Consider the following 56,286-nt stretch of genomic DNA (forward strand, 5'->3'; position numbering starts at 1 on the left):
GGCTCCGCGTTTCGGCGCGGGCCCCGGGAAGCCCCGCGTCCGGCAGTGCATTTGGCCAAGAAACGGCCATGACCCTTGCCACCTGCGCTAATGCCGGGTTTGCCTGGGTGTTCGGGGAGATGGGGAGTGCGCATGCGCGAACGAGTCGCGCTCGTGACCGGGGCGGCCGGCGGGATCGGCGGCGCGATGGTGCGCGAGCTGGCGGGACGCGGCTGGACGACGGCCGCGCTCGACCTGCGCCCGGCCCCGGACGCCGCCTACTCGGTCGGGGTGGACGTCGCCGACCCCGTCCAGGTCACCGCCGTCGTCCGCCGGATCGAGCGGGAGATGGGCCCGATCGAGGCGGCGCTGTGCGCGGCGGGGCACTACGCGCTCGTCCCGGTGTCCGACATCGCCTGGGAGGACTGGATCCGGATGCTGCGGGTGCACCTCGGCGGGCTGGTGAACGTGTGCCGGGCGGTGACGCCGGGCATGGCGGAGCGCGGGCACGGCGCCGTGATCGGCGTCGCGTCCGACCTCGCGCTGGCGGGCGGCGACGCGGAGGCGCACTACGCGGCGGCGAAGGGCGCGGTGATCGGGCTCGTCCGGTCGCTGGCGGCGGAGCTCGCGCCGGCCGGGGTGCGGGTGAACGCGGTCGCCCCGGGGCCGACCGACACGCCGCTGCTGCCGCCCGACTCGCCGTGGCGCCGGCCCGCGTTCGTCCAGGCCCTGCCGACGGGACGGCTCGCGACCGCGGAGGAGATCGCGCTCGCCGCCGCCTACCTGGTGGAGGACGGGACGTTCTGCGCCGGCGAGGTCCTGTCGCCCAACGCCGGGGCGGTGATCTGATGGCGCTCGCGCTGATCACAGGCGCCGGCGGCGGCCTCGGCGCGGCGGTCGCGCGGCGGCTGGCGTCGTGCGGGCACCTCGTCGCGCTCAACGACCGTCCGGACCGGCCCGTCGGCGAGCTCGCCGCGGAGCTGGACGGGATCGCCGCGCCCGCCGACGTGTCCGACCCCGGCGCCGTCCGCGAGATGGTCGAGCACGTCGAACGCCGCACCGGCGACCACATCGGGATCCTCGTCGCGAACGCCGCGTACTCGACACTGTCCCCGTTCGCCGAGCACGACCTCGACGACTGGTGGCGGATCGTCGACGTCAACCTCGGCGGGACGTTCGCGTGCGCGCAGGCCGTCATGCCGGGGATGGTGGAGCGCGGCGGCGGCCGGATGGTCCTGGTGTCCTCCGAATGGGGGGTGACCGGGCGGCCGGACGCGACGGCGCACTCGGCGTCCAAGGCGGGGATCATCGCGCTCGCCAAGTCGCTCGGCCGCGAGCTGGCGCCGCTCGGCATCGCCGTCAACGCGATCGCGCCGAGCCTGATCGACACGCGGCGGCTGGAGGTGGACGCGGCGGCCGCGGGCGTGACCGGCGAGGAGGTCCGCGCCCGCTACGCGGCGCGGGTGCCGCTCGGCCGGATCGCCGTGCCGGAGGAGATCGCGGCGGCCATCGCGTTCCTGGCCGACGACCGGCTGCCCGCCCTCGTCGGCCAGATCCTGCACGTCAACGGCGGGACGACCCGCACCCGCGCCTGATCCGGTCAGTCCGGAAGGGCCTCGACGGACCGCCTGACCTGCTCTTCGAGGACGGCCAGCAGGTGCGCCGGCAGGTCGATCGGCGACCGTTCCAGCAGGCCGGGACGGTCGGCGACCGATGCGATGGCCCCGCGGCTCTCGGCCTTGGTGAGCGTCCGGCCGTCCGACTTCCGCAGCGCGATGAGGCCCTCGCGCCACGCGTTGCCGACCTTGCCGTGTGCGCGCGCGTAGATGTACCCGAGGACGCGCTCGGTTGCGTCCTCAGGCTGTTCGTTCCGTTCCGCCAAGACGAGCGCCATGCCGGACGACGGGGTACTGCGCAGCATCCGCTCGACCCGGTATCCGGGGCCGACGAGCCGGCGGAACTCCCGCTGACCTTCGGCGTCCCGCAGGAATGGCAGGTCGTTGCGGCAGACGAGGCCGACGCGGGGCGCGTTCGCGGCCAGCAGCGCCCGGACGGCCGACGCCCCGAACCCCGGATACAGGTTGACCAGCACCGTGCCGTGGCCCTGGAGGTTGCGCGGGAGCGGGGCCGCGATGAACTCGCGCAGCGGCACGCGGCGGTTCCCGGCCTTCGCGGGCCAGCCGTCCCCGACCAGCAGCGGCTTCTCCGCCCCGGCGAGCTCGATGACGCGCGCGGCCGCCGCCTCGTCCAGGGCGCCGGTGCCCGCCTCCACCGACTGCGCGCCGTGCGTGTACATCGCGGTACGCGGGTCGTCGGCGGCGGCGCGGACGGCCCCCGCGGTCCGCTTCGTCGGACGCAGCACGTACAGCGCGGCCGCGCTCCCGATCGCCTGCGCGCCGACATAACGATTGAAGCCCGGCAGCATCGCCTCATAAGCCAGATGCAGCGGATTCAGCGCCTTCTGGACGGCGAGCCCCAGCGCCGGCTGCTGCTCCCCGTACCCGTACGCGAGCAGCACCCGCCCGTTGCGGTGATCACCGAGCCCCTCCAGCCCCCGCGCGACGAACAGCGCTACGCCGTCCGGCGTGTACGGCGGATCGGTGAACACCACCTGGCACGACTCGCGCAGCGCCGCCGGAAGGCCCAGCCGCAGGTCCGCGGCATGGCAGCGGACGTCCCACCCCCGCCGCGACGCCTCCCCGTCGATGAACTCCAGCAGCCGCTCGTCGATGTCGGCCACGCTCACCCGCAGACCCTCCGCACCACCCGCGACGAACAGGCCGAGCGACGTCAGGTCATGATCACCGACGCACAGCACGTGCGCGCCGCGCAGATCGAACCCGTCCAGCATGAACCGCGCCCGCTTCAGCACCGTCTCCGCCGTCGCGGGCACATGGTCCAGCGCCTGCACGGGCGGTGGCGCCGCACCGACCAGCGCGTCCATCACCTCGATCGACGCGGGATCGCGGCGGACCCGCTCCGCCCACGGATCCGCGATCTCCACCGGCCCACCGAAGTCGTACTCGCCGGCATGCCGCTTCGCGATCCGCCGCCCGTCCCCGTCCGCCTCCAGATGCGGTTCGAGCGCCCGGAACACCGCCTCGACCGTCCGCCGCGACGTACCCGTCCGCGCCACCGCCTCCTCGACCGTGAGGAACCCGCCGCCCGTGAGCAGCCGCCCGATCCGGTCGATGCGCCTGCCGTCGATCCCGAACCCGGCCCGCAGCTCGCGGAACGCGTCCGGCGCCGAACGCGGCGAGTCATCAGTCATATGCTGGCCTGATCCGTTCCGACGGGGACGAGTTACGGACCGATCCTATTCGCGGCGCCGCCCCGGAATATCGCATGCACCCCGCACGACCTGCGTGGCACGATCCCGCCATGCCCCTCGACCAGCACCTGCTCACCGCCTTCCTGCTGACCTCGCTCATCGCGATGATCGTCCCCGGCCCGGACATGCTCTTCGTCCTCGGCTGCGGCATGCGCGGCGGCCCCCGCGCCGGACTCCTCGCCACCGCCGGCGTCGCGACCAGCGAGGCCGTCCACGTCGCCGTCGCCGCCGCGGGCCTCACCGCGCTGTTCGCCGCCGTCCCGATCGCGTTCACGACCGTCCGGCTCATCGGCGCCGCCTACCTCGTGTTCCTGGGCGTCCAGACGATCCGCCACCGCAACGACCCCGACGACGCCCCCACCGCCCCGCCCTCGAACCGCCGCGCCTACTTCAACGGCCTGGCGACCAACCTGCTGAACCCGAAAATGGTCACCTTCACCATCGCGTTCCTCCCCCAGTTCATCGATCCGGAAATGGGCCGTGTCTGGCTCCAGTTCGCCTTCCTCGGCACCATCCTCATCGCCCTCGAATTCCTCGTGGACGGCACCGTCGGCGTCCTCGCCGGCCGGATAGGCGAATGGCTCGGCCGCCGCCGCACCGCCCGCCGCCGCCTCGACGTCGCGACCGGCTCCCTCTTCATCGGCCTCGGCCTGCGCCTCGCCGCCCGGCCCTGACCGCCGCGTCCAAGATCCGGATGCCCGAATAAGATCACGCAGCCCCTCCGAATTTCCCGATCCCTGACACCCGGTCAAGCCATATGCCAGAGTCGTCCCGTGTCCGGGGGGACGGGAGCCGAAGGGGGAAACGAGACATGCCGCCTGTGGATCCGAGGTCGGTCCCGCCCGGGGCCTACGGCAACTGGCCCGGCCTCAACCAGACCGGCGCACTCCGCGTCGACCGCGCCCGCCTCCGAGCCATAGCCAAACGCCTCGAATCCGACCTGGAAGAACTCCTCGACGCCACCAACGACCTCCAGCACGCGGCCGGAACGGACCTCAAGGCTTACGGCACCTGGGACGCCGCGCAGGCGCTCGTTCCCAGCATCACAAGAGGGCGCGCGGTCCTGACCGACCAGCACAGTGCCTTTCTCACCGAGGCGTTGAACACCATCAAGTTGCTCCGCCGCACCGCACAGTCATACGACGACGTCGAAGCCGAACTCGAACGACGCGTCAGGACCATCACAAGGCAACTCGACGCCGCTCCGACCACGCCCTCGACCCCTGCCTCCGGCTCACCGCGTCCCGGCCCCGGGTCGTTGGAATAACGGAGGTCCAGATGACGAACGAGTACACATACCCGATGCGCTACGGCGCTCCGGCCGGGTCGCCGAGCCAATACGACCTGGCGAGCATCGTCCGCTATCTGAAGTCCAGTGACCCCGACGCGGTCACGAGTGCCGGGCAGGCCTACCTCAGGCTCGCCAAAGCCTACGAGCGGATCACCTCGAAGCTCGCTCAAGCCGGCCACGACCTGAACGATGCCTGGACCGGAACGGATGCTTCCGCCGCCCAGGAACAGATGCGGGACCTCTGGGCGTCGAGTCACACGATCAGTGCCGCGGCCCGGGACTTCGGTACAGCCGTGGAGCGCCACGGCTCCGAGTATCTGGCCTGGTACCGGATCAGCATGCCGCAGCCGAAGGACGACGCTGAGGCACGGGCCTGGATGCAGGGCGCGAACGAGCGCATCACCGAGACGTGGAGCGCGATCCCACCGAGCATCTCGACGCCGTTCAAGACGAGCAACATCGAACACGGTGGTCTCATCGGCACAACCCCGCCAGGTGGACCAGGCGGACCGGGTGTCCCAGGCGGCGTTGGGGGGCCAGGTGGATCCGGCGTTCCCGGCGGCCCTGGCCACTCCACCGGCGGATCGGGAGGAAGCGGCTCTCCCGGGTCCCTAGTCCCCGCCCCGAGCGCGGGTGGCCTGGGCCCCGGTGGCCCTGCTGGCCCCCTCGACCCCACGGCGCCGCCAGGGCAACATCATCCCGGTCAGCCGGGCAGCCTCACCCCGATCTCGCCGGACGGCGGTCATCACGCGAATCAGGGCACAGATCTCTCAGGCGTGCCCCCTCGTGGGACGACCGGCCCGGGCAATGGAAGCCCAGCCTTCCCCGTCGCCCCCGACGCGCCGTCCTCCCCTCCAGCCTTGCCGGGTTCCGGGTCCCTACCACCCGGTTCGGGCTTGGCGCCTCCGCTGCCAGGCGGGACGCCTTTCGGTGGCCGCCCTGGGAGCGTCGGCCTTCCCGGCGGTGCCGCTATAGGTTTGCCCAACGGTGGGTTTGGTTCCAAGAACAATGGCTCAGCCGGCATCGGCGGCCTGAACGGAAGCGGCGCGGACGAGGGTGGGCGTATCCGCAACGGTGTGATCGGCCGAGGCCGAATCGGGCCCGCCGGCCCCGGGCAGGCGGGGGCCCTCGAAGAGGCGGCCGCTGCGCGTTCGGGGCCCATGGCGATGGGCCCGATGACCGGCGCCGCCGGTTCCGGGCAGGGGGACCGAGAGCGTCACCGCCAATCCTGGGCGGAGGAGGACCCGGACCTGTGGAACGACGATGTTGAGGTGGCCCCAGGCGTTCTCGGCGCTGCACCCAAGCGGCCGGTCGAAGGCGGGGGCCGGACATCGTGAAGAGCGGACGATTCCGGAGCCACGACAGATTCACATGGGACCGCAGGTGACGGCTTGTTACCGCGCCGTCGCCGCCCTGGCGGCGGCGGCTCTGGTCCTGGTCACCGCGCCGCCCGCCTCCGCGGAACTTCGGCCGCGGAATGATGAGTGGTGGTTCTCCGCCTGGAACGTCCAGAAGGCCGTGTGGCCGCTGTCGAGGGGCGCAGGCACCACCGTCGCACTCTTGGACACCGGAGTGGACGCGCGTATCCCCGAACTGTCCGGTGCCGTTCTCAAGGGGGCGGACACGGCCGGCGGCAAGACCGACGGCCGCAAGGACCTGGACGCCTACGAAGACGGCCACGGCACTTCGATGGCCGTCATGATCGCAGGCCAGGGCGGCGGGAACAGCGGCTACGTCGGGATCGCCCCGGAGGCCAAGATCCTTCCCGTGAACGTGATGACCAAGAACGTCGTGGGGTCCGATATAGACCCCACGGACGCCGTCGCCAACGGGATCCGCTTCGCCGTCGACCGCGGCGCCAAGGTGATCAACCTCTCCTTCGGAGGTGGATCGGCCGAGATTCCGCATCAATGCCCAAAAAAACTGCTCGACACCACGGCATATGCCATCGACCATGACGTCGTCCTCGTTTCCAGCTCTGGAAACGACGGAAAAACCATAAACTCGCCGGAGGCCCCCGGGTCCTGCCCGGGGGTCGTCGCGGTCGGCGGGATCGATTCCAACCTTCGTACCTGGGAACGTACCCAGCGGCAGCCCTACGTCGCCGTCGCGGCCCCCGCAACCGGTTCGGTGGTCGTCGGCCGAGACGACAAGGTCTACGCGGATGCGGAGGGGACCAGCGGGGCGGCGGCGTTGGTTTCTGGGGCGGTGGCGTTAATCCGTGCACATAACCCGAACATGTCCGCGCGGACGGTGGTCCAGCGGCTCCTCGCCACGGCGCTCCCCGTTAACAAGCCCATCCCTGACCAGGCAACTGGATACGGGGCCATCCGCATCGCCCACGCCATGGACACCGCAAAGTACCCCGTCCCAGCCAATGCCCCCAACCCCGTCTACAACAGGTTCGACCAATTGCGGGGGGCGGCTCACAAAGTAAATGCCGCCCCGGCGACTGAAGCCCGCAAGTCGACCAGCGGCCCCTCCCCCGTCATCTACGCCGCCGTCGCAGGGCTGGCTGTGCTCCTAGCCGGCGGTCTCGTCTTCCTTTGGCTCCGGGCCCGCCGTCCACGCCGCCCTTCTCCTCTCTAGGGATCCGGCAAGCAGCCGATGAGCGAGGAGACTGAACACCAGGCAAGGCGATCAGCCCATCACACGAACCGCGTGCGGGCTCTTCACCGTGCAGGCGTCGTGGGAGTGACGGCGATGCTGCTCGTGACCACCGCATCGCCCGCCTTGGCGGGACTCCAGCCGCGTAAGGACGAGTGGTGGTTCTCCGCCTGGGATGTCCAGCACTCGGTCTGGCCGTTGTCGAAGGGGGCGGGCGCCACGGTCGCCCTTCTCGACACGGGCGTCGACGCACGCATCCCGGAACTGTCCGGCAACGTGCTCAAGGGCACCGACACGGCCGGCGCCAACACCGACGGCCGTAAGGACCTGGACACGAAGCTGGACGGCCACGGCACTTCGATGGCAGTCATGATCGCGGGCCGGGGCGGCGGGAACAGCGGCTACGTCGGGATCGCCCCGGAGGCCAAGATCCTTCCGGTGAGCGTGATGGTCGATGACGTGTGGCGATCCGACATGGACGTCACGGACGCCGTCACCAACGGGATCCGTTTCGCCGTCGACAAGGGCGCCAAAGTCGTCAACATGTCGATCGGCGCCGGATCGGTCAGCATTCCCCACCAGTGCCCGAAGAAGCTCCTCGACACCATCGCGTACGCGATCGAGCACGACGTCGTGGTCGTTGCCAGTGCGGGCAACAACGGTTCGACGATCAATTCCCCCGAAGCCCCTGGATCGTGCCCCGGTGTGGTCGCCGTGGGCGGCATCAACTCCGACCTGCGCCCCTGGGAGAAGACTCAGCGCCAGCCCTACGTCGCCGTCGCGGCCCCCGCGTCCGGGTCGGTGTTCGTCGGGAGAAACGACAAGGTCTTCACCGGTGCCGAGGGGACCAGCGCATCGGCGGCGTTGGTTTCGGGGGCGGTGGCGTTGGTCCGGGCGCACAACCCGAGCATGTCCGGGCGGACGGTCGTTCAGCGGCTTCTTGCCACGGCGCTGCCGATCAACAAACCCGTCCCTGACAAGGCCACCGGATACGGGGCCATTCGCATCGCCCGCGCCATGGACCCCGCCAAGTACCCGGTGCCGGCCGACGCCCCCAACCCCGTCTACGACAGGTTCGACCAGTTGCAGGGGGCGGCCCACAAAGTGAATGCCGCCCCGGCGAATGAAGCCCGCAAGTCGGCCAGCGGCCCCTCCCCCGTCATTTACGTCGCCGTCGTGGGACTGGCTGTGGTTCTGCTCGGTGGGCTTGGCTTTCTCTGGCTTCGTGGGCGGCGCCTTCGTCGCCCGTCCACGCTCTAGTCGGCGTTCCCGAGGCCTCAGAGGAGGTTGAGGCGGGTTAGGTAGGTGCGGGTGGAGGTGGGGTCGCCGGTGTGGGCTCGGTAGCCGTCGGGGCGGACGAGGACGAGGGCCGGGGCGGTGATGCCGTAGGCGGCCTCCGCGGCGGGGTTGGCGGTGATCTCGACGGTGCGGACGGTCAGGCCGCAGGTGGGGGCGGGGGTGTTGAAGGCGAGCAGGGTGAAGTGGGGGCCGCGGAAGGCGTCGAAGAGGGTGGTGCCGTCGGCGAGGGGGGCGTCGGGGGCGCGGGTGCCGCCCGAGGGGCCGGACGAGAGCGGGCTGTCGGGGTAGGCGAGGAGGAGCTGCTGGGTCTCCTCGCCGCGCTTGTGGGCGTCGGCCTGGCCTTCGGTGGCCTTCTGGTAGAGGGCGGTGCTGATGCCGAGGACGCCGGCGGCGACGGGGAGGCGTTCCTCCTCGTAGGTGTCGAGGAGTGACGGGGAGCCGGCGGCGAGCTTCCAGCCGAGGTTGTAGGCGTCCTGAACGCCGGTGTTGAGGCCCTGGCCGCCGGCGGGCGAGTGGACGTGGGCGGCGTCGCCGGCGAGGAACACGCGGCCGACCCGGAACCGTTCGGCCATGCGGATGTTGACGCGGTAGACCGACGCCCAGCCGAGGCCGGTGAGGCGGATGTCGTCGCGGCCGGTGCCGGCGGCGAGGTGCTTCCGGTAGGTGGCGAGGGTGAGGTCGGGGTCGTCGCCGGGGGCGAGGGGCGCGGTGAACTGGAAGTCGGACGTGCCGGGCAGCGGGCACAGGCCGACGCCGGGCGTGCGGGTCTGCAGGTCGGCCCACATGTGCCAGTGGTCGCGGTCGAGGTCGGGGGTCTGGACGTCGCCGATGAGCATGCGTTCCTCGTCGCGGGTCTCGCCGAGGAAGGGGACGCCGAGGGTCTTGCGGACGGTGCTGCGGCCGCCGTCGCAGCCGACGAGGTAGTCGGCGCGGACGGTGGTGCCGTCGGTCAGGACGGCGCTGACGCCGTCGTCGGACTGCGTGAAGGAGGCGAGGCCGACGGGGTCGACGCGGCCGCCGAGGGCGGTGAGGCGGTCGCGGAGGATCTGCTCGGTCCGCCATTGCGGCACCATCAGGACGTTCGGGTACGGGACGTCGGGCGTCGGCGGGACGGGTTCGTGCATGCGGCCCTCCCAGACGACGTCGGTGCCGGCGTAGGCGCGCAGCGGCGGGTAGGGGGCGCCGGCGGTAAGGATCGCGTCGATGACGCCGAGGTCGTCGAGGACTTCGAGGGTGCGGGGCTGGAGTCCCTTGCCGCGCGAGCCGGACGGGTGGCCGGGGTCGACGAGGCGGTGCGGGACGCCGCGGCGGGCGAGGTCGATGGCGAGGGTGAGGCCGGCCGGGCCGGCTCCGGCGATGAGGATCATGGGCCCCAGGGTGGGCGGGGGTCCTGGCAGATCGCTGGCAGGGCGCTGGCGGCGGCCGTCAGTCGCGCTCGTAGCGGTAGCCGCGGCCCCGCAGGGTGGTGATGCTGCCGGGGTCGGCGCCCTGCTGGGCGAGCTTGCGGCGCAGCGCGGAGATGTGCACGTCGAGGGTCTTGGTGGGGCCGAACCAGTTGGTGTCCCAGACCTGGTCGATGAGGTCCTCGCGGGTGACGACCTCGCCGGCGCTGGACACCAGGCGGGCGAGCAGGTCGAACTCCTTGGGGCGCAGCGCGATCTCGGTGCCGGCGTAGCTGGCGCGGCGGGCGGCGAGGTCGAGGGTGAGGCGGCCGGCGGTGACGAACCGCTCGTCGGAGCGTCCGGCGCTGCTGCGGCGCAGGTGGGCGCGGAGCCGGGCCATCAGCTCGGTGAGCCGGAACGGCTTGGTGAGGTAGTCGTCGGCGCCGGCGTCGAGCGCGACGACGACCTCGAACTCCTGGGTGCGGGCGGTGAGCACGACGATCACCGCGTCGCGCAGCACGGTGCGCAGCCGCCGGCAGAGGGTGACGCCCTCGATGTCGGGGAGCCCGAGGTCCAGCAGGATGAGGTCGGGGGCGCGGCGGGCGGCGCTGTCGAGGGCTTCGCCGCCGGTGGCGGTCCAGTCGGCCTCGTAGCCGTGCGCGGCGAGGGCCTCGGCGAGCTCGCTGCCGATGGCCTCGTCGTCCTCGACGACGAGCACGTAGGGTCCGGCCATGGTCCCGATGTTACGGACGGGGGCGGTCACGTGCGGGCCGGGATACCGGCCGTCCGGACGCCGGGGCGGCGGGACGGGCAGAACGAGCCGCGGGTGGTGTCGGAGACCGCGTCGGTGACGGCGTCGACGACCTTGCCGAGCCGCGAGCCGGGCTCGCCCGCGCAGTCCCGGTGGACGTGGACCGCGTGGCCGAGCCCGACACCGGCCAGCGCCGTGACGATCAGTACGCCGATGAGCAGCCTGCGCATGATCGTGCCTCCCCCTCTCGACGCCGGCGTCACGACGCAACCTAGCCCCGGGCGCGTCAGCGGCGACTCTGCGGTGGGTTAGGGGGCCGCTTACCTTGGCGCGGCGCGCCCGCGGGGCGGGTCCGGCGGGCCTGCGGGGCGGCTATTCTCCGGGCGGGAGGCGAGTGTGGACGCGGTTCCGAGGACGGCGCCGCTGCGGCGCAGGCTGCTGGTCACCATCGCGGGGATCACCGCGGTGGCGGTGCTGCTGCTGATCGTCCCGCTGGCGGTGGCCGTGCAGCGGCTGTACCGCAGCGAGGCGCAGACGAAGCTGGAGCGGGACGCGACGCGGGTCGCGGCGACGGCGCCGGACGACGAGGCGCGGCATCCGCGTCCGATCAGGCTGCCGGAGGGGCTGAACGAGCGGCTCCGGGTGGGGATCTACGGGATCGCCGGGAACCGGCTGACCGGGGAGGGCCCGCCGTACTCGCGGGCGGCGGCGCAGGCCGCGGACGGCCGGCTGCACCAGCGCGACGAGCACGGCCGGCTGGTGGTGACGGCGCCGATCCCCTCCGACGAGGGGGTGACGTCGGCGGCGCGGGTGAGCATGCCGGAGCGGGTCGTCACGCGGCGGATCGAGCGGGCGTGGTGGGTGATGGCGGCGTTCGCGCTGCTGATCATCGGGCTGGCGGCGTTCGTGGCGCGGTACCAGTCGCGGCGGCTGGCGCGCCCGCTGGAGCGGCTGACGCTGGCGGCGCAGGCGCTCGGGGACGGCGACTTCACCGTCCGGGCGCAGTCGTCGGGGGTGCTGGAGGCGGACGAGGCGGGCCGGGCGCTGGAGGTGACGGCGCGGCGGCTCGGGTCGATGCTGGACCGGGAGCGGGCGTTCAGCGCGGACGTGTCGCACCAGCTGCGGACGCCGCTGACGGGGCTGCTGCTGGGGCTGGAGTCGGCGCTGGAGCGGCCGGGCGCCGACCTCGGGGCGGCGGTGCGGACGGCGGTGCGGCGCGGGGAGCATCTGCGCGACATCATCGACGACCTGCTGAGCCTGGCGCGGGACGCGGGGCCGAACCGGGAGCGGCTGGACGTCCCGGGGATGCTGGAGGAGCTGCGGCGGCGGCCGTCGGCCGGGCGGCCGCTGGAGGTGGCGGCGCGGGGTCCGCTGCCGGAGGTGCACGCGTCGGCGTCGGCGGTGCGGCAGATCCTCGGAGTGCTGCTGGACAACGCGCAGGCGCACGGCGCGGGGCGGGTCACGGTGGAGGCGAGCGACATCGGCGGCGGCCTGGCGATCGACGTGTCGGACGAGGGGCCGGGCGTCACCGAGGCGGAGGACATCTTCGCGCGGCGGCATTCGGGCGGTGAGGGCGAGGGCGGCCGGGACGGCGGGCACGGGATCGGGCTGGCGCTGGCGCGCGCGCTGGCGGAGGCGGAGGGCGGGCGGCTGGTGCTGCGCCGCCCGTCCCCGCCGATCTTCACGCTGCTGCTGCCGGCGTCGGATCCGGCGTCCGACGAGGGCGCCTGACCGGCGCCCCCGTCCGCGCGGGCCCTACTCGGCCTTGAGGCGGACGCCGAACCAGCGGAGCGTGGCCGGGACCATCCGGCGGAACGTGCGGTAGTTGTGCCCGCCGGACGGCAGGAACAGGCTGTCGGCCTTCATCGGCGGACGGATCGCGGCGAGGAACCGCTCGTTCTCGGGGAAGGTCTTCTCGCCGACCCGGCAGGACGCGACGAGCAGCGAGATCGGCGGCGCGGGCAGGTGCTTCTCGCGCCACAGCAGGTTGCTCTCGTTCGCCAGGTTCTTGTTGCCGTCGAACAGCTTGCCGGTGGTGAGGTCCTGGATCGTGGAGAAGTAGCCGGACAGCGACGCGGCCGCGGAGTACCGGTCGGGGTGCTTCATCGCGATCTTGGTGGCGCAGAACCCGCCGGTGGAGTCGCCCATGATGCCCCAGCCGGCGCGGCCGACGGCGACGCGGTAGTGCGCGGCCATCGCGAGCGGGACGTCGGTGGCGAAGAAGCTCTCGACCTGCGGCCCGCCGGGGACGTCGGCGCACTCGGTGTCGCGGGGCGGCGCCTCCGTCGGGCGCATCAGCACGTAGATCGCGGGCGGCACGCCGGCCCGCTCGCCCTGCCGGACGAGCTCGGGGAAGTGCATGGTGTGCAGCAGCGCGGTGGGGTGCCCGGGGTAGCCGGTCAGCACGATGACCACGGGGAACTTCGTCTTGGCGTAGGCGGCCTGGTAGTACTGCGGCGGGAGCAGGACGAACGTCTCGGCGCTCAGGCCCGTCGCCTGGCCCTGGAAGCGGTACTCCTCCGTAGCCCCGGACACGGCCGGGTCGCGCTTGGCGGCGGCGCTGCCGAGCCGCTTGATCGTCGCGGTGTCGATCTGCTTCACCGGCCCGCCGGCCTTGGCCATCACGTGCTTGATCTTGGCGGGTGCGGCGTTGGTGGCGAACAGGTCGTCCCACCCCGAGTAGAACTCGAAGTGCGCGTTGACCGCGACGAGCACGGCGAGCAGCGTGACGGCCTGGGTGCCGACGAGCAGGCCGATCCTGGCGGCGAGGGTGCCCGGTCCCGGGCGCGCCCCGCGCGGCCACCACCACACGGTGAACGCGAACAGGACGACCACCACCAGGAAGAGCAGCGCGATGAATCCGCCTCCGGTGAGTCCCATGCCCTCCCCCTAAGGCAGTCCGTCTTCGTCCGACGCCAAGTTAGCCGCCGCCGCATCAGCCGGATGACAACGCCGGGTTAGCTCCGCGTTAACCCGCCGCGGGGCGCACCGGAAACAATGCGGCCTGATCTTGATGCGGCGTATATGGGGAATTTATTTCGCGCTGCTATGCTGGCGCCATCGCCGAATAGGCTGCCTTTCCTCGGAGTTCCGCGCCCGCGGAGCCGGAAAGGAAGGCAGCCGAATGAACGAAGGACGGCCCAGCCGCACCGCACTGTCGGCGGCGGCGGGGCGGGCCGCGCACCCGCTGGTCGACGCCCGTCCCCTCCTGTTCACCGACCCGCTGGCACTGCGGCTGCTCGGCGGCCTCGCGGACGAGATGATCGGCTATCACCGGAGCAACGGCGGGCACATCATCCTCGCGGGCACCCGCACCATCACCGCCGTCCGGAGCCGGTACGCCGAGGCGCGTGCGGCCGCTTTCGATCAGTACGCGGTCCTCGGCGCGGGCCTTGACACCTATGCGTTCCGCGCACCGGCGGAAAAGCGCGTTTTCGAGGTCGACCATCCGGCGACCCAGGAGTGGAAAAAGGGTCTGCTGGACGCCGCGGGAATTGCCGTGCCCGAGCGGACCGCGCTCGTTCCGGTCGATTTCGAGGAGGGGGATGGGGCGGTCCGGCACCTCGCCGAAGCCGGGTTCGACACCGCGCGCCCGGCGCTGGTGAGCTGGCTCGGCGTCAGCTACTTCCTCACCGGCGACGCCATCGCCGCCACGCTCGCGGAGATCGGCGGCCTCGCGCCGGGCACCGAGCTCGTCATGGACTACGCGCTGCCGCCCGGCCTGCGCGACGCCGAAGGCGACGCCTACGCCGAGATCGCCGCGCAGGTCACCCGGGACGCGGGCGAGCCGTCCCGGTCGCGGTTCGCACCGGACGAGGTGAACGCGCTGCTCAAGGACCACGGCCTGGACGTCGTCGAGAACGTCAGCGTGGAGCGGGCCGTCCCGCCCGAGGCGTGGCGCCGCACCGACGCGCTCCGCCCCTTCGACTACTTCCGGCTGGTCCGCGCCGTCGTCACCCGGTAGCCCCGGCGGCCGGCGGCCGGACGGGGCCGTGCAGGCGGACGGCGCTGAGCGCGAGCGCGACCTCGACCAGGTCGCGGGGGTGCGCGAGGGTCCGGCCGGTGAGCTGCTCGATCTTGCGGAGCCGGTTGAGGACGGTGTTGCGGTGGCAGAACAGCCGGTCGGCGGCGCGGGCGGCGGACCCGTCGCAGTCCAGCCAGGCGGTGAGGGTCGCGAGCAGCACGTCCCGGAACGCGGGGTCGACGCCGGTGAGGCCGCCGAGCGCGACCTCGCCGAGCCGGCCGGCGAGCCGCGGCTGCGACAGCACCAGCGCGTCGGGCAGCCGCCGGTCGAGGCGCGCGATCTGCGCGCCGGGGCCGCGGCAGGTCCGCAGCGCCAGCTCGGCAAGCCACCGCGCGCCGCCCAGCTCGGCGAGGCTCGGCACGACGGGGCTGACGCCCGCGTGGGAGCGGGCGTAGGGGCGGACGGCGTCGACGAGGTCGTCCAGCTCCGCGGTGCCGAGCGCGACCAGCGCGACCTGCGCGTCCGCGCGCAGCCGCCAGATGAACCGCATCCCGCCGATGTCGCCGGGGCGGCGGTCCCGGCCGGCGGCGAACTCGCCGTCGAACCCGTCCGCGAACCCGCGCTCGGCGCCCAGCATCACCACCGCGTAGCGGCCCGCCGCCGGCAGCCCGAGGACGGACGCGGCGGTCGCGAGCAGCCCGCCGTCCGCGCCCTGCCCGTCGAGCAGCGCGTCCACGATCGCCTGGACGCGCTCCTCGCTGCGCCGCGCCAGCGACAGCTCGGTCTGGTGGTAGGCCGCGGCGGCGGCGCCGGACTGCTCGTCGATCGTGTCCCAGGTGCGGGTCGCCTGCCGGACGAGCGCGGGCACGTTGCCGGGGTCGTGCCGCCCGACCACCTCGACGACGGCCTCCCAGAACACCCGTCCGGCGAGCCGGTAGGAGCGCAGCAGCTGGTCGAGGGGCTGGCCCTGCTGGGCGCGGCGCCGGCCGAGCCGGCGCGCCCAGTCCAGGTCGGCGCGGCCGCGGCCGGGGTCGAGGATCGCCTCGAAACCGTGCCCGAGGCCGACCCGGCAGACCTCGCCGAGGTCGCCACGCAGCTGGTCGGAGCGGTCGCCGTCGTCGCCGGACAGGATCTCGGCGGCGAGCCGGTCGGCGAGGTCGGGCAGCCGGTCGGTCAGCCGCAGCACCGCCTTGCGCAGGATCGCCCGGTCGGCCTCCGTCCGGCCCGCGGTTTCCGTACGGCCCGCGGCCTCTGTCCGGCCCGCGGTTTCCGTACGGCCCGCGGCGTCCGCGCGGCTCACCGTCATCGCCCGCCACCTCCGGCACAATGCAGGGGGCCTCATCGTGCCACCGCGCATGCTCCGCGACCACCGGTCGCGGCCCGCACTGTGCCGGTGCACAACGGCGGCCGGGCCGCGTTGCGCGGCCGCCCCGAAACCCGGCGGCGCTCTGGACCGCCCGGCGGGCGCGTGCTCCTCTGCTGACCATGGGTGTGTTGTCTGACCGCGATCGGCCGCCCGACCCGCCGCCCGGGCGGCTGTACGGACGCGAGCGGGAACTGCGGGCCGTCGAAGGGCTCCTCGGCCGGGCGCGCGGCGGGCGGGGCGGCGCGCTGACGGTCGTCGCCGACGCCGGCATGGGCAAGACGGCGCTGCTGGACGCCGCCGAGCGCGGCGCCGCCGGCGGGTTCCGGGTGCTCACGGCGATCGGCGTGCCGGCCGAGGCGGACGTCCCGTACGCGGGGCTGCACCGGCTGCTGCGGCCGCTGTCGGGCCTGGCCGGGGAGCTGCCGCCGGCGTTCCGGACGGCGCTGGCCCCGCTGTCCGGCGGCGACGCGCCGGTCCCGTTCGTCCTGTATTCGGCGGTGTGCGAGCTGCTGAGCCTCGCGGCGCGGTCGGGTCCGGTGCTGTGCCGGGTGGACGACGCGCAGTGGCTGGACCGGGTCACGCTGGAGGCGCTCGCGTTCGCGGCGCGCCGCGTCGGCGACGAGCCGCTCGCGATCGTCTTCGCCGCGCGCGCACAGGCACCGCTGACCGGCATCCCCCACCTGCGGCTGCCGCCGCTGGACGAGGAGGCGAGCCTGCGCATCCTCCAGGACGCGGCCGGCGACGCGCTCGGCACCGAGCTCGCGGAGGAGGTCGTCGACCTGGCGAGCGGGTGCGCGCTCGCCGTCCGGGAGCTGGCCGGCGGGCTGACCGCCGCGCAGCTGTCCGGCGGCGCCGCGCCGCCCCGCGCGCTGCCGCCCGGCAGCGTCCTGCGCACCCTGTTCCGGCACCGCCACCTGCGGCTCCCGCCGGGCGCGCAGCGGCTCGTGCTGATGGTCGCGGCGGACGAGTGGCTCGGGGCGCCGACGGTGGCGCGGGCCGCGCGGACGGCCGGGATCGGCGCCCGGGAGATCGAGGCGGCGCGCGAGTCGGGCCTGCTGCGGCTCGCCGACCACGCCGTCGCGGGCGATGACGCGGTGGTCGTGCGGGACCGGCTCGTCCGGTCGTCGCTGTGGGCGGAGGCGTCGCGGGCCGAGCGGCGCGCCGCGCACGCGCTGCTCGCGCAGCTGCTGGTGCAGGACTGGCAGCGGCCGTCGCTGATCTGGCACCGGGCGGCGCTGTCGGGCGAGGCCGACGACCGGATCGCCGACGAGCTGGCGGAGGCGGCGTCGAACTCGCGGCGCGCGGGCCGGTACGGCGACTCGTGGCAGGCGTGGCAGCGCGCCGCGGCGCTCACGTCCGAACGCGGCGCGCGCGCGGACCGGCTGCTGGCCGCCGCCACCGACGCCTGGGCGGGCGGGCGCGCGCGCCGTGCGCGGGCCGTGCTGCGGCAGGTCCGGCCCCTGGACCAGGACGGCACCCGCGCCGGGCTCGCCGAGCTGCTGCGCGGCGAGATCGAGGCGGGCTCCGGGTCCCCGGCCACCGCGGTGCCGATGCTGCGGGACGCGGCGGAGCGGCTCGCCGGGATCGACGGCGCGCTGGCGCTGTCGGCGCTGATGTGGGCGGCGGAGGCCGCCGACGCCGCCGGCGACCACACCGCCTACCTGGAGATCGCCGAGCGCGCCGCGACCCTGCCCACCGGCCGGACCCCGCCGGACGCGGGCGGCGCCGCGTCGCCCGTCGCGTCGCCCGCTGCGGCGGCGGACGCGCAGCGGGCGCGGGCGGAGCTCATGCGGGCGCACCTCGCCGGGATGGCGGCGACGTTCCGCGGACGGTACGCCGAGGCGGCCCGGCTGCTCGGACGGGCCGTCCGGCTGGGCGAGGCCGTCACCGGCGACGCCGCCGCGCAGGCGTGGGCGGCGCTCGCGGCCCTCGCGCTCGGCGACGGGCGGGCGCGCGCGCTCGCCGCCGGGGCCGTCGCGTCCGCCCGGCTGCGCGGCGACGCGCCCGCCGAGTCGTACGCGCTGGCCGCCGCGGCGCGGTGCGAGACGCTCCTCGGGCACCCGCCGGTGCCGGTCGCCGCCTGCCACGAGGGGCTGCGGCTCGCGCGGGCGACGGGACAGCACGCGCACGCCGCCGAGCACCTCGCCGCGCTCGCGCTCGCCGCCTCGTTCAACGGCGACCGGGACGCGGCGCGCCGGCACCTGGAGGCGCTGTCCGGAGGCGCGGACCGGCGCGGCCTCGGGGGCGCCGACCGGCGCGGGCTCACCCGCGCCGCCGCGTTCGGCGCGTGGGCGCCCGCCTGCCTGGACCTCGCCGCGGACCGTCCCGGCGACGCCGCCGCGCGGCTGCGGCTGCCCGGCGGGGCGGGCCTGGCTCACCCGCTCGCCCGGCTGCTCGCCGCGCCGCACCTGGTCGAGGCGCTCGCGCACACCGGCCACCGGCAGCGCGCCGCCCGCGCCGCCGAGGACTTCACCCGCTGGGCGGACGCGACGCGGACCCCGGGACGGCTCGCGCTGGCCCGCCGCTGCGCCGCGCTGCTCGCCGAGTGCGACGACGAGGCCGCCGCGCACTACACCGAGGCGCTCCGGCTGCACGAGTCGGCGGGCGCGGTGTTCGAGCTGGCCCGCACCGAGCTGCTGTTCGGCGCCCGGCTGCGGCGCGGCCGCCGCCCCCGCGCCGCCCGCGAGCACCTGCGCACGGCGCTGCGGGTCTTCGAGCGGTACGGCGCCGTCCCGTGGACGGGCCAGGCCCGCGCGGAGCTGCGCGCGGCCGGCGACGCGGGACCGGCCCCGAACCCGGAGGCGGCTGCACCGCGCACCGCCTCCGGACCCGGGGAGCCTCCCGCGCTGACCGGGCTGACCGCGCAGCAGGCGCACATCGCCCGGATGGTCGCCGAGGGCGCCACCAACCGGGAGATCGCGGCGCGGCTGCTGCTCAGCCCCCGGACCATCGACCACCACCTCCGCAACGTCTTCACCCGGCTCGGGATCCGCTCGCGCGTCGAGCTGGCCCGGATGATCCGCTGACCGTCCGCGGGCCCGCGGCGGCTACCGGGACGCCTCCTCGTACTCCGTCTCCTTGGCGTCCTTCGCGCCGCCCTTGGCGTTGTCCTTCGAGCCGTTCTTGCGGCCGTTCTTCGCGCCGGAGCCGGAGCCGGACTTGGCCTTCGCGCCGTCGCCCGACTTCTCCTCCTCCTTCAGCGCGTCCTCGTGGGACGTGACGACCTCGCTGTCGCGGATCTCGCCGCGCCAGCCCTCGACCTCGTCGGCGCGGGTCAGCGACTGCGTCATGACGTGCCGGCGGAAGTGCTTGAGCTCCAGCCGGACGCGGCGGCCCTGCGCCCGCCAGATGTTGCCGGTCCGCTCGAACAGGCCCTGCGGGTGGTACTCCAGCACGATCAGGACGCGGGTGAGGTTCGGCGCCAGCTCGTGGAAGCTGACCGTCCCGTCCACGTGGCCCTTCGCGCCCTTCGAGCGCCAGACGACGTGCTCGTCCGGGACCTGCTCGACGATCGTCGCCTCCCAGGTCCGCTTGGACCAGAAGATCCTCGCCTGCCAGTTCAGCTTCTCGTCGTCCGCCTGGTCGACGCTGATGACCTTCTTCATGAAGGACGGGAATTCCTGGAACTGCGTGAACTGGTCGTAGACGAGGCGGCGCGGCGCACCGATGTCGGTGTGCTCGATGATGTTGGTGACCTTCACCTTCTTGCCGCCGCCGCCCTTGCCGCCGCCCTTCTTCAGGGCGCCGCCGACGGTGTCCTTGAGCCGCCCGAACAGGCCCTTGGCCTTCTCGGCGGGCTTTCCGGCGGCCTTCTCCGCGGTGTCCTTCGCGGTGCCCCCGGCGTTCTTGGCGGTGTCCTTGGCGCTCTTCGCCGCGCTCTTGCCGGTGTCCTTGGCGGTCCCGCCGCTCGTGCCGCCGTTGCCCTTGGTCTCGTTCTGCTCGGGCTCGTCGGCCTCACCGTTGCGGCGGCCGAGCGCGCGGCCCGCCGCAACGGCGGCGCCGGCGCCGAGCAGGACGCCGCCGGTCGTGCCGAGCGCCTTGCCGCCGGGGATGCCGCTCGGCAGGTTCCGCGCGATCCGGCCGAGGCCCGACGGGCCCTTCCGGCCGACCGGCAGCCGTTTCGCGATCTGTCCGATGGGCACCGGGCCCACCCTGGTTCCGCGTTTCATGGTGCGTTCCTCCGCACGAATAGGGTTTCGGGGTTCTGTCTCATCGCGGGTCGCTCACGTCGTCCGGACGACCTCGCCGTCATGGATCTCGCCGCGCCAGCCCTCGACCCCGCCGGGGTCGGTCAGCGCGCGGGTCATGACGTGGCGGCGGAAGTGCTTGAGCTCCAGCCGGACGCGGCGGCCCTGCGCGCGCCACAGGTTGCCGGTCCGCTCGAACAGGCCGCCGGGGCGGTACTCCAGGACGAGCAGGACGCGGGTCAGGTCGGGCGTCAGCTCGTGGAAGCTGACCGTCCCGTCCACCCGGCCCTTCGCCGCCGCGGAGCGCCACACGATGTGCCGGTCGGGGACCTGCTCGACGATCGTCGACCGCCAGGTCCGGTTCGACCAGAGGATCCGCGCCTTCCAGTTCAGCTTCTCGTCGGACGCCTGGTCGACGCTCACCACCTTCTTCATGAAGGACGGGAAGTCCTCGAAGCGGGTCCACTGGTCGTAGACCAGCCGGCAGGGCGCGCCGATGTCGGTCTGCTCGACGATGTTCACCGGGCCGCCGCGCCGGCCGCCGCCGAAGATCCGCTTGAGCGTCTCCTTCAGCGCCGTCCAGCCGAAGCTCAGCAGCGCCCGCGCCGGCGACTTGCCGTCGGCGAGCGCCCGCGCTCCGGCGAGCGCGGCCCTGGTGAGCGGCCCGCCCTGCTCGGCCCGCGCCGCCAGCCGCCGGACGGAGCGTTCCAGCCTCGCCTCGTAGCGGGCGGCGAGCCGGCCGGTGAGCCGGCGCCCGGCCCGGCCGGCGGCGGCCGCGGCCAGGACGCCGCCCGCGCCCGCGGCGCCGGCGGCGAGCCCGGTCCGGAAGTTCATGTCCTCGTCACCTCGCCGTCCACTCGGAGTCAGGCGGCGGGCTACCCCCGTAAAGAGGGGCAAAACAGACCGCAGGCCAGCGCATGGCACTCCCCGCACGGCACCACCGGGTCGCCGTCACAGCAGGTCACAGGCTTTCCGCGCAGAGTGAGGGCCGGGCCGCCCGCGCCCGGGCGCCGAAACGACCCGACCAGACCACCCCAGCGTGCACACCGGACCACGGCCGCCTCCGGTAACAGTTAAGCCTCTTGCGTAATGCACCCCTTGAACTGGTACGGACCAGTGTTTATCTTCATGGCCACCACGCGCGTTTGTGCTCAGTGAGCATTCGCACCGCGCACAATTTTTCATGCGCGAAAGGGAGGAGGGCCGGGCGGCCGACGCCGCCCGTGGGAGGAGCACGCCGAAGGGTCATGCGACGGCACGCCGCGTGACCGGTTCCGGTTGGCGTGAACATGCGGGCCGAAAGAAACGCACGGACGCGCGGGAGCGTCCGCAAGTGCGAGCCGACGAAGGCGGGGACAGATGAAACGGCACCTCACCGGCGCCATCGCCGCGGGCCTCACCGTGGCACTCGGCGTCAGCGGATGCGGCAAGGGAAGCTCGTCCGGCGGAGACGATTCCGACGGCAAGACGATCAAATTCGTCGCGGCGATCTACGACGACAACACCAAGCCGTTCTGGGACGCCCTGATCAAGGACTTCGAGGCCAAGAACTCCGGGTACAAGGTGAACCTGGAGATGGTCGACTGGACCCAGATGGACGCCAAGGTGAAGACCTACGTCCAGACCAAGCAGGTCCCCGACATCCTCAACTACAACTCGTTCTCCGACTTCGCCCGCGACGGCCTGCTGTACAAGGCCTCCGAGGTCGTGTCGCCCGGCACGCTCAGCGACTTCACCCCCACGTTCGTGGAGCAGGCCAAGTACAACGGCGAGCAGTACACGCTGCCGTTCATCTCCAGCGCCCGGCTGATGTTCTACAACAAGGACCTGTTCAAGAAGGCCGGGATCGCCGACCCGCCCAAGACCTGGGCCGACATCAAGACCGACGCGCAGAAGGTCAAGAAGGCCGGCGCCATCGGCTACGGCCTCCCGCTCGGTCCCGAGGAGGCGCAGGCGGAGTTCTTCTCCTGGGCCATGAACGACAACGGCGGCTGGGTCGACGCGTCCGGCAAATGGGCGATCAACCAGCCCGCCAACGTCGACACCCTCAACTTCCTCAAGGACCTCAACAAGTCCGGGCTGACCCAGCCGAACCCGGAGAGCACCGACCGCAAGACGGTGTTCAACCAGTTCGCCCAGGGCAAGGTCGGAATGGCGATCGGCGGCCCGTTCACCAAGGCCGGATTCATCACCCCGGCGAACCCGAACCTGAACTTCGGGGTCACCTCGCTGCCGGTGAAGAACGCGAGCTCGCAGCCCAACACGCTCGGCGTCATGGACGTCCTCGACGCGTTCAAGAAGAACGGCGGCAAGAACAAGGAGGCCGTCCGGAAGTTCCTCGACTTCTTCTACCAGAAGGAGAACGTCTCGAGGTTCCTCAGCAAGGAGGGCTTCCTGCCGACGACGAAGTCCGCCGGTGACGCGCTCAGCTCCGACCCGTACATGAAGCAGTTCGTGGACGCGCTGCCGACGAGCAAGTTCGCCCCGACCAGCAACCCCGCGTGGTCGGCCGTCGCCGGCGCCGTCAAGCAGAGCCTCGGCACCTCGGTCGCCGACAAGGACCCGAAGAAGGTGCTCGACGACATCCAGCAGACCGCCCAGAAGGCCGGCTGAGTGCAGCACGTCGCCGTGAAGCGGGGCGCCGGACACCCTCCGGCGCCCCGCCCTTCCCTGCTCGGTCGCATCGGGCGCGCGCTCGTCCCGCTGCTGTGGCTCGGGCCGTCCATCGTGCTCATCGCGGTGGTGGTGCTGTGGCCCGTCATCGAGATGGTCCGCACCTCGCTGCTGAAGTTCACCTCGTCCGGCACGTCGCTGGGCTTCCACGGCACCGGCGACTTCACCGACCTGTTCGCCGAGAGCGACCTCGTCCCGGTGCTGCTGCGCACGCTGGTGTGGGTCGTCGGGATCGTCATCGTGACGATGGTGCTGTCGCTCGCGCTCGGCCAGCTGCTGAACGCCCGCTTCCCCGGCCGCCGCGCCGTCCGCTGGGCGATCATCGTCCCGTGGGCTGCGTCGGTGCTGATGACCGCGCTGATCTGGCGGTGGATGCTCGACAACTACTCCGGCCTGATCAACCGCGTGCTGCTCGACCTGCACGTCATCGACAAGCCGGTGAACTGGCTCGCCCACCCGCACCAGGCGATGGTGTGGATGATGGCCGTCGCGGTGTTCGTCTCGCTGCCGTTCACCTCGTTCGTCATCCTCGCCGGGCTGCAGACCATCCCCGCCGACGTCTACGAGGCGGCGCGGGTGGACGGCGCCGGCCCGCTGCGCACCTACTTCGGGATCACGCTGCCGCTGCTGCGGCCGGCCGTGCTGATCGCCTCCATCATCAACGTGATCAACGTCTTCAACAGCTTCCCCATCATCTGGGCGATGACCGGGGGCGGCCCCGCGCACGCCACCGACACCACCACCACCTACATGTACAAGCTCGCCTTCAACGACCAGCACATCGGCGAGTCCGGCGCGATGGCCGTCGTCAACTTCCTGCTGGTCCTGGTGATGGTGCTCGTCTACCTGCGCGCAGCGCGCTGGAGGGAGGAGGTCCGATGAAACGCCGTCCCCTCCGCGTCGTCCTGCTCACGGCCGTCGGCTGGCTCGTCGCGCTCGTGTTCCTGGCCCCGTACCTGCAGATGTTCCTCACCTCGCTCAAACCCGAGCGGGAACTGAACAAGTCGCCCGGCGCCTACCTGCCCGACCACTGGCAGTGGAACAACTACGTGGACGTCTGGAAGCACGCGCCGATCTGGACGAACATGCGGGTGTCGCTCGTCGTCGCCGGCGTCGCGACCGTGGTGACGCTGGTCTGCGCGATGCCCGCCGCGTACTACAGCGCGCGCAACCGGTTCCGCGGCCGCGGCGCGTTCCTGCTGCTGATCCTCGTCACCCAGATGTTCGCGCCCACCTCGCTGGTCGTCGGCATCTTCCGGGAGATGGTCGCGCTCAACCTGACCGACACCCTGCTGGCGCTGATCCTGGTCAACGCCGCGTTCAACCTGCCGTTCTGCGTGTGGATCCTGCACGGCTACTTCTCCAGCATCCCCAAGGAACTGGAGGAGGCCGCGTTCCTGGACGGTGCCGGACGCGTCGGCGCGCTGTTCCGGGTGACGCTGCCGATCTCCGTCCCGGGGGTCGTCACTGCCGTCGTCTACACGTTCATATCCGCCTGGAACGAGTTCATCGTCGCGCTGACCGTCACGTCGTCGCCGAACCGGCAGCCGCTGACCGTCGCGATCCCCTCGTTCATCACCCAGTACCAGGAGCACTGGCAGTACCTGTTCGCCACGTCGCTGATCGCTATCGTGCCCGTCGTGATCCTCTTCGTCTTCATCGAGCGGTACCTGATCGGCGGACTCACCGCGGGCTCGGTCAAGTGACCGTCATCGCCCTGGACGTCGGCGGCACGTCCATGAAGGCCGCCCTCGTCCCCGCCCCGGCCGAGCCCGGGGCGGGCGGCGAGGACGTGCTCGCCTCCGAGTCGTGGCCCACCGACCGCACCGACCCGGTCGGCGGCATCCTCGACTTCGCCGCCCACATGGCCGCCCGCGCCAAAGCCCTCGGACGCCCCGCCCGCGCCGCCGGGATCGCCATCCCCGGCATCGTGGACGAGGCGTCCGGCACCGCCGTGCACGCCGCCAACCTCAACTGGCGGGACGTGCCGATGCTGCACCTCGCCGAGGAGCGCCTCGGCATCCCCGTCGCGGTCGGCCACGACGTCCGCACCGGCGGCCTCGCCGAAGCCGTCCTCGGCGCCGGACGCGACGCGGGCGACTTCGTCTTCGTGGCCATCGGCACCGGCATCGCCGCCGCGCTCGTCCTCGGCGGCGGCACGTACCCGGGGGTCTCCGGGTGGAGCGGCGAGGTAGGGCACATCGTCGTCCGGCCCGGCGGCGAGGACTGCGCCTGCGGCAACCAGGGCTGCCTGGAGACCTACGCCTCCGCGGCGTCCATCGCCCGCCGCTACACCGCCCTCGCCGCCGTTCCCGCCGGTCACAGCACCCCGAACGGGACGGTGACCGTCCGCGCGGAGGACGTGATCGCCCGGGCCGGCACCGACGAGACCGCGGCGAGGGTGTGGTCGGAGGCACTGGACTGCCTGGCCGACAGCCTCGCCGCCACCACGCTGCTCCTCGACCCGGGGCTGTTCGTCCTCGGCGGCGGGCTCGCGCAGGCCGGGCCGCTGCTGCTCGAACCGCTGGAGGCGCGGCTCGCCGAGCGGCTGCTGTTCCGTCCCGCTCCCCCGCTGGCCGTGACGCGCCTCGGCGACCGCGCCGCCGTCCACGGCGCCGCCCTCCTCGCCTCCCGGCTCCTCTAGGAACCGCTAGGAATCAGACCCCCGGCGCGGGCGGATCGAACATCCGCCGGGTCCTTTCGCCCGCGTCGGGCTCCCATCTCGCCAGCGCATCGAGCAGGGCATCGGCCGACGACGCCGAAATGAGCACGCGCCCCTCCGCGCGCCACACCCCGTGCACGTCCCGCGCGAACCGCCATTCCGGGAAAAGGCGCCCGAGGAACAGCAGGAGAACGCCGTCCCTCACAGGGAAACGGGTTCGATCGCCGCCCAAACGACCTTGCCTCCCTCGCTCAGATGCCGGACGCCCCAGGCCCGCACGAGCGCCTCCATCAACCTCAGGCCGCGTCCTCCCTCGGCGCGCAGATCGACCGGCCCGACGACCGGAAGCGTGTCCGACCGATCCCACACCTCGACCACCGGGCTCCCGTCCTCCCGCTGGTAGGCCCGCACGACCACCGGGTCCCCCCGCGACGACCCGTGCTCGATCGCGTTCGCCGCCAGCTCGCTGACCACCGTGCGCGCGACATGGTCCTCCAGGCCCCACGCCCCGAACGCGAGCGCGACGAAATCACGCGCCCGCTTGACCTCCTGGAGCTCCGCTTCGATCACCAATGTGGACGCCTCCGCCACGCCCGATCACCTCCGTCGAATCTCGTGACCTTGCGCACACGATCGACCACATGAAGTAATCTCGGGAGCGAAGCACGGCAACGCACCGTCATCGGTTGCATTCGCTTTCATCGACTTGCAGCCGGTTCCCCCGAAAGGCGGTCCCCATGGCGTCGCGCAAACCGACCCCGCAGACCATCGCATTCGGTATCGAACTGACCGGCCGCCGCGAGGACGCGGGACTCTCCCGGCTGGACCTCGCGAACCGGATACCCGTCACCCGCAGCTACATCGGCCAGATCGAGACCGGCACCACCCGCTGCCGGCGGGAGTTCGCGGCGGAGCTCGACACCGCCCTCGACAGCGGAACCGCCATGGTGGACGCCTGGGACGACCTGCTCAAGACCAGCCGGTACCCGACCTGGTTCGCCGACTACCCGCTCGCCGAAGGGACCGCGTCGCTGCTGCGGGCCTACGAGACGATGTTCGTCTACGGGCTCTTCCAGACCGAGGCGTACATCCGCGCGCTCCTGCTGGAGGACGCCGCCATCGAGGGCAGGCTCCGGCGCCAGTCCGTCCTACAGCGCGAGAACCCGCCGATGCTCTGCATCGTCCTCGCCGAGAACGTCCTCTGGACACCGGTCGGCGGCCCGGAGACCATGCGAGAACAGTGCGAGCACCTCCTCACCGTCTCGACCTGCCCCAACGTGACCCTCCAGATCGCCCCCTTCGGCTTCTACCGGGGAATGAACGGCCCATTCAATCTGGCGACGCAACCGGACGGCGGCGAACTACTCCACATGACGACCACAAGGGCAGGTGTCACATCGACTGACCGTGAGGATATCTTGCACGTTGTCAGCGCGTTCTCGGCGTTGCAGGCCAACGCCCTGAGCGCCGCCGACTCCCGCGAGTTCCTACGGAAGGCGGTCATCAAGTGGACGTGATTGCTTGGCGGAAGGCCCGGCGAAGCGACGACCAGGGTGGTGCGTGCGTGGAGGTGGCCCGCTTTCCCGAGGCCGTCGGCGTCCGGGACTCCAAGAACCCTGACGGCCCCAAACTCCTCCTCACCCGCGACGCCTTCCGCACAATCCTCGACGAACTCAAGCACTAGCCACGTCGCCCGGGGGCCCATGCCATCGCGTTAACGGCGAGATGGTGTTCGGGTGGTGGGGTGGCGCTGGCGTACGGGGCCGCCCCTCCAAAGTCAAGGGCGCCTTCGGCGTCGCTGCGCGATGGACTTCGTCCACCCTTGACTTTGGAGCCTCTGCGGCCCCTGAGGCAGCGTTAGGGGCAGGCTCCGCCTGCCCCGCCCCGGGTCGCGCCACCCCACCACCCCCTTCCGTAAGGAATGACCGGGGGCTCTACATCATCGACCGGCGTAAAGCTCATCGAGCGCGGCGCGGACATCGTCTCCGGGTCGTTCGACCGCACACCGTCCACCCAGTTCCACGTGGACATCGTCCACGGGCCGCGTGCGGATGACAGCGCGGTGGCGTCCGTGCAGAACCTCAAGAGCGCGTTCGAGTTTCAGGGTCAGCAGCATCGAGGCGCTGCCGCACGCCTCGTCCTCGCCTTTGCCGATACGAGGCGCCCACAACCGCGCCCGCACGCGTCCGGCCCGCTGGTCCTCCCAGGCCCACACCTGCGTGAAGTCCTCGCCTTCGGGGAGACCGGTCAGCGCGTCGATCTCGGCAGCGCTGCCCATCTGGAAATGCCGCCATGGCTTCGACCACCGCGCCGGCGCCGTGAGCCACACGGTGCCATCGGCGTCCCGGCGGCACGGCACCGGCCCGGCCTCCGGAACCAGCTCCTTCGGCGCGATCCCCATTCCGTGCAATGCCTCCACGGTGGCCAGCAGGGGATGACCGCCGAAGCGGATCGACTGCCCGTAGTTGCTGTGAATGCTGATCCGCCCCGCTGCGGCATCCTGGACGAACACGGTGGCGGGGACGCCCAGCCGCGTCGCCAGCTCCTGCCGCTGCGCGGCGGTCACCGAACTCCCCTCCGGCTCCACCACCACCAGCGCCGGATTGCCATGCTCCCCATCGGCATTCACAAAAGCCCGCACCAACCAAGAGTTGATCATGCCGACGACGCTACCCGCCCCCAGCACCGCCACCGGCCCGCAAACTGCCGGGCCGGTGGCGTAGTACGGACTCCTCGGCGGGGGCCGGTGACCTGGGTGGCCTGACTGACAGCCATCCCACCACCAGTCGGCGGTCTCCCCAGATGCCCCGGCACTGCCTCGAAATCGGCGCAGTGCCTATGAGACCGATCAATACCGGGGGCGACCCCTCTCAGCCGCCCAACGAACCGCCCCGCCTGGGGTTGGTGCCGCCGCGCGGGTGGCGCAGGTCTGATGTTCCGGAGCGAGATGGCGAATACGAAACCGACTGCGCCGAGTAAGCGGAGCCACGCAGGTCACCGCACCAGTGCCGGATGCGGGGGTGAAGGCGCACCACCGGGCCTGGCGGTGTGCGGGCATGCTGGCCGCCCGGCGGTGTTGCTGCCGGGCGGCGGTGCGAAGGGTGTGGCTAGCTCTATGCGGCCCAGTTGAAGGTGGTGTCGGGTGGGTCGCTGTCTCCGGGTGGCCCGTGGCCGCTTCGTTGGCGGGCGTCGGGTGGCGGTAGCAATCGGTAGACGTATCGCCCGTCTGGGTCTTTGGTGATGTGGATCTGGTCGGGGCTGGTGTGTTTGAACCGGTTGTGCCATCCGCAGGTGAGGGCGAGTTGGTCGATGTCGGTGGGCGACTTGCCGAGTGCCCATCCGCCGACGTGGTCCACTTCGCACAGCGTCCCGGGGGTTTCGCATTCCCGCACGGCGCAGGTGGGGTACAGCGTCTCCAGGACTTGGCGTTGGGCGGCGGAGGCGAACCGTTCCCGGTAGCCCAGGTAGAGCGGGGTGTTGCCTCGTCCCAGCAGGAGGGGTGACACTCCGGCGGCCAGCGCGATCCGGCGGGCTTGGCCGGCGGGGATCGGGGTGCCGTCGGTGAGGCGGGCCGGGGCGTTCCCGCCGGTGAGGGTCTCCAGGTCGCAGATGACGGTGACCTTGGTGGCCTTGTGTCCGCCGGACAGGACGCTGGACATTGCGGCGGCGGTGCGTTCGCTCACGTCCCGGCGGTCGTCGGGCCCGGCCGGCTTGGCCAGGGGCGCGAGGGTGCCGTCCCAGATCGCGGCGTCCTCGGGGTTCAGCCACCCCTTGATGTAGCGGCCGCCGTCCAGCGAGCGGGTGGTGGTGATCCACGACTTGTCGTAGCCGTGCTTGGTGTCTGCGTCGGGGGCGTCCTCGGTGCCGTCGCGTTCGGCGATGACGTCGCGGATCCGCTGCCCGAACGTGGCGACCTTCCCGGCCGAGAAGCCCTGATCGGCCATGTCCAGCAGTGTGGCCTCGGCCTGCGCGCAGTCGGTGTCATCCAGGCGTGCGACCGACTCGGCGACGGTGGTGGCGTACCCATAAGAGAGTTCTCCGGCCGCGAGGCGCTTGGTCACCTGCGGGATCCGGTGCCGTTGGCGCGCGAGGGTCAGGCGCTCTTTGGCGCGGCTTTCTCGCATGCCGAGCTTGGAGCGGAGCCATGCGCGGGTGGAGGGGTATCCCCACCGCTGCTGTTCTCCGGCGGCGTCCACCCGGCCTATGAGAGTCGCGAGGGCGCTTTCCTGCAGATCGGTGGCGGCTGCGAGTGTCTCGGCCAATTCCAGGGACGCGGCGGCTGATTCGGGGGCTTGTCGGGTGGCGAGTTCAGTGGCGATGGTTGAGAGCGCGTTCACCAGTTCCATGGTGGACGCGGCCTCCAATTCGACCGTCACTGATTGCATACGTAAAGAATACCATGCGTGACCGGCAATTGAACCGGTGAGCCGCCATTTCGTGGGTTGGATTTTCGGACTGACTCGACTGAGGGATTTGCCGCATTCGTCCCTTGGTTGGCGGCTCCCTTTGTTCCTTACGGAGGGGGGTGGTGGGGTGGCGCGACCTGGGGCGGGGCAGGCGGAGCCTGCCCCTAACGCTGCCTCAGGGGCCGCAGAGGCTCCAAAGTCAAGGGTGGACGAAGTCCATCGCGCAGCGACGCCGAAGGCGCCCTTGACTTTGGAGGGGCGGCCCCGTACGCCAGCGCCACCCCACCACCCGAACACCATCTCGCCGTCAACGCCATCGCACGAACACCCTCTCGCCCCAAGACCCGAACACCCTCTCGCCCTATTACCTGAACCCCCTCTTGCTCTATGAGACGAACACCTCTTGGAGTCTTGAAGAACAGTCCCCTACCTCGCTTCCGCACATGACGCGCGCGCACTTTTCCTAAACTCCACCCTCGTCGGAGTCCGCGCCTTCAATCCCTTAACCCGCCCAAAGAACGCACGTGGCCGCCGCCACCACCGCCACCACCGCCTGGCCCCAACCAGGCGCGCTTGGACAGGATCGGTGGGCGCGTTAGCGTTCGGCGGGTGGATCTCTTTGAACGGTCGTGGACAGAGCTACTCGCAGCAGTCGCCGAACTTCCGGACGACGACTTCGAGCGGCCGTCGGGCTGCGCCGGATGGCTCGTCCGGGACCTCGCGTGCCATCTGGTCATCGACGCGCAGGACGTTCTGATCACCCTGGTCACGCCCGCTGACACGGAGCCGACCGCGGACGCGGTGACCTACTGGAACGTCGCGGACGAGCCGCCGACCGGCGATGATCCGCTGGACGCGCTGATCCCGCGGCTCGCCGCCGCGTACGGGGAGCCGCGGTGGCTCAAGTTCCATCTTGACGACGTCGGGTCCGCGGCGTGCCGGGCGGCGGCGCTCGCCGACCGGGGCGCGCGGGTGAGCACGCAGGACAAGGTGCTGACGGTCGCGGATTTCCTTTCGGCGTACGTCCTCGAATGGACGCTGCACCACCTCGACCTCGTCGCGCATCTGCCGACGGTCGGCGACCCGCCCCCGGAGGCGCTCGCGGCGGCGCGGGCGTTGCTGGAGGGCATCGCCGGAGCGCCGTTCCCCGCTTCGTTCTCCGACGCGGACGCGCTGCTGGTCGGCACGGGACGCCGCGCGGCGTCCGGTGCGGAGAAGGACGCGCTGGGCGATCTGGCCGCGAAGGTCCCGCTCATCCTCGGCTGAGCGGGACCGCGGCTCAGCGCGAGGTGAAGGCTTCGGTGGTGCGGCCGGGGCTGGTGAAGGCGAAGACGGAGTGCGGGTCGTAGCCGGAGAACAGCAGCCGGATGACGACGATCGCCATCGCCTCCAGGTTGCGGGCCTGGCGGAGGTCGCCGGCGTCGAGAGGTTCGGCGCCGAGGTCGGCGATGAGGGTGCGGGCGGCGGGCTTGGCCTCCTCGTCGCCGGCGAACGGGACGGCGAGGGGCCGGCCGTCGAAGGCGGGCGGGGTCATCGCCCAGACGGACGCGTGGGCCTGGTTGAACGCCTTGACGACGTGGGCACCGGGGGCGAGGCGGGCGATCTCTTCGGCCATGGACGTGCCGTCCTGGTAGGTGACCTGGGAGAAGTCGGTGACGTCGACGGCGTTGCCGCAGTCGATCACGGGCTTGCCGGCGAGGGCTCCGCCGGCGGCCGCGAGGGTCTCCTCGAGGCCCTCGCGGCGGACGGCGACGAGGACGGCGTCGCCGAACTCGGCGGCCTCGCGGAGGGTTCCGGAGCGGGCGCCGATGCGCTTGGCGAGCGCCTCGGCCTTCTCGGGGGTGCGGGCGCCGATCAGCACGTCGTGTCCGGCGCGGATCCAGCCGGCGGCGAGGGACTCGGTCATCATGCCCGCTCCGAGCACACCGATCTTCATGAGGGCCTCCATGGTCCTGTCGGGTTCTGCGAAGGAAATGTAGGAGTCCGTGGGGAACCGGCCGGTTCCTAGGCGGGGCGGGCGGCGAGGAGCTCGTCGGTGTTCTCCTCCGCCCAGCGGGCCAGTGCGCAGACGGGGACGAGGAGGCTGCGTCCGAGCTCGGTGAGGCGGTACTCGGTGCCCGGCGGGGCGGTGCGCAGTTCGCGGCGCTCGACGAGGCCGTTGCCGGCGAGGCGGCGGAGCGTCTGGGTGAGCATCTTGTTGCTGATCCCGCCGATCTTCGCGCGGAGCTCGCCGTACCGGGCGGGGCCGCGGCCGAGGGCGGTGATCACGACGACGGACCAGGTGTCGGAGATCAGCGCGAGGGTGGTGCGGGCGGGACAGTCGGCGAGGAACACGTCGTAGTCGACCACGTCCGGCAGGCTACGCCTTTCCGGTGGGGCGGCGGGCCTGGGCGAGGAGGGCGGCGGCGGGGCCGGTGGGGTCGCTGCCGGTGCGCCAGACGGCGCGCAGGGACCGTTCCACCGTCATCCCGGCGATCTCGATCTCGGCGAGCGTGCCGGCGGCGAGGTCGGCGGTCACCACCAGCTCGCTGATCAGGGCGGGCCCGGCGCCGGCGACGACGGCGTTGCGCACGGCGGTGCTCGACCCGAGCTCCAGCAGCGGCGGGACGGGCTCCAGGCCGTGCGCGGCGAGTGCCTGCGCGGCGGCCTGCCGCGTCCCGGACCCGGCCTCCCGGCTGATCAGCGGGGTATCGGCGACCTCGGACGGTTCGACGGGCCGGCGGCGCCGCGTCCAGCGGTGCCCGGGCGGCGCGACGAGGACGAGCCGGTCCCCCGCGACGGCCCGGGAGCGCAGCCCGGACGGGCGGCCGGGCGACTCGATGAACCCGAGGTCGACCTCGCCGTGCCGGGCCAGCTCGCAGACCCGCGCGGAGTTGGTGACCTGGAGGCCGATGTGCAGGTCGGGGTCGGCGCGGCGGAGCTCGCCGATCCAGGCGGGCAGCAGGTACTCGGCGACGGTGAGGCTGGCGGCGACGGACAGCTGCGCGGTGCGGGCCCGGTGCAGCGCGGCGGCGCCGTCGCTGAGCGCGGTGAGGTCGTCCAGGACGCGGCGGGCCCAGCCGGTGACGAGGACCCCGTCGGCGGTGAGGGCGGAGCCGCGGCGGGTGCGGTCGAGCAGGCGCAGCCCGAGCCGGCGCTCCAGCCGGGACAGCCGCTTGCTCGCCGACGGCTGGCTGATGCCGAGCTCCGCGGCGGCGGCGGTGAGGCTGCCCTGGTCGGCGACGTGGACGAGCAGCTGAAGCGATTCCAGGTCCGGGGGTTGTGCCATGCCCTCAGGTTATGACGTGAGGCGGAATCGGCGGCTTCCGGCGCGTCCTCGGGTGCCGGAGGGTCGAGGTCATGAGCACTTTGGAGGCGGTCCGCCCGGAGGCGGTGCGGTCGTGGCTGGGACGGACGGCGCCGGGGGTCGCGGTGGCGGCGGCCGGCGCGGCGGCGGCGATGGTGATCAACGGGTGGGTGCCGGCGCTGAGCGCGCTGACGGTGGCGGTGCTGCTGGGCGTGCTGGTGGGCGGGGCGCTGCCGGACGCGGCGGCGTACGGGCTGCAGTGGGCGACCCGCAAGTTCCTGCGGGTGGGCGTGGTGCTGCTGGGCCTGCAGCTCAGCGTGGGCGAGGTGCTGCGGCTCGGGCCGGGCATGCTGGCGGTGGTGCTGGTCACGGTGCTGTCGGGGTTCGCGGGGACGCTGGCGCTCGGCCGGCTGGTCGGGGTGTCGAAGGGGCTGGCGCTGATGGTGGCGACCGGGTTCTCGATCTGCGGCGCGTCGGCGATCGTGGCGATGGACAGCGTGGCGCGCAGCAGGAAGGAGGACGTCGCGACCGGCGTCACGCTCGTGACGATCTACGGCAGCGCGGCGATCGCGGTGGTCCCGTTCCTCGGCGCGCACGTGTTCGGCCTGGACCACGAGACCCTCGGCATGTGGGCGGGGCTGAGCGTGCACGAGGTGGCGCAGGTCGTCGCGGCCGCGTCCCCGGCGGGCGCCGCGGCGGTCGGCACGGCGGTGATCGTGAAGCTGACGCGGGTGGTGCTGCTCGCGCCGATGGTCGCGGGCATGGGCGTGGTGGAGCGGCGCGGCGGCGTCCACGCGGAGGGGAAGCGGCCGCCGATCGTGCCGCTGTTCGTCGTCGGGTTCCTGGTGATGCTGGCGCTGCGCAGCGCCGGCGTGGTCCCGGGCCCGGTGCTGACGGGCGCCAAGGACGTCTCGACGGTGCTGCTCGCCGCGGCGATGTTCGGGCTGGGGTCGGCGGTGCGCGTCAAGGAGCTGGTGAGGACGGGACGGCGCGGGCTCGTCCTCGGCGCCCTGTCGACGCTGCTGGTCGGGACGGTCGCGCTGACCGCGCTGACCGTCATCCCGCGCTGACCGTCATCCCGCGCTGACCCGGGACCGGGACGTCAGCGCATGACGGTGGTGAGCACGTCGGAGCCGAGCGACAGCAGCAGCGGCGCGTGCAGCCGGTGGTAGATCATCCGGCCCTCGCGGCGGGACGTGATCAGCCCGACCTCGCGCAGCCGCCGCAGGTGCCGGGACACCTGCGGCTCGGAGATGCCCGTCCGCTGCGCCAGCTCGGAGGTGGTGATCGGCTCGCCGAGCAGGTGCCGGCACATCTCGAACCGGCCCGGCTCGGAGATCGCCGCGAGCCGGTCGCGGATCAGCGACTGGCGGGCGGACGGGCGCTGCTCCCAGTCCCCGGCGATGAAGTGCACGACGAGCGGCAGCCCGTCGTCCCCGGTCTTGAGGATGAGGTGCGGCCAGCCGTGCAGGGTCGGGACGAGGAAGCAGCCGCGCTCGGCGACCTTCCCCGTGGCCGACTGGAGCTTGTCGTAGTGCACCCGCGCGGGCTGCTCGGTGCCGGTGGCGGTCGGGCTGACCGAGGTCAGCACGGTCAGCGCGGACTCCTTGCGGAGCTGCTCGCGGACGGGCGCGGCGGTGTCCTTCAGCCGCGGGCCGATGCGGCGCCATTCGGCGTCGAAGAACGCGGCGGCGCACCGTTCGAGGGTGTCGATGAGCCGGGCCCGGAACCCGTCCGGGTCCTCGACCAGGGCGCGGGCCAGCTCGCCGCGGGTGAACGAGCGGCGCTCGCTGGCCTTGACGAACGCCTGCCGCGCCGCCGCGTCCCGCAGCCCGTCCGCGCCCGCGAAGGTGAGCCCCCGGATCGCGAACGCCGCGAGCCGGGTGAACTCGTCCGCGTCGAGGCGGGCGAGGCCGTCCAGCTCGGCGGACAGCTCGCGGTCGAGGGGCTTGCGCATCGGCAGGAACAGCCGGCAGCGGTAGCGGGCCCACAGCGGCGCGAACCGGTTCAGCTCCTGGACGAGGGACTCCGGCAGCGCCTCCCGGGTGCGGGCGAGCCACGCCCGCGACTCGGGATGGTGCTCGGGTTCGGCGAGGGTGTGCAGGCAGGCCATCAGCTCCGCCAACGGGGACGTCCCCACCGCGAAGTGCGACGCCTGCGCCCCGTCCACGTCGAGCGTGACGACCATGGCCGAATCCTAACCGCGGCCCGGGCCGCGCCCGGACCCGTCGCCCGCCCCGCCGCCCACGCCGTCACCGGACCCGTCGCCGGACCCGTCGCCGGACGCGGCGTCCAGCACGTGCACCGACAGCCACGACGGGTGCTCCGGTGACAGGTGCACCTCGTTGACGGCCACCACGCGTCGCCGCGCCGCCGCCTCCGAACCGCCGGTGTTCGGGTTGACGTCGAAGCGCGGGAAGTTGCTCGACGACACGTCCAGCCGGATGCGGTGCCCCTCGGCGAACCGGTTCGCGGTGTCGGGCGCCGTCACGGTGATCTCGTAGACGGTGCCGGGCCGCATCGGCTCGGGGCTGGCGAACGAGTTCCGGTACCGGCAGCGCAGGATCCCGTCGGTGAGGTTCATCGCGTAGCCGTTCGGATAGTCCTCGTTCGGCGGGTGCACGTCGATGAGCCGGACGGTGAAGTCGGTGTCCGGCGCGCTCGACGCCACCGACAGCCGCACGGTGACCGGGCCGGCGATCGCGACGTCCCGCTCCAGCGGCTCGGTCTGGAAGACCAGCACGTCCGGCCGGGCCGCGATCGGCAGGTACGGCGGTTCGGTGCCGAAGGTGTCGTCGGTCGGGCACTGGTCGAACGCGCCGCCGTGCATGACGGGCTCGCCCGAGGTGATCTGCCCGCCGATGGTCGGCACCGGGTTCGCCGGGTCGAAGTCGTATTCGAGCCGGTCGTCGGCGCCGTCCCGCGGGACGTCCTCGCTGAGGGAGCCGTCCTGCCGCAGGTACAGCCGGACGGCGGTCGCCTCCTGCGGCGGCCAGGTCGCGGCGGTGCGCCACTCGCCGCCGTGGTCCAGCCGCCCCTCCGCGGTGCGCCGGCCGGTGCCGCCGCCCATGAGGAAGTACTGGACGCGCGGGAAGTCCTCCGCCGCCTCCGCCTCCGCCGCGCCATCACCGGACGGAGCGTCGCCGCCGAGGTGGCGGGCGAACCAGCGGGCCCGGAACTCCCAGTAGTCGGGCGCGAGGTTGCCGTCCAGGACGGCGCGCGGACCGAAGTCCACGTCACCGGAGTATCGGACGCTGCGCGCCCCGTGCGTCCACGGCCCGACGACCAGGTACGCCGGGCTGGACTTGGTCTCGGTGAGCGCGCGGAAGTTCTCCACCGCGGTCAGGACGTACGGGTCGTACCAGCTGACCATGTGCAGGCTCGGCACGTCCGGGAACCGGTCGTAGGAGCCGCGCCCGAACAGCCCGAGCCGCTGCCAGAACTCGCCGAACGCGCCGTGCTCCCACTGCTCGAGCAGGTACGCCTCGTACTCGGGGACGGCGCGCAGCGGGGACGCGCCGCGCCGCCACGGCATCGCGCGGAACCAGGCGGGCAGGTCCTGCGACTGCAGCGACGCCCGGACGACGGGGTCGCGGTGCGCGGCGGGGCTGTTCAGCGCGTGCCGGTACGCCCACGTCGCCTGCTTCAGCTCGAACGCGCCGCCCATCCGGATGCCCGCCTCGTACGCGCTGGCGAACCCGCCGGAGTCGACGAACATCGCGGCGAGGCGGCTCGGCGACAGCGCGGCGAGCGCCGTCTGCACGTGCGCCGAGTACGAGACCCCGGTGGTGGCGACGCGGCCGTCGCACCAGGGCTGCGCGCCGATCCACTCGACGGTGTCGTAGCCGTCCTCGGCCTCGCCGAGGTACTTCACGAACCGGCCGTCGGAGTCGCCCCTCCCCCGGCAGTCCTGCCGGACGACGTTGTACCCGCGCCCGACGAAGATCGCCGCGGACCGGTCCGGGAACACCGGCTCGCCGTGCCGGTCCAGGCCGTCGGACTCGCGCCGGGCCCGCCGCCCGTACGGGGTGCGCTCCAGCAGCACGGGGCGCGGCTCCAGCTCGCGGCCGGGGCTGTACAGGTCCGCCACCAGGACGGCGCCGTCGCGCATGACGGTGCGCACCACGCGCCGCCACACCGACGCGCCGTCCGGCAGCGTTATCTCCTCCGCCTCCTCGGCGACGGCCCCCGATTCCATCACCGTCATGAAGAGGAACCGCCCTGGGTGCCCTCGCCGCCCTGGCCGACTTGCGCGCCGAGCGCGGGCCAGATCTTCACCAGCTCCGGACGCGGCGCCTCGACGAACCACTTCTTGTAGATCTTCAGGAAGGTGCCGTCCTGCACCATCGCGCCGAGCCGGCCGTCGACGGCCTGCTGGAACTTGGTGTTCTTCTTCTGCACGGCCATCGCGGTCGCGTGGTCGACGGGCGCCGACACCGCGGGCTTGAGGTTGCCGTACTTCTTCAGGTACGCGTCGGCGTCCGGGCCGCCGACGACGAACGCGTCCAGGTTGCCCGACAGCAGCTGCGTGACCGCGGTGTTCTGGTTCTGGAACTGGACCTGCTTGGCGCCAGGCATCTTCGACTTGACGAACTCCTGCTGGACGGCGCCGGTGATGTCGCCGACCCGCTTGCCGGAGAAGTCCGCCAGCTTGGTCGCGGTGGAGTTCTTGCGGGTCAGGACGGTCGTGGTGCTCCAGTACACGCCCTTGGTGAACGACACCTGCTTCTGCCGCTCCGCGGTGACGCCGAGCCCGCTCGCAGCCAGGTCGTACTGGCCGGACGACAGGCCCTGCAGCGCCGCAGGGACCGCGCTGGCCTTGTACTCCACCTTCAGCTTCAGCCGCTTGGCGACCTCGTCGGTGAGGTCGACGATGAAGCCCTGCGGCTTGCCGCCCTTGTCGGCGGTCGCGAACGGGGGCTGGTCGGTGGAGACGGCCGCGAGGACGGTACCCGCCTCCTCCAGCCCGTACGGGTTGTCCTTGCCGGAGTCGCCGCCGCCGCAGCCGGCGAGGGTCAGTGCCAGCGCGGCGACCGCGCCGCCCGCCGCGAAGCGGACGCTGAGGGCCTTGTTCATCTGCTGTCCTGCCTTTCACTGCCGCCGGAATCCGGTGGGGCCGGCCCGGGCGGGGGTTCTTGGGGCGCGCGACGGCGGCACGGTGGCCGGGGCCGGAGCGCGCGAGCCGGCGCCCCGGCGGGCGCCGGAAGGGGTCAGAGCACCTTGGACAGGAACTCGCGGAAGCGCGGGCTGGACGGGGCGTCGAGCACGGAGCGGGCCTCGCCCTCCTCCGCGATCACGCCGTCGTCCATGAACATCACGCGGTCGGCGGCCTCGCGGGCGAACCCGATCTCGTGGGTGACGACGACCATGGTCATCCCGGTCCCGGCCAGCTCCCGCATCACCGCGAGGACGTCGCCGACCAGCTCCGGATCCAGCGCCGAGGTGGCCTCGTCGAACAGCATCACCTCGGGGCTCATCGCGAGGCTCCGGGCGATCGCGACGCGCTGCTGCTGCCCGCCGGACAGGTTCCCCGGCCGCTGCCGCGCCAGGTGCCCGAGGCCGAGCCGCGCGAGCTGCGCGTTCCCGATCTCCGCCGCCTCCGCCTTGCCCATCCCGCGGACGTGCCGCAGCGCGAGCGTGACGTTGTCCAGCACGTTCAGGTGCCCGAACAGGTTGAAGTGCTGGAACACCATGCCGATCTTCGCGCGGGCGGCGTCCACGTCCACCTTGGCGTCGGTGAGCGTCGTCCCGGACACCACCACGCTGCCGGAGGTCGGCGCCTCCAGGAGGTTCAGGCACTTCAGCATCGTCGACTTGCCCGACCCGGACCGGCCGAGCACGCACAGCACCTCGCTCTGCGCGACGTCGAAGCTCACCCCGCGCAGGATCTCGGTGTCGCCGTAGGACTTGCGCAGGTCCCGGACGCTGATCGCCGTCCGCGGCGCCGCGCCGCCGGTCCGCTCGCCGCCCGTCTTGCCGGTCGCCGTCGTCATGCCCGCTCCTTCAGTGCGCCGCCGGTCGTCGGGTCCGCGGCCGGGACCGCGGCGCCGGTCGCGTCCTCCTGGCCCGTGGCGGCCGGCGCCCGCCGCGCGCCGCGCCCGCCGCCCTCGCGCATCCGCCGGTCCAGCCAGTTGACGAGGTAGGTCAGCGGGATCGTGATCACCAGGTAGCAGAGGCCCGCCGCGACCAGCGCCGAGGCGTTGTAGCTGGCGGCCTGCCGCTCCTGCGCGATGAAGTACAGCTCGCGCTGCCCGACGCCGAGGCCGAGCAGGTAGACCAGTGAACTCTCCTTGATGTCCACGATGAACTGCCCGGCGAGGGCGGGCAGCACGTTGCGGATCCCCTGCGGGACCACGACCAGCCGCATCGTCTTCAGGTACGACATGCCGAGGCTGCGCCCGGCCTGCAGCTGCCCGGGCGGCACCGCCTGGATGCCGGACCGGAAGATCTCCGCGCAGTACGCCGCGGAGATCAGCCCGACCGCGATCACCGCGTAGCCGAGCGGGTTGCGGCCGAACGGCCGGACCCCCGCCGCGGGCAGCCCGAGCCCGATCAGGCTGACCGTCACGATCGCGGGCAGCCCTCGGAAGACGTCCACGTAGAGCCGGGCGGGCAGCCGCACCAGCCGCCGCCGCGACAGCAGCAGCACCGCCAGCAGCACGCCGACGACCAGGCCGAACAGGATGGCCAGCACCGCGATCAGCAGCGTGTTGCGCAGCCCCTCCGTCAGCAGCGTCGGGAGTGCGCCACGGATCTCCGACCAGTCGAAGAACGTATGCAGGAAGTCGCTCACACTCGCTCCGATCTCCACGGCGTCCACCGGCGGCCCCGGCGCACCGGCCGGCCGTTCCGCGGCCCTCGGCCGACCCCGCCTCCACTGCGGACGGGCGTCGCCGGTGCGCTCACACTAGGCGCAGGGTAGGCGACTGAACAGGATCGTTGCGCCAACCTGTTAATCATTGGCCGCGCCCTCACATCACCGTCCGGCGGGTGGACGGCGAAGGGACCGGCCGCTGCGCGCCCGTGTCCGGGCGGTGAACGGCCGGTCCCCTGAGGAGTCCGGTGCTGGTGGAGGCGGGTGTGGCGGGTGCGGGCGTCAGTCGTCGATGGCGGCGTAGGCGGTGGTCCAGAAGTCCTCGAAGTGGTGCGGCGGCTCCGGGGACGTCATGGCGCGCTGGGCGAAGAGGATGCCGATCATGTCCTCGCCGGGGTCGGCGTAGGCGGACGTGCCGAGGCCGCCCGTCCAGCCGAACCGGCCGGGGCGGACGAACAGGTCGTCGCGGCGGCCGTCGACGGCCAGCCCGAAGCCCCAGCCGCCCGAGCCGAGGAACATCTCGCTGCCCGCCTTCTGCTGCGGCGTCAGCCGATCCGTGGTCATCAGCTCGACGGACGGCCGGGACAGCAGCCGCCCGCCCGGATACCGGCCGCCGTCCAGCAGCATCCGCAGGAACGCGCGGTAGTCGTCGACGGTGGAGAGCAGGCCGGGGCCGCCGCTGCCGGCGGGGAAGACCGGCGGGCGGTCGTAGGCACCGTCGCGCGGGTCGGGGCGGCGGACGAGCGCGCCGGTCTCCGGGTCGGTGGTGTAGGGCACGGCGAGCCGCCCGGTGGCGGCGGAGGGCACGGTGAAGCCGGTGTCGCGCATCCCGAGCGGCTCGAAGATCCGCTCGCGGAGGAACTCCTCGAACGGGCGCCCGGCGGCACGGGCGATCAGCACGCCGGCCACGTCGGCGCCGGTGTTGTACAGCCATCCGGCGCCCGGCTGGTGCGCCAGCGGCAGCGCGCCGAGCCGCTTGAGCCATTCGTCGGGGCCGCAGGACGGGCCGTCCGGGCCGTTGTCGACGCCGGTGTCGAGCATCGCCCGCGTGATCGGCGGCATGCCGTCCGGGACGAACGACACGCCGTAGCCGAGCGTGAACGTCAGCGCGTCGCGCAGCGTGATCGGGCGCTCGGCGGGGACGGTGTCGTCGAGCGGGCCGCCGGGGCTGCGCAGGACGCGGCGGTCGGCGAGCTCGGGCAGCAGGCCGTGCAGCGGGTCGTCCAGGCGGAGCCGGCACTCCTCGACGAGGATCATCGCCGCGGCGGCGGTGACTGCCTTGGTCAGCGACGCGATCCGGAAGATCGTGTCGCGGCGCACGGGCACGTCGCCGCCGAGCTCGATGGCGCCGGCCTCGACCACGTGCGTGTGCCCGCGCCGGTGGACGAGCGCGACCAGCCCGGGCAGCTCGCCGCGGTCGACGAACCCGGTCATCACGCGGCGCATCCGGTCCAGTCCCGCCGGGGACAGCCCGCCGTTGTCACTCATCCTCGCTCCTCCTCGCCGGCTCTCACACGTACCGACCGCCGAGCGCCCCGAAACTCATCGGCGCCGGTCGGCATCCCTGTGGGGGGACGCCCCCCACACCCCCGGTCAGCATCCCTGTGGGGGGACGACCCCCCTCACCCCCGGCAAAAGCAGGCCTGACCGACGCGTTCCACTTCGCTGGCGCGCCGTTCCAGGCGCCGGTCAGGCAACCGGTTCGAGGGGCGGGCGGGTGTCGAACTGGGTCTCGTACAGGTCGGCGTAGCGGCCGCCCGCGGCGAGGAGCTCCTCGTGGGTGCCGCGCTCGATGATCCGGCCCGCCTCGACGACGAGGATCAGGTCGGCGGCGCGCACCGTGGACAGCCGGTGCGCGATCACCACGGCGGTGCGGCCTTCGAGCGCCTCGGCCAGGGCCTCCTGGACGGCGGCCTCGGACGTGGAGTCCAGGTGCGCGGTCGCCTCGTCGAGGATGACGACGCGCTGGCGGGCCAGCAGCAGGCGGGCGATGGTGAGCCGCTGCCGCTCGCCGCCCGACAGCCGGTAGCCGCGCTCGCCGACGATCGTGTCGAGCCCGTCCGGCAGGCCCTCGATCAGCGCGTCGAGGCGGGACCGGCGCAGCACGTCCCACAGCTCGTCCTCGGCGGCCTCGGGGCGGGCGAGCAGCAGGTTGTCGCGGATCGACTCGTGGAACAGGTGCCCGTCCTGGGTGACCATGCCGAGCGTCGCGCGGATCGAGGCGGACGACAGGTCGCGGACGTCCACGCCGCCGAGCCGGACGGCGCCGGAGTCGGCGTCGTACAGCCGCGGCAGCAGCTGCGCGATGGTCGACTTCCCGGCGCCGGACGAGCCGACGAGCGCGACCATCTGCCCGGGCTCGGCGCGGAACGACACCTCGTGCAGGACGTCGGTGCCGCCGCGGGTGTCGAGCGTCGCGACCTCCTCCAGCGAGGCCAGCGAGACCTTGTCGGCGGACGGGTAGGCGAAGGTGACGTTCTCGAACTCGACCGCGACGGGGCCGTCGGGGACGGTGCGCGGGTCGGGCTTCTCGGCGACGAGCGGCTTGAGGTCGAGCACCTCGAAGACGCGCTCGAAGCTGACCAGCGCGCTCATCACCTCGACGCGGGCGCTGGCGAGCGCGGTCAGCGGCGCGTACAGCCGGGTGAGCAGCAGCGCGAGGGAGACGACGGCGCCGGCGTCGAGGTGGCCGCGCAGCGACAGCCAGCCGCCGAGCCCGTAGACGAGGGCGAGGGCCAGGGCGGACACCATGGTCAGGGCGGTGATGAACACGTGCTGCACCATCGCGGTGCGGACGCCGATGTCGCGGACGCGGCGGGCCCGCGCGGCGAACTCGGCGGACTCGCGGTCGGGCCGGCCGAACAGCTTGACCAGCGTCGCGCCGGGCGCGGAGAAACGCTCGGTCATCTGGGTGCTCATCGCGGCGTCGTGCCGGGCGGCCTCGCGCTCCAGCCCGGCGAGGCGGGTGCCCATCCGGCGGGCCGGCAGCACGAAGACCGGCAGGAGCACCAGCGCGAGCAGCGTGACCTGCCAGGAGATGCCGACCATGACGGCGAACGTCAGCAGCAGCGTGACCAGGTTGCTGACGACGCCGGACAGCGTGTCGCTGAACGCGCGCTGCGCGCCGATCACGTCGTTGTTGAGCCGGCTGACCAGCGCGCCGGTGCGGGTCCGGGTGAAGAACGCGACCGGCATCCGCTGGACGTGGTCGAACACGGCGGTGCGCAGGTCGAGGATGAGGCCCTCGCCGATGCGGGCGGACAGCCACCGGTTGGCGAGGCCGAGCCCGCCCTCGGCGACCGCCAGCACGGCGATCAGCACCGCGATGCCGACCACGGTGGACGTCGCGGACCGGTCGACGATCGCGTTCACGACCCGTCCGGCCAGCACGGGGGTCGCGACGGCGAGCACCGCCATCACCACGCTGAACAGCAGGAACGCGTACAGGCGCCGGCGGTGGGGGCGGGCGAAGGCGGCGATCCGGCGCAGCGTCGCCTTGGAGAACGGCCGGCGGTCGTCCTGCGCGTTCATGGCGTGGTGCAGCGACATCCACGCGGTGACTTCCATGTCCATCGGGTGATCCTCGGTCGTCGTCGGCTGGGGAGACCCATCCTGAAACCTCAACATTCATTGAGGTCAAGCCGTCATGGGGCCATCCTCGCGCGGGGGTACGACAATCCGGCGGCGTCGCCGATAATGCGGATGATCAACGACGGAGGGGGCGGGACGTGGGGACCGACAGCGGCATCGACGTGGGCAGGGCGCGGGCGGACACGCCGGGCTGCGCCCGGGTCGCGCACCTCAACAACGCGGGCGCGGCGCTGCCGCCCGCGCCCGTGATCGACGCGGTCGCAAAGCACTTCGCACTGGAGGCGGCGATCGGCGGCTACGAGGCGGCCGAGCAGCGGAAGGACGCCGTCGAGCACTTCTACGGCGCCGTCGCAGGGCTGATCGGCGCGCGCGCGGACGAGATCGCCTACGTGGAGAACGCGACGCGCGCCTGGGACATGGCCTTCTACGCGATCCCGTTCGCCGAGGGCGACCGGATCCTCACCACCACCAGCGAGTACTCCAGCAACGCGATCGCCTACCAGCAGGTCGCCGCCGCCAAGGGCGCCCGGGTCGAGGTCGTCCCGGACGACGCGAACGGCACGATCGCCCTGGACGCGCTAGAGGCGGAGCTGGCCAGGGGCGACGTCCGGCTGGTGTCGCTCAACCACATCCCCACCTACAACGGCCTCGTGAACCCGGTCGCGGAGGTCGGGCGGCTGTGCCGCGAGCACGGCGTCCTGTTCCTGCTGGACGCGTGCCAGTCCGTCGGGCACCTCGCCGTGGACGTCGCCGAGATCGGCTGCGACATGCTGTCCGCGACGGGCCGCAAGTACCTGCGGGGGCCGCGCGGCACGGGCTTCCTGTACGTGCGGCGGGAGATCGTCCAGGCGCTGGAGCCGCCGTTCCTCGACCTGACCGCCGCCGAGTGGAAGGCGCCGGACGGGTACGAGATCCGCGGCGACGCCCGCCGCTTCGAGACGTGGGAGCGGTACGTCGCCGGGCAGATCGGGCTCGGCGCCGCCGCCGACTACGCGTCCGCGCTCGGCATGGCCGCCATCGAGGAGCGCGTCACCGGCCTCGCGGCGGCGCTGCGGCGGATGCTGGCCGACCGGCCCGGCGTCACCGTCCTGGACCGCGGCGAACGGCCGTCCGGCATCGTCACCTTCACCGTGGACGGCCACGACGCCGCCGCGGTCAAGGCGGCGGCGCGGGAGCGGGACGTCAACGTCAGCATCGCGCAGCCGAGGACGCACGGGTACGACCCGCACGGCCTCGACTCGGCGGTACGGGCCTCCGTGCACTACTACAACAGCGACGACGACCTGGACCGGCTGCTCGCGGCCCTCCCCTAGCCGCGCGGGCGCCGGTCAGAAGGTGGTGCGGGCGGCGCTGAGCTCGGCGAGCCCGGCGACGGCGTCCCGCTCGCCCGCCAGGTCGCCGATGGAGACGATGCCGATGGGCCGCCCGTCCTCCAGGACGGGCAGCCGCCGCACCGACCGCTCCCGCATGATCTGCGCGGCCTTGTCGAGCGAGTCGTCCGGCCCGATCGTCGCGGTCACGCTGCTGGCGAGGGCGCCGATCCGCGCGCGCGCCGGGTCGCCGCCGGCGGCGAGCCCGCGGATCACCAGATCGCGATCGGTGACCAGGCCCAGCAGGTCGTCGCCCTCCGCGACGAGCACCGCGCCGATGTCCTCGTCGCGCATCGCCCGCGCCACCGTGACGATGTCGAGCTCCGGGGACACCGACGTCGGCGAACCGGTCATGATGTCGCGGACCTTCGTGGCCATTGCACACTCCTCGAGCGTCGTGGACGTGCCGCCGGGGCACCGGGACGCTCCCGCCCTACCCGGCAACACGGCGGCCACTCATCGGCCCCCGGGCCCCGGCAGGGCGGCCCGTCAGCCCCGCCGCGACAGGACGGCCACGGTGGCGATGTAGGCGCCGCCGCCGACCGCGGCGATCACCGCCCACGGCATCCCGTCGCCGCCGCGCGCGAGGTCGACGACGAACCCGCCGACGACGAACACCGCGAGGAGGTTGAAGGAGATGTGCGAGGCGCGGGCCTGGATGGCGCGCTGCCGCTCGTCGCCGTCCTCGCGGGCCAGCATCGCGACCGGCTCCCGGCCGCCGAACAGCAGCAGCAGCGCCCCGTACGCGACCATGATCCCGAGCATCGCCAGGCCGAGCCCCCAGCGGCCGTTCAGCCCGGACGCGACGCACATCGCCGCACCCAGCACGACCCCCGTGAGCGGGACGCCCCAGCGGCCCCTGGCCCCGTCAGTCGCAGTCGACATGGAAGACCTCCTCCACCGTCCGCTCGAAGTACCGCGCCAGCCGGACGGCCAGCGTCAGGGACGGGCTGTAGCGGCCGGTCTCGATCGCGTTGACCGTCTGCCGCGACACGCCCATCGCCCCCGCCAGCTCCGCCTGCGAGAGGCCCCCGGAGAGCCTCAGCGCGCGGACATCGTTCCGCATGTGTCAAGCATGCTTTACATTTCGCGGCGATGTCAAGCGCGCTTTACATCCTCTACCTCCTGAACGGCGTGAAGACCCGATCCGCTCGGGCCCTGTCGATGACGACCCGGTTCGGGTCCTCCGGCGCCGGGCGCACCGGCACCGTCGCGAACCGGACGGCGCCCGGGCCCGTCTTCCGCAGGCTCCAGGCGAGCGCCTCCAGTTCCTTCACCCCCATCCGCGGATACGTCCGCACCGAGCGGGCCACCGCCGCCGTGAACCGCGCCAGCCGCACCGGATCGGCCAGCACACCGCTCTTCGCCCTGCCGACCACCGCCGCCATGAACTGCTGCTGCCGCTTGATCCGGTCCAGGTCCGACCCGTCACCGAGGCCGTGCCGGGCCCGGACGTACACCAGCGCCCCCTCCCCGTCCACGACCTGCCGCCCCGGCGGCAGCAGCCGCCGCCCCCGCGGATCGACGATCGCCTTCGGGAGGGTGACCTGCACGCCGCCGAGCGCGTCCACGATCGCCTTGAAGCCGCCGAAGTCCATCTCCACCGCCGCGTCGACCGGCACCAGCGTCGCCTTCTCCACGGCCTTGAGCAGGCACGGCACACCGCCGACGGTGTACGCCGTGTTGACCGTCCCCCGGTACGCCCGCGTCGCCGCGCCCTTCGCCGACCTGCACGCCGGGACGTCCACCAGCGAATCGCGCGGGATGCTCACCGCCTCCGCGCTCGCACGGTCGGCCGGCAGGTGCACCAGCACGATCGTGTCCGACCGCGCCGGCCCGCCGGACCGCGCGTCCGAGCCCACCACCAGGACGTTCACCGCCTTCGCCGCGGCGCCCGGTGTCCCGGCCGCCGGTGGCCGCGCGCCCCGCCCGTGCAGCATCGACGCCGGGACGAGCACCGCCGCCGCCGTCACCGCCGCGACGACGCCGAGCAGCGTCCAGCGCCCCCCGGGCAGCCGGGACCGGCGGCGGCCCCGCGCCGCGTCCAGCAGCCGCGTCCGCTGCCGCGCCAGCTCCGGCGGCGGCTCCTCCCCCAGCTCGCGGCCGAGGTCGCGGAGCAGTTCCAGGTCGTCCACGGTCACTCCTCCTCGTCCATCGGGTTGGTGTCGCCGAGCGCCGCGCGGACCTTGCGCCGCGCCCGGTTCAGGCGGGACCGGACCGTGCCGACCGGTATCCCGAGGGCCCGCGCCACCTCCTCGTACGCGAGGTCGCCCCAGGCGACGAGCAGCAGGACGTCCAGGTCCCGGCGCGGCAGCCCGGCCAGCGCCGCGGCGAGCGCCGGACGCGACGCCCAGGCCGTCACCCCCGCCGCGACCCGCTCCGCCGGGCCCTCCACCGGCCCGTCCACCGGGCTGCGGCGCAGCGCCCGGTACCGCGCCGCCTCCGACCGGTGGTGCCGGGCGACGAGCCTGGTCGCGATCCCGAACAGCCACGGCCGCGCGTCGGTGTACGCCGCGTCGTAGCGGTGCCGCTTGCTGAAGGCGACGAGGAACGTCTCACCGACGACGTCTTCGGCCGCCTCCGGGCCCAGCCGGCGCGACACGTACCGGTAGAGCATCGCGGAGTAGCGGTCGAACAGCGCCGCGAACGCCTCCGGATCGGCGTGCGACCGCTCGATCAGATCGGCGTCGCAGTCCGGAACCGTGGGGGGTGCGGTCATCGCGGAAACCATGGCATGCGGACCGGCCTTCTCATGAGGGGGGAGGGTGTCAGCGTGTATCTCCGCAACCCCGCCCGCGGGTTCACGCCCGCACGGCACCATGGACCGGCGGCGCGCGCGCCGTGCCGCGCAGATCACTGATGCATAACAAAGCGAACCTCGTCGCTAAAGTGGACATCTTTCTATCTGCACGGGGGATCCACGTCTGAGGACCGCCCCCGTCCGCATGCGCGATCATCGAGCCCAAGAGGGGGACCGGCCCGTGAACGACGTCCCGCAGGAACCGGAGCCGGACGACCGCCCGGAGGACGCCGAACGCGAATCGGGCCGGACGGCGACGGCGGAATTCCGCATCCCGGCGCCCGCTCCGGCGAAGAACGCCTCCCTGACCAGGCCCGACATCCGGCGCCCGGCCAAGCCCGCCGAGGACCCCGCCGACGACGAGAGCGCCCCCGAGGAGGACCCGCCCGCCGAGGCGGAATCCGAGGACGCCGGCGCGGACGCCGAAACGGCGGCGGACGAATCCACCGAGGCGCCGGAAGAAGAACCGAAAACGGACGTCGCGGAAGAAATCGCCGAAACCGATGAGGACGCGCCCGCCGACGACGAGGAATCCGAGGCCGACGACCCGAGCCCGGCTCCCGCGCCCCCAGAGGACGCCGAGGACGCCGAGGACGAGCCGGACACCGAACCCGACGACCTCGAACCTGCCGACCTCGAACACGACGAGCCCGAACACGAGGAGCCCGAACACGACGAGCCCGAACCCGAGCCGGACCACGAACACCCGGCAGCGGCCGAGGAGGACGAGGAGCCCGAGGCGGAGCCGCTCCCGGAGCCCCGCCCGGAGGTGCGGCCCGAGCCGCCCGCCGGCGACTCGCCGGCCGAGGTGACGCGGATCGAGCGCCTCCCGTCCACATGGCAGACGCCTGAACCGCCCGCGGCACAGCGCGCGCCCGAACCGCCCGCTGCGCCGCCCGCGCCGGAACGCACCGTGGCGGAGCCGCCTGCGGCCAGGCACGGGTCCGGACCGGCCGCGGTCCAGCACCCGCCCGCACCGCCGACGGCGCCTCAGGAGGCGGTGGGCGAGGAGGTGTGGTGGAACTCGCCGCGGCAGAGTTCGCCGCCGACCGGCTGGGAGACGCCGCGGCAGCCGCCCGTGGGCGAGTTCCGGCCCGAGTCCGTCCGGTGGGACGCGGGGCAGGGCGCGGCGCCGCCCGCCGCCCCCAGGCAGAGCGGGCCGTGGGAGGTGGCCGCACCGCAGCCGCCCGCCGCCCCGAGGCAGAGCGGCCCCTGGGAGGTCGCGACACCGCACCAGCAGGCCCAGGCGCCGTACGCGCACGCGCCGCAGCCGCCCGGGCCGGTCGAGCCCGCGGGCGAGGAGGTCCGGCGTCCGAAGCGGCGGCGCCTGGTCATCGTGCTGGTCGCGGCGCTCGTGCTGGTCGTGGGCGTGGTGGCCGGGCAGCTGATCCGGCCCGTCCCGGACCCGACGGTGAAGCTGACGCTGGCGTCCAGCCACGTGTTCCAGGGCGCGGCGCCCGCACTGCCGTGGCCGGCGGCCGGGCAGTCCGCGGTGTACGTGGACGGCCTCGGGACGATGGGGGCGTCGGGCGGGTCCGCGCCGACGCCGACGGCGAGCGTCGCGAAGGTGATGACGGCGTTCGTGTACCTGCGCGACCACCCGCTGAAGACGGGCCAGCCGGGCCCGGTCCTGGCGGTGTCGCCGCAGGGCGTCGCGGAGATCCCGGCCCGCAAGAAGCGCGGGGAGTCGCTGCTCGGCATCACGGCGGGCCAGCGGCTGACCGAGCGCAAGGCGCTCGAGGCGCTGCTGATCATCTCGGCGAACGACCTGGCGCACGAGCTGGCGCGCTGGGACTCGGGCGGCGACCAGCCGTTCGTCGCGAAGATGAACGCGACGGCGCGCGAGCTCGGCATGACCAGCACCCACTACACCGACCCGAGCGGGTACGACAAGGGGACGGTCAGCACCGCCGCGGACCAGGTGAAGCTGCTGCGGGCGGCGATGAAGGTGCAGGCGTTCACCGAGATCGTGAACCGCCGCGCGTACGTGCCCGACGACGGGAGCCCGGCGCGGCCGGGCGGGAATGTGCTGGTCGGGCAGTACGGGGTGGTCGGCGGGAAGACCGGCTACACCGACGCGGCCGGCGGGAACTTCGTGTTCGCCGCGCGCAAGCGGGTCGGCGGCGTGCCGACGCTGATCCTCGGCGCGGTGATGGGCCAGAAGTCGCCGAGCGCGCAGGGCGCCGTGCAGGCCGCGGCGCAGCTCATCCAGGCGGCGGAGAACGCGATGACGGCCGCGACGCTCGCGCCGAAGGGCGGCGGCGTCGGGCGGGTCGACGACGGGCTCGGCGGGACGACACCGCTGCGGGCCGGGGCACCGGTCACGGTGGTCGGGTGGCCAGGGCTGCGGGTGCAGGTCGGCGTGCGGGCCGACCCGCCGCACCAGGGCGACGCCGGGCAGCAGGTCGGCCAGGTGACGGCGGGCGCGGCGAAGGTGCCGCTGGTGCTGGGGTCGGCGCTGGACGAGCCGTCCTACCTCAAGCGGCTGATCAGGCTGAACTAGCCGGCGTAGAGGGCGGACAGGAACCGGACGAGCAGGGCCTCGCGGGTGGCGGGCGGAAGGCCGTTCAGAACGGTGTTGACGACCGCCATCTCGGGGCCGCCGCCGTCGAGCTCGACGCCGACGGCGGCGAGCAGGCCGGTGAACCCGGCGTCGTCGAGGGAGTCGAGGTCGAGCTCGGCGAGGGCGGCGAGCAGGTCCGCCGGCACGTCGGGCGGGCCGGCGGCGCGGGCGGCCTTGGCGGCGTCGGCGAGCGCGGACAGCAGCGCGCCGACGTCGCTGACGCCGGTGAGGGTGAAGTGCAGGTTCGGCGGGATGCCCTGGTAGGCGAGCTGCGGCTGGAAGAACCAGCCGCGGGCGCGGGCCTCGTCGGCGAGGACGAACACGTCGAGGCCGGGGTCGTCGGACGCGACGGCGACGAGCGGCACGGCGGGGTCGCCGAGGACGTGCAGGCCCGGGATGCCGGCGACGCCCGCGATGAACCGTTCGGCGGTGTCCATGGCGGTCGCGGCGAGGTCGCGGTAGCCCTGCGCGCCGACGGCGCTGAGGGTGGCCCAGGCGGCGCCGAGCGGGCCGGCGCTCTTGCTGCTCTGGACGCCGGCGTTGATGACGGTGTAGCCGGGCCATTCGGCGGACGCGAAGTAGGCGGCGCGGCGGACCGCCTCGTCGGCGAACAGCACGACCGACGCGCCCTTCGGCGCGTACCCGTACTTGTGCAGGTCGCAGGAGATGGACGTGACGCCGGGGACGGACAGGTCGAACGGCGGGACGGGACGTCCGAGGTCGCGGAGCCAGGGCAGCACCCAGCCGCCGACGCACGCGTCGACGTGGCAGAGCACCCCGGCGGACGCGGCGATGGCGGCGATCTCCTCGACGGGGTCCATGACGCCCTGCGGGTAGGACGGCGCGGACGCGACGGCGAGGACGGTGTCGGGGGTGATCGCGGCGGCGACGGCCGCGGGCTCGGCGCGGAAGTCGCCGTCCACCGGGATGTGGTCGACGTCGAGGCCGAGGTAGTGCGCGGCCTTGTGGAAGGCGGGGTGCGCGGTGGCCGGCAGGACGATCCGGGGCCGTCCGGCGACCGGCCGGGCGTCCCGCGCGCCCTTCACCGCGAGCATGATCGATTCGGTTCCGCCGCTGGTGAAGATGCCGGTGCCGCCGCCGAGCCTGTCCGCGACGGCGGAGACGATGCGGCGCTCCAGCGCGACGATGCTGGGGAACGCGGTCGGGTCGAGGCAGTTGACCTCGAGCATCTCCTGGAAGGCGGTGGCGGCGAGGTCGTGCACGGCCTCGCGTCCGGTGTCGTAGACGTAGGCGGTGACGTGGCCGCCGCGCACGGGCAGGTCGGCCTCGCGGAGCCGGGACAGCTCGGCGAGCAGGTCGGAGGCCGGGCGGCCGTGCTCCGGAAGGGCGGTGCGGTCAGACGGCATGGGGCTGGGCTTCCTCGGTGGGTCGGTGGGCGGCGGCGAGCCGGCGGTAGGCCAGCAGGAGCGGGACGGCCAGCAGGAACAGCAGGGCCGGGACGATCGTGAACCCGACGGTGAGGCCGGTGAGGGCGGAGCCGGTCTGGTGGACGGGCTCGTCGAGGTCGGACGACCGGAACGACGACACCGCCAGGACCAGCGCGAACACGCCCGGGCCGAGGGCGAGCGCGCCGGTCTCGGCGGCCGTCCACAGGCCGGTGAAGGCGCCCGGCTGCGCCTGCCCGGTGCGTCCCTTGTCGGCGTGGACGGTCTCGGGCAGCAGCGACAGCGGGAACAGCTGCACGGCGGCGTAGCAGACGCCGGTCAGCGCGGCGAGGGCGAGCACGCCGGGCCGGGACTCGGCGGAGATCGCCGGGTAGGAGGCGAAGCCGGTGACGGCGAACATCGCGAGCGCGGTGACGTAGCAGGGGACGACCCCGTACCGGACGGACATCTTCCGCCACAGCGGGACGGCGACGGCGCTCGGCCCGACCATGCACACGAACATCGCCGAGGTCAGCCCGTAGTCGTCCAGCCGGTAGGTGGCGATGTACGGGGCGCCCGCCAGCATGATGGCGACGGCGAGGGTGTGCGAGACGTAGCCGCCGAGCAGCGCGAAGAACGGGCGGTTGCCGCGGGCGGCGCGCAGCGCGGCGGCGAGGCCGAGCGGGCGCGGGCCCGGGGTGGACGGGATCCACCGGTTGGCCAGCGCGCTGGTGATCATCGCGGCGCCCATGGCGATCCCGATCACGGCGCCCATCAGCGCGTATCCGCCGCGTCCGCCGCCGGCGGAGTCCGACAGGGCGGGCGCGAGGCCGCCGGCGACGAGGATGCCGACGGTGAGGCACACGACGCGCCACGCCATCGCCCGCCCGCGCTCGGACGGCAGGTCGGAGATCTCGGCGGGCAGCGCGACGTAGGGCACCTGGAAGCACGCGAACGCGCTCGCGGCCAGCAGGAACGTGACCGCGGCCCAGCCGGCGCCGAAGCCGGGCGAGTCGACGGGGACGGCGAACATGGCGGCGAACAGGAACGGCAGCGTGACGCCGCCGACGAGCAGCAGCCGGGTGCGGCGGCCGGTCCGGACGGCCTCCCGGTCGCTGGCGGCGCCGACGATCGGGTTCAGCACCACGTCCCATGCCTTCGGGACGACCAGTACGGCGCCCGCGATCGCGGCGGACACGCCGAGGACGTCGGTCAGGTAGTACAGGAGCAGCAGGCCGGGAACGGCCGAGAACACGCCGGTGCCGACGGACCCGACGCCGTAGCCGAGGAGCCGCCGCCGGGGCAGCGCCGCCGTCGCGGCGGGGGCCGTCACAGCGCGGCCCGGGCGTCGAGGCCGAGTCCCGCGAGGACGAGGCGGTGCAGGTTGGCGCGGAAGCGGGCGAGCGCGGCGGGGTCGTCCATGCGGTGCCGCAGGCCGTCGCCGCGCAGCACGCCGCCGCGGGCGAACCCGTGGGTGCACCAGATGACGGTCCAGGTGACGTACTCGACGTCGGCGTCGTCGCCGACGGCCGCGCCGACCTCGCGGACGACCGCCTCCATCAGCGGTTCGACGTACCGGGCTTCGAGGTCGGCGATGTCGGAGGCGTCCGACTGCCAGCGGTGCATCCACAGGGCGGGGATCTCGGGGTGGGCGGCGCAGAAGTCGACGTAGCGGTCGACGAGCGCGAGGATCCCGGCCGCGTCGGGGGTGAGGTCGGCGAGGGCCGTTTCGAGCGCGGCGCGTTCGGCCCGGTGGGCGCGTTCCATCACGGCGAGGTAGAGGTCGCGCTTGCCGCCGGTGTGGTAGGCGACGGTGGCGATGTTGAGGCCGGCCGCCTCGGCGATCTGGCGGGTGGACGTGCCGTCGTAGCCGAGTTCGGCGAACAGCCGGGTCGCGGCATCGAGGATGCGTTCCCGGCCGGAGTCGCTGGTCATGCGCAGCACGGTAGGGTCCGGCCGCGTACTTGGTCAATCGTTTGATGGAAAATCCGGCGGGCCGGTGAGCCAGACGGTCAGCACCATCTCCATCTCCAGCCGCGTCTCCGGGTCGTACAGCCGCTCGCCGAACAGCTCCTCCAGCTGGTGCAGCCGGTACCGGACGGTCTGCGGGTGGACGTGCAGCCGGTTCGCGACCTCGGTGGCGTTGAACCCGTTCTGCAGGCACGACAGCAGCGTGCGCATGAGCCGCTCGCGGTGCCGCGGCCGGACGGTCTTCAGCGGCGCGAGCCGCAGGTCCGCGACGGCCCGCACCAGCTCCTCGTCCTTGAACACCACCAGCGCCGGCATGTGGTCGGCGCAGCGGATCAGCCGGTCGGACGCCAGGATGCCGCGGCGCGCGAGCGGCAGCGCCTCGCGCGCCCAGCGCAGCGACTTCGCCGCGTCCTCGGTGCGGACGGTCGGGCCGAGCGCGGCCACCCAGTTGCGCAGCGCCGACTCCAGCATCCGGCCGCGCCCCGGGCCCTCCGGGTCCGGGACGAGCAGGCACGGCTCGCGCCGGTTCACGTCGGCGAGCACGTCCGGCGGCAGCGACGGGTGCGAGAACGGCTGCTGCCCCCGCTCGTACAGCACGACCGCGGCGACCGTCCGGGGGACGCGCCACTGCGCGAGCCGGGCGAGGTCGGCGACGGCCTGCTGCGCGGCGGGCGGCTCGGCGAGCAGCATGTCCAGCAGCCGGCGGCGGCGGTGCTCCAGCTCGCCGGCCTCCTGCTCGCGCGCCTTGGTGTACCCCTCGGTCGCGGCGCGGGCGATCTCGTCGAGGAACGCGAAGATCGCCTCGGCGATGCTGGCGAGGGTGCGGCGGGAGATGTTGTACCGCTCGGACTCCGACGCGAGCCGCCGCCACGCGACGCGGGCGCCGAGCCGCAGCGAGGTCTGCAGGATGTCGAGGTTGCGGCCCTCGCGGGCCTCCGCCCAGCCGATCTCCCGGTAGACGGCGGCGACCGCCTCCCAGGAGCTCTCCGGGTCCATGATCAGGTCGACGAACTGGCGCAGCGCGCCCTCGACCGCGAGCCGGACGAGCCGCGCGTACTCCTCGTCCTGCGGCCGCGAGTACTCCGGGATCCCGGCGAGGATCTCCTCGATCATCTCCTCGGCGAGGGCCTCCAGGTGCGGCCGGAACATCTCCGACAGCTCGCTCGGCACCCCGGCCCACGGCTTCAGCGGCGAGCGCCCCTCCCCGGCCGTCCCCCCGGTCGCCTCGGCGAACGCTTTCAGGCCCGTCGTCACCTTCGCACCTCCCGCCCCCGATGGGTCCTTCCGGAAGGTACCGAGGCGGCCGGGCGGCGGGCTGCACGATCGAGAACGCATTGCGCCCGGCCGGTTATAAGGCGACTGACAAACCGTTCATCGGAAACCTATGCCCGCCGGGCGCCGGGCCGGTCAGGCCGTCGTCGCGCCCGCGAGCGCCCCGGCCAGCACCAGCCGCCCGGACGTGCGGACCATGTCCGCGATCTCCTCGGTGGGCCGGCGCAGCGACGCCAGGCTGACCAGCGCGGCGAGCAGGACGTGCCCGAGCACGACCTCCACGTCCTCGCGCGCGGGCACCGGCTCGCCGATCGCCGCCGACAGCCGGTCGCGGACGAACAGGAACAGCACCGTGCGGGCGTCGTCCACGCTGGAGTCGTCCGAGGTCACCGCCTGGATGATGGCCGAGGTCAGGGTCCGCTCCTGCGCCGCCACCTCGACGATCCGCACCAGCAGCGCGGTGAGCCGCTCGACCGGCGTCTCGCCGACCGCGAGCGCGTCGATGTCGCCGGTGATGCGGTGCGCCCAGGTCGCGGCGACCTCGGTGAGCAGGTGGTCCTTGGTGGCGAAGTAGCGGTACACGGTCGCGCGGGCCACCCCGGCGCGGTCCGCCACGTCGTGCATGGTGACGGCCGGGTAGCCGCCCTCGCGCGCCAGGTCGCGCGCGGCGTCGATCAGCCGCTCGCGCCGGGCCTGCTGATCCTTGGTCAGCGTCCGCGTGACGGTGAACCGCACATCGCCGCTCAAAACGCCTCCTCGCTGTGACCGTCCCCCATTCTCCCGCACCCACCGGCCGTTTCGCGCCGCCGGAGCGGCGCGGAATGCCCCGCGGGGCGGCCGGGTGCGGCCGGTCCTTCCCGTCCGTAACCCATCGCTTGCTTGGTGGAACGTTAGTTCAGACGCCCGTCTCACGCCAGGCCCCGGCACGCCCCCGCGGGCCGCACCCGGTCAGGCCGGCCGGTCCGGGGCGGCCCAGCCGGACTCCAGGCGGTCGAAGATCTCGCGGAGCGCGGCGCGGGGGTCCGGCGCCCCGGCGGCCAGCTCGGGCGTTTCCAGGACGTAGCGGGCCAGCGCCCGGTCGGCGGGGGCGGGCTCGGCGCGGCCGGCGTCGGCGGCGAGCGCCTCGGCCAGCGGGGCCTCGGCGCGCAGCCACAGCCGGCGCTGGTAGCCGGCCAGTTCCGGCGTGCTCATGATCAGGTCCCGGCGGCGGCGCAGGTCGGGCGGGAGTTCGCGGGCGAACGGGCCGCGCCCGACGAGGCGGTCGTGCAGGGCGTCCAGCGCCGACCGCCCGGGGGGCCGGTCGCGGACGGCGGCGAGGACCGCCTCCCGCCGCTCG

52 protein-coding genes (1 of these 52 cut by a window edge) are annotated in these 56,286 nt (G+C 73.3%); 19 read left to right on the forward strand and 33 right to left on the reverse strand.

Annotation, left to right across the window (positions count from 1 at the left end):
- Positions 1 to 132: 132 nt before the first annotated feature.
- Positions 133 to 828, forward strand: a complete 696-nt coding sequence (locus J4709_RS03180) for an SDR family NAD(P)-dependent oxidoreductase (RefSeq protein WP_208236658.1) — start codon at positions 133 to 135, stop codon at positions 826 to 828.
- A complete protein-coding gene (locus J4709_RS03185; RefSeq protein ID WP_208236660.1) occupies positions 828 to 1,574 on the forward strand; it encodes an SDR family NAD(P)-dependent oxidoreductase in 747 nt (248 codons plus the stop codon). The genes J4709_RS03180 and J4709_RS03185 overlap by 1 nt, the downstream gene beginning before the upstream one ends.
- Positions 1,575 to 1,579: 5 nt before the next feature.
- Here the strand turns inward: J4709_RS03185 and J4709_RS03190 are convergent, their stop codons facing one another.
- A complete protein-coding gene (locus J4709_RS03190) occupies positions 1,580 to 3,250 on the reverse strand; it encodes a bis-aminopropyl spermidine synthase family protein (protein ID WP_208236662.1) in 1,671 nt (556 codons plus the stop codon).
- 110 nt (positions 3,251 to 3,360) lie between these two features.
- On the opposite strand from J4709_RS03190, the gene J4709_RS03195 reads away from it, so the two are divergent.
- Positions 3,361 to 3,984 (forward strand): LysE family translocator, encoded by a 624-nt coding sequence (locus J4709_RS03195; RefSeq protein WP_208236664.1) that lies wholly within the window; start codon positions 3,361 to 3,363, stop codon positions 3,982 to 3,984.
- Between the two features lie 137 nt (positions 3,985 to 4,121).
- Positions 4,122 to 4,577 (forward strand): hypothetical protein, encoded by a 456-nt coding sequence (locus tag J4709_RS03200; RefSeq protein WP_208236666.1) that lies wholly within the window; start codon positions 4,122 to 4,124, stop codon positions 4,575 to 4,577.
- Positions 4,578 to 4,854: 277 nt separating this feature from the next.
- Here the strand turns inward: J4709_RS03200 and J4709_RS03205 are convergent, their stop codons facing one another.
- Positions 4,855 to 5,049 carry a hypothetical protein gene (locus J4709_RS03205; RefSeq protein WP_208236668.1) on the reverse strand — a complete coding sequence of 65 codons (195 nt, stop codon included), beginning with the start codon at positions 5,047 to 5,049 and terminating at the stop codon, positions 4,855 to 4,857.
- A gap of 923 nt (positions 5,050 to 5,972) precedes the next feature.
- On the opposite strand from J4709_RS03205, the gene J4709_RS03210 reads away from it, so the two are divergent.
- The gene (locus tag J4709_RS03210; RefSeq protein ID WP_208236670.1) at positions 5,973 to 7,190 is read left to right on the forward strand and encodes a S8 family serine peptidase; all 1,218 of its coding nucleotides are present in this window, start codon (positions 5,973 to 5,975) and stop codon (positions 7,188 to 7,190) included.
- Between the two features lie 114 nt (positions 7,191 to 7,304).
- Positions 7,305 to 8,468 carry a S8 family serine peptidase gene (locus J4709_RS03215; RefSeq protein WP_208236672.1) on the forward strand — a complete coding sequence of 388 codons (1,164 nt, stop codon included), beginning with the start codon at positions 7,305 to 7,307 and terminating at the stop codon, positions 8,466 to 8,468.
- 17 nt (positions 8,469 to 8,485) lie between these two features.
- Here the strand turns inward: J4709_RS03215 and J4709_RS03220 are convergent, their stop codons facing one another.
- Genes J4709_RS03220 through J4709_RS03230 form a run of 3 tightly spaced genes read right to left on the reverse strand, consistent with a single transcriptional unit; the run spans position 8,486 to position 10,870 of the window.
- Positions 8,486 to 9,874, reverse strand: coding sequence for an FAD-dependent monooxygenase (locus tag J4709_RS03220; protein WP_208236674.1), 1,389 nt, complete (start codon positions 9,872 to 9,874; stop codon positions 8,486 to 8,488).
- Positions 9,875 to 9,932: 58 nt separating this feature from the next.
- Positions 9,933 to 10,622, reverse strand: coding sequence for a response regulator transcription factor (locus J4709_RS03225; protein ID WP_173098975.1), 690 nt, complete (start codon positions 10,620 to 10,622; stop codon positions 9,933 to 9,935).
- Between the two features lie 26 nt (positions 10,623 to 10,648).
- On the reverse strand, positions 10,649 to 10,870 hold the full coding sequence (locus tag J4709_RS03230) for a hypothetical protein (RefSeq protein WP_208236676.1): 222 nt from the start codon (positions 10,868 to 10,870) through the stop codon (positions 10,649 to 10,651).
- A 166-nt stretch (positions 10,871 to 11,036) separates the two neighbouring features.
- Here J4709_RS03230 and J4709_RS03235 point away from each other — a divergent pair, with 166 nt between their 5' ends.
- Complete coding sequence (locus J4709_RS03235; RefSeq protein ID WP_208236677.1) at positions 11,037 to 12,371, forward strand: sensor histidine kinase; 1,335 nt, start codon at positions 11,037 to 11,039, stop codon at positions 12,369 to 12,371.
- A 24-nt stretch (positions 12,372 to 12,395) separates the two neighbouring features.
- On the opposite strand, the gene J4709_RS03240 is transcribed toward J4709_RS03235, so the two are convergent.
- The gene (locus J4709_RS03240) at positions 12,396 to 13,520 is read right to left on the reverse strand and encodes an alpha/beta hydrolase (RefSeq protein WP_208236679.1); all 1,125 of its coding nucleotides are present in this window, start codon (positions 13,518 to 13,520) and stop codon (positions 12,396 to 12,398) included.
- Positions 13,521 to 13,764: 244 nt separating this feature from the next.
- Here J4709_RS03240 and J4709_RS03245 point away from each other — a divergent pair, with 244 nt between their 5' ends.
- Entirely contained in the window at positions 13,765 to 14,604 is an 840-nt protein-coding gene (locus tag J4709_RS03245; RefSeq protein WP_208236681.1) for a class I SAM-dependent methyltransferase, read from the forward strand.
- Here J4709_RS03245 and J4709_RS03250 read toward each other — a convergent pair.
- Positions 14,594 to 15,910, reverse strand: coding sequence for a PucR family transcriptional regulator (locus J4709_RS03250; RefSeq protein WP_208236682.1), 1,317 nt, complete (start codon positions 15,908 to 15,910; stop codon positions 14,594 to 14,596). The two genes, J4709_RS03245 and J4709_RS03250, sit on opposite strands and share 11 nt — an antisense overlap.
- Positions 15,911 to 16,098: 188 nt before the next feature.
- On the opposite strand from J4709_RS03250, the gene J4709_RS03255 reads away from it, so the two are divergent.
- Positions 16,099 to 18,996: a helix-turn-helix transcriptional regulator gene (locus J4709_RS03255; RefSeq protein ID WP_208236684.1), complete on the forward strand. Its 2,898-nt coding sequence runs from the start codon at positions 16,099 to 16,101 to the stop codon at positions 18,994 to 18,996.
- A gap of 21 nt (positions 18,997 to 19,017) precedes the next feature.
- Here J4709_RS03255 and J4709_RS03260 read toward each other — a convergent pair whose 3' ends face one another.
- Both J4709_RS03260 and J4709_RS03265 read right to left on the reverse strand, forming a co-directional pair.
- Positions 19,018 to 20,112, reverse strand: a complete 1,095-nt coding sequence (locus J4709_RS03260; protein WP_307800901.1) for an SRPBCC family protein — start codon at positions 20,110 to 20,112, stop codon at positions 19,018 to 19,020.
- A gap of 81 nt (positions 20,113 to 20,193) precedes the next feature.
- Positions 20,194 to 20,991, reverse strand: coding sequence for an SRPBCC family protein (locus J4709_RS03265; protein WP_208236688.1), 798 nt, complete (start codon positions 20,989 to 20,991; stop codon positions 20,194 to 20,196).
- 525 nt (positions 20,992 to 21,516) lie between these two features.
- Here J4709_RS03265 and J4709_RS03270 point away from each other — a divergent pair.
- Genes J4709_RS03270 through J4709_RS03285 form a run of 4 tightly spaced genes read left to right on the forward strand, consistent with a single transcriptional unit; the run spans position 21,517 to position 25,474 of the window.
- A complete protein-coding gene (locus J4709_RS03270; RefSeq protein WP_208236691.1) occupies positions 21,517 to 22,770 on the forward strand; it encodes an extracellular solute-binding protein in 1,254 nt (417 codons plus the stop codon).
- A complete protein-coding gene (locus J4709_RS03275; RefSeq protein ID WP_208236694.1) occupies positions 22,771 to 23,712 on the forward strand; it encodes a carbohydrate ABC transporter permease in 942 nt (313 codons plus the stop codon).
- Positions 23,709 to 24,536, forward strand: coding sequence for a carbohydrate ABC transporter permease (locus J4709_RS03280; RefSeq protein ID WP_208236696.1), 828 nt, complete (start codon positions 23,709 to 23,711; stop codon positions 24,534 to 24,536). Before J4709_RS03275 ends, J4709_RS03280 begins: the two co-directional genes overlap by 4 nt.
- Positions 24,533 to 25,474: an ROK family protein gene (locus tag J4709_RS03285; protein WP_208236698.1), complete on the forward strand. Its 942-nt coding sequence runs from the start codon at positions 24,533 to 24,535 to the stop codon at positions 25,472 to 25,474. The genes J4709_RS03280 and J4709_RS03285 overlap by 4 nt, the downstream gene beginning before the upstream one ends.
- Before the next feature lie 219 nt (positions 25,475 to 25,693).
- Here the strand turns inward: J4709_RS03285 and J4709_RS03290 are convergent, their stop codons facing one another.
- Positions 25,694 to 26,083, reverse strand: coding sequence for an ATP-binding protein (locus J4709_RS03290; protein WP_208236700.1), 390 nt, complete (start codon positions 26,081 to 26,083; stop codon positions 25,694 to 25,696).
- 146 nt (positions 26,084 to 26,229) lie between these two features.
- Here J4709_RS03290 and J4709_RS03295 point away from each other — a divergent pair, with 146 nt between their 5' ends.
- Positions 26,230 to 27,009 carry a helix-turn-helix domain-containing protein gene (locus tag J4709_RS03295; protein WP_208236702.1) on the forward strand — a complete coding sequence of 260 codons (780 nt, stop codon included), beginning with the start codon at positions 26,230 to 26,232 and terminating at the stop codon, positions 27,007 to 27,009.
- Positions 27,000 to 27,176, forward strand: a complete 177-nt coding sequence (locus J4709_RS03300) for a DUF397 domain-containing protein (protein WP_208236704.1) — start codon at positions 27,000 to 27,002, stop codon at positions 27,174 to 27,176. The genes J4709_RS03295 and J4709_RS03300 overlap by 10 nt, the downstream gene beginning before the upstream one ends.
- Before the next feature lie 255 nt (positions 27,177 to 27,431).
- On the opposite strand, the gene J4709_RS03305 is transcribed toward J4709_RS03300, so the two are convergent.
- Positions 27,432 to 28,184, reverse strand: a complete 753-nt coding sequence (locus tag J4709_RS03305) for a PhzF family phenazine biosynthesis protein (protein WP_208236706.1) — start codon at positions 28,182 to 28,184, stop codon at positions 27,432 to 27,434.
- A gap of 421 nt (positions 28,185 to 28,605) precedes the next feature.
- Positions 28,606 to 29,877, reverse strand: coding sequence for an HNH endonuclease signature motif containing protein (locus J4709_RS03310; protein WP_208236708.1), 1,272 nt, complete (start codon positions 29,875 to 29,877; stop codon positions 28,606 to 28,608).
- Between the two features lie 630 nt (positions 29,878 to 30,507).
- Here J4709_RS03310 and J4709_RS03315 point away from each other — a divergent pair.
- Positions 30,508 to 31,164 (forward strand): maleylpyruvate isomerase N-terminal domain-containing protein, encoded by a 657-nt coding sequence (locus tag J4709_RS03315; protein WP_208236710.1) that lies wholly within the window; start codon positions 30,508 to 30,510, stop codon positions 31,162 to 31,164.
- Between the two features lie 13 nt (positions 31,165 to 31,177).
- Here the strand turns inward: J4709_RS03315 and J4709_RS03320 are convergent, their stop codons facing one another.
- The 3 genes from J4709_RS03320 to J4709_RS03330 all read right to left on the reverse strand — a co-directional run bounded on the left by J4709_RS03320 (position 31,178) and on the right by J4709_RS03330 (position 33,166).
- Positions 31,178 to 31,834: an NADPH-dependent F420 reductase gene (locus J4709_RS03320; protein ID WP_208236712.1), complete on the reverse strand. Its 657-nt coding sequence runs from the start codon at positions 31,832 to 31,834 to the stop codon at positions 31,178 to 31,180.
- Between the two features lie 68 nt (positions 31,835 to 31,902).
- Positions 31,903 to 32,247, reverse strand: a complete 345-nt coding sequence (locus J4709_RS03325; protein ID WP_307800902.1) for a winged helix-turn-helix transcriptional regulator — start codon at positions 32,245 to 32,247, stop codon at positions 31,903 to 31,905.
- A 10-nt stretch (positions 32,248 to 32,257) separates the two neighbouring features.
- On the reverse strand, positions 32,258 to 33,166 hold the full coding sequence (locus tag J4709_RS03330; protein ID WP_208236714.1) for a LysR family transcriptional regulator: 909 nt from the start codon (positions 33,164 to 33,166) through the stop codon (positions 32,258 to 32,260).
- A gap of 71 nt (positions 33,167 to 33,237) precedes the next feature.
- On the opposite strand from J4709_RS03330, the gene J4709_RS03335 reads away from it, so the two are divergent.
- Positions 33,238 to 34,254, forward strand: a complete 1,017-nt coding sequence (locus J4709_RS03335; protein ID WP_208236716.1) for a YeiH family protein — start codon at positions 33,238 to 33,240, stop codon at positions 34,252 to 34,254.
- A gap of 32 nt (positions 34,255 to 34,286) precedes the next feature.
- On the opposite strand, the gene J4709_RS03340 is transcribed toward J4709_RS03335, so the two are convergent.
- The 7 genes from J4709_RS03340 to J4709_RS03370 form a co-directional block, all read right to left on the reverse strand.
- Positions 34,287 to 35,372, reverse strand: coding sequence for a DUF5937 family protein (locus tag J4709_RS03340; RefSeq protein WP_208236718.1), 1,086 nt, complete (start codon positions 35,370 to 35,372; stop codon positions 34,287 to 34,289).
- A 9-nt stretch (positions 35,373 to 35,381) separates the two neighbouring features.
- Positions 35,382 to 37,391: a CocE/NonD family hydrolase gene (locus J4709_RS03345; RefSeq protein ID WP_208236720.1), complete on the reverse strand. Its 2,010-nt coding sequence runs from the start codon at positions 37,389 to 37,391 to the stop codon at positions 35,382 to 35,384.
- A complete protein-coding gene (locus J4709_RS03350) occupies positions 37,388 to 38,260 on the reverse strand; it encodes a substrate-binding periplasmic protein (RefSeq protein ID WP_208236722.1) in 873 nt (290 codons plus the stop codon). Before J4709_RS03350 ends, J4709_RS03345 begins: the two co-directional genes overlap by 4 nt.
- 134 nt (positions 38,261 to 38,394) lie before the next feature.
- Positions 38,395 to 39,177, reverse strand: a complete 783-nt coding sequence (locus J4709_RS03355) for an amino acid ABC transporter ATP-binding protein (RefSeq protein WP_208236724.1) — start codon at positions 39,175 to 39,177, stop codon at positions 38,395 to 38,397.
- The gene (locus tag J4709_RS03360) at positions 39,174 to 39,977 is read right to left on the reverse strand and encodes an amino acid ABC transporter permease (protein WP_208236726.1); all 804 of its coding nucleotides are present in this window, start codon (positions 39,975 to 39,977) and stop codon (positions 39,174 to 39,176) included. Before J4709_RS03360 ends, J4709_RS03355 begins: the two co-directional genes overlap by 4 nt.
- Positions 39,978 to 40,280: 303 nt before the next feature.
- A complete protein-coding gene (locus J4709_RS03365) occupies positions 40,281 to 41,486 on the reverse strand; it encodes a serine hydrolase domain-containing protein (protein ID WP_208236728.1) in 1,206 nt (401 codons plus the stop codon).
- Positions 41,487 to 41,687: 201 nt separating this feature from the next.
- Positions 41,688 to 43,571 carry an ABC transporter ATP-binding protein gene (locus J4709_RS03370; protein ID WP_208236730.1) on the reverse strand — a complete coding sequence of 628 codons (1,884 nt, stop codon included), beginning with the start codon at positions 43,569 to 43,571 and terminating at the stop codon, positions 41,688 to 41,690.
- A 155-nt stretch (positions 43,572 to 43,726) separates the two neighbouring features.
- Here J4709_RS03370 and J4709_RS03375 point away from each other — a divergent pair, with 155 nt between their 5' ends.
- Positions 43,727 to 44,902: an aminotransferase class V-fold PLP-dependent enzyme gene (locus J4709_RS03375; protein ID WP_307800903.1), complete on the forward strand. Its 1,176-nt coding sequence runs from the start codon at positions 43,727 to 43,729 to the stop codon at positions 44,900 to 44,902.
- Positions 44,903 to 44,917: 15 nt separating this feature from the next.
- Here J4709_RS03375 and J4709_RS03380 read toward each other — a convergent pair whose 3' ends face one another.
- The 5 genes from J4709_RS03380 to J4709_RS03400 all read right to left on the reverse strand — a co-directional run bounded on the left by J4709_RS03380 (position 44,918) and on the right by J4709_RS03400 (position 47,678).
- Positions 44,918 to 45,337 (reverse strand): CBS domain-containing protein, encoded by a 420-nt coding sequence (locus tag J4709_RS03380; protein ID WP_208236737.1) that lies wholly within the window; start codon positions 45,335 to 45,337, stop codon positions 44,918 to 44,920.
- Between the two features lie 111 nt (positions 45,338 to 45,448).
- The gene (locus J4709_RS03385; protein WP_208236738.1) at positions 45,449 to 45,844 is read right to left on the reverse strand and encodes a hypothetical protein; all 396 of its coding nucleotides are present in this window, start codon (positions 45,842 to 45,844) and stop codon (positions 45,449 to 45,451) included.
- Entirely contained in the window at positions 45,828 to 46,025 is a 198-nt protein-coding gene (locus J4709_RS03390; RefSeq protein WP_173098945.1) for a helix-turn-helix transcriptional regulator, read from the reverse strand. The genes J4709_RS03385 and J4709_RS03390 overlap by 17 nt, the downstream gene beginning before the upstream one ends.
- A gap of 52 nt (positions 46,026 to 46,077) precedes the next feature.
- A complete protein-coding gene (locus J4709_RS03395; protein WP_208236740.1) occupies positions 46,078 to 47,094 on the reverse strand; it encodes an LCP family protein in 1,017 nt (338 codons plus the stop codon).
- A 2-nt stretch (positions 47,095 to 47,096) separates the two neighbouring features.
- Positions 47,097 to 47,678, reverse strand: a complete 582-nt coding sequence (locus J4709_RS03400; protein WP_208236742.1) for an RNA polymerase sigma factor — start codon at positions 47,676 to 47,678, stop codon at positions 47,097 to 47,099.
- A gap of 262 nt (positions 47,679 to 47,940) precedes the next feature.
- Here J4709_RS03400 and J4709_RS55390 point away from each other — a divergent pair, with 262 nt between their 5' ends.
- Complete coding sequence (locus J4709_RS55390; protein WP_307800906.1) at positions 47,941 to 50,262, forward strand: hypothetical protein; 2,322 nt, start codon at positions 47,941 to 47,943, stop codon at positions 50,260 to 50,262.
- Here J4709_RS55390 and J4709_RS03410 read toward each other — a convergent pair.
- The 6 genes from J4709_RS03410 to J4709_RS03435 all read right to left on the reverse strand — a co-directional run.
- A complete protein-coding gene (locus J4709_RS03410) occupies positions 50,259 to 51,689 on the reverse strand; it encodes a pyridoxal phosphate-dependent decarboxylase family protein (protein ID WP_208236746.1) in 1,431 nt (476 codons plus the stop codon). The genes J4709_RS55390 and J4709_RS03410 overlap by 4 nt on opposite strands.
- Positions 51,679 to 53,040, reverse strand: a complete 1,362-nt coding sequence (locus tag J4709_RS03415; RefSeq protein ID WP_208236748.1) for an MFS transporter — start codon at positions 53,038 to 53,040, stop codon at positions 51,679 to 51,681. The genes J4709_RS03410 and J4709_RS03415 overlap by 11 nt, the downstream gene beginning before the upstream one ends.
- A complete protein-coding gene (locus J4709_RS03420) occupies positions 53,037 to 53,642 on the reverse strand; it encodes a TetR/AcrR family transcriptional regulator (protein WP_208236750.1) in 606 nt (201 codons plus the stop codon). Before J4709_RS03420 ends, J4709_RS03415 begins: the two co-directional genes overlap by 4 nt.
- A 33-nt stretch (positions 53,643 to 53,675) precedes the next feature.
- Positions 53,676 to 54,932, reverse strand: a complete 1,257-nt coding sequence (locus tag J4709_RS03425) for a PucR family transcriptional regulator (protein ID WP_307800909.1) — start codon at positions 54,930 to 54,932, stop codon at positions 53,676 to 53,678.
- A gap of 153 nt (positions 54,933 to 55,085) precedes the next feature.
- Entirely contained in the window at positions 55,086 to 55,697 is a 612-nt protein-coding gene (locus J4709_RS03430) for a TetR/AcrR family transcriptional regulator (RefSeq protein WP_173098938.1), read from the reverse strand.
- A 201-nt stretch (positions 55,698 to 55,898) separates the two neighbouring features.
- Positions 55,899 to 56,286, reverse strand: the 3' portion of a protein-coding gene (locus tag J4709_RS03435) for a TetR/AcrR family transcriptional regulator (protein ID WP_208236752.1). 212 nt of this gene lie beyond the right edge of the window; 388 of the gene's 600 nt are visible here — the last part of the coding sequence; its start codon lies off the right edge, out of view — the gene reads right to left on this strand; the stop codon is at positions 55,899 to 55,901.

Origin of the sequence: Actinomadura violacea (assembly GCF_017573465.1) — a bacterium.
Lineage (GTDB): Bacteria > Actinomycetota > Actinomycetes > Streptosporangiales > Streptosporangiaceae > Spirillospora > Spirillospora violacea.

Bases quoted from the DNA above. Each gene is read 5' to 3' on its own strand.
- J4709_RS03230 (WP_208236676.1), bottom strand. From the start codon at position 10,870: ATGCGCAGGCTGCTCATCGGCGTACTGATCGTCACGGCGCTGGCCGGT.
- J4709_RS03215 (WP_208236672.1), top strand. From the start codon at position 7,305: ATGCTGCTCGTGACCACCGCATCGCCCGCCTTGGCGGGACTCCAGCCG.
- J4709_RS03185 (WP_208236660.1), top strand. From the start codon at position 828: ATGGCGCTCGCGCTGATCACAGGCGCCGGCGGCGGCCTCGGCGCGGCG.
- J4709_RS03380 (WP_208236737.1), bottom strand. From the start codon at position 45,337: ATGGCCACGAAGGTCCGCGACATCATGACCGGTTCGCCGACGTCGGTG.
- J4709_RS03365 (WP_208236728.1), bottom strand. From the start codon at position 41,486: ATGAGTGACAACGGCGGGCTGTCCCCGGCGGGACTGGACCGGATGCGC.
- J4709_RS03280 (WP_208236696.1), top strand. From the start codon at position 23,709: ATGAAACGCCGTCCCCTCCGCGTCGTCCTGCTCACGGCCGTCGGCTGG.
- J4709_RS03250 (WP_208236682.1), bottom strand. From the start codon at position 15,910: ATGACGGTGAGCCGCGCGGACGCCGCGGGCCGTACGGAAACCGCGGGC.
- J4709_RS03410 (WP_208236746.1), bottom strand. From the start codon at position 51,689: ATGCCGTCTGACCGCACCGCCCTTCCGGAGCACGGCCGCCCGGCCTCC.
- J4709_RS03390 (WP_173098945.1), bottom strand. From the start codon at position 46,025: ATGCGGAACGATGTCCGCGCGCTGAGGCTCTCCGGGGGCCTCTCGCAG.
- J4709_RS03340 (WP_208236718.1), bottom strand. From the start codon at position 35,372: ATGGTCGTCACGCTCGACGTGGACGGGGCGCAGGCGTCGCACTTCGCG.
- J4709_RS03370 (WP_208236730.1), bottom strand. From the start codon at position 43,571: ATGGACATGGAAGTCACCGCGTGGATGTCGCTGCACCACGCCATGAAC.
- J4709_RS03420 (WP_208236750.1), bottom strand. From the start codon at position 53,642: ATGACCAGCGACTCCGGCCGGGAACGCATCCTCGATGCCGCGACCCGG.
- J4709_RS03335 (WP_208236716.1), top strand. From the start codon at position 33,238: ATGAGCACTTTGGAGGCGGTCCGCCCGGAGGCGGTGCGGTCGTGGCTG.
- J4709_RS03295 (WP_208236702.1), top strand. From the start codon at position 26,230: ATGGCGTCGCGCAAACCGACCCCGCAGACCATCGCATTCGGTATCGAA.
- J4709_RS03245 (WP_208236681.1), top strand. From the start codon at position 13,765: ATGAACGAAGGACGGCCCAGCCGCACCGCACTGTCGGCGGCGGCGGGG.
- J4709_RS03225 (WP_173098975.1), bottom strand. From the start codon at position 10,622: ATGGCCGGACCCTACGTGCTCGTCGTCGAGGACGACGAGGCCATCGGC.
- J4709_RS03400 (WP_208236742.1), bottom strand. From the start codon at position 47,678: ATGACCGCACCCCCCACGGTTCCGGACTGCGACGCCGATCTGATCGAG.
- J4709_RS03265 (WP_208236688.1), bottom strand. From the start codon at position 20,991: ATGAACTTCCGGACCGGGCTCGCCGCCGGCGCCGCGGGCGCGGGCGGC.
- J4709_RS03310 (WP_208236708.1), bottom strand. From the start codon at position 29,877: ATGCAATCAGTGACGGTCGAATTGGAGGCCGCGTCCACCATGGAACTG.
- J4709_RS03270 (WP_208236691.1), top strand. From the start codon at position 21,517: ATGAAACGGCACCTCACCGGCGCCATCGCCGCGGGCCTCACCGTGGCA.
- J4709_RS03210 (WP_208236670.1), top strand. From the start codon at position 5,973: ATGGGACCGCAGGTGACGGCTTGTTACCGCGCCGTCGCCGCCCTGGCG.
- J4709_RS03345 (WP_208236720.1), bottom strand. From the start codon at position 37,391: ATGACGGTGATGGAATCGGGGGCCGTCGCCGAGGAGGCGGAGGAGATA.
- J4709_RS03190 (WP_208236662.1), bottom strand. From the start codon at position 3,250: ATGACTGATGACTCGCCGCGTTCGGCGCCGGACGCGTTCCGCGAGCTG.
- J4709_RS03350 (WP_208236722.1), bottom strand. From the start codon at position 38,260: ATGAACAAGGCCCTCAGCGTCCGCTTCGCGGCGGGCGGCGCGGTCGCC.
- J4709_RS03240 (WP_208236679.1), bottom strand. From the start codon at position 13,520: ATGGGACTCACCGGAGGCGGATTCATCGCGCTGCTCTTCCTGGTGGTG.
- J4709_RS03195 (WP_208236664.1), top strand. From the start codon at position 3,361: ATGCCCCTCGACCAGCACCTGCTCACCGCCTTCCTGCTGACCTCGCTC.
- J4709_RS03330 (WP_208236714.1), bottom strand. From the start codon at position 33,166: ATGGCACAACCCCCGGACCTGGAATCGCTTCAGCTGCTCGTCCACGTC.
- J4709_RS03320 (WP_208236712.1), bottom strand. From the start codon at position 31,834: ATGAAGATCGGTGTGCTCGGAGCGGGCATGATGACCGAGTCCCTCGCC.
- J4709_RS03355 (WP_208236724.1), bottom strand. From the start codon at position 39,177: ATGACGACGGCGACCGGCAAGACGGGCGGCGAGCGGACCGGCGGCGCG.
- J4709_RS03200 (WP_208236666.1), top strand. From the start codon at position 4,122: ATGCCGCCTGTGGATCCGAGGTCGGTCCCGCCCGGGGCCTACGGCAAC.
- J4709_RS03220 (WP_208236674.1), bottom strand. From the start codon at position 9,874: ATGATCCTCATCGCCGGAGCCGGCCCGGCCGGCCTCACCCTCGCCATC.
- J4709_RS03180 (WP_208236658.1), top strand. From the start codon at position 133: ATGCGCGAACGAGTCGCGCTCGTGACCGGGGCGGCCGGCGGGATCGGC.
- J4709_RS03385 (WP_208236738.1), bottom strand. From the start codon at position 45,844: ATGTCGACTGCGACTGACGGGGCCAGGGGCCGCTGGGGCGTCCCGCTC.